Source organism: Corynebacterium marambiense (assembly GCF_016342275.1).
GTDB classification, from domain to species: domain Bacteria; phylum Actinomycetota; class Actinomycetes; order Mycobacteriales; family Mycobacteriaceae; genus Corynebacterium; species Corynebacterium marambiense.
The window spans coordinates 1-57,671 of sequence record NZ_JAEIOT010000008.1 but is presented as its reverse complement, the minus strand read 5'-3'; the positions used below and the strand labels follow the sequence as shown (position 1 = coordinate 57,671).

Here is a 57,671-nt window from a genome sequence, read left to right as displayed (position 1 = left end):
GTCTCACCGCATGCCGAACATCAATCCGCAACCCACCTCTCCCGATCCGACGGTGCTGCCGTCTCCGGGTGTTTCTCCAGAAAACCGGGCCAACCGGGATTCCCGGGCACGGGTCGGACAGCGAGTTCACCAGCCGGGTCATCTCGGATGACCGGGACCGGCTCAGCGACCTCTCCGGCGGGGAGCCGGTAAACCTGCCGTGCCACATCCGCACCTGCACACGGTCCCTGGCATGCCTCCGGGCGCGGTCCGTCGCCGACCTCGATCTCACACCGGAGTCTGTGTGCGTCTCTCGGGAGCTCGGTCGGAGATGCGACCTCGCTGGCCAGGCGGCCTTTGTCGCGGCTAGTAGTGTCCACGATGCACCGGCTACCTTCGCGGAGACTACCTCTGACGGTCGCTTCGATCCCGTCTACGCCGGCACCAGTGCACTGTGCCGATTGACGAACCTCGACCGCTGGGCGGAGGTCGTGGCGGCGCCGTTCCGGCCGGGTGGGCGCCTGCCGCTGAGGGTGATCTCCCCCACCTCATGCGCCTCGATGCCGATCTCAGCGCCGCGGGGAGACCCGAGGTCCACTATCCCCCTTTCCCACCGGTTCGAGCCGTTCACCGAGGACAACGACAGCACCTACGGCGGCGCAGAGAAGGTGGACCACATCCGGGTGTCTACGTCGCACCACGATCTCGGGGAGATCGTCACCGCGCCCATCCGCCGAGGACTCGCGATCGACGCGCTGGCGGAGTTCGCTGCTGCCCCGTTCCGGGCCTGTCCGGCGTTGGTCGGCGAGAACGACTCGTGGCCCCTCCTACCCGACATGCCCGAGGTCCCGGTGCGGTTCGTGGTGCAGACGCACCAACCGGTCTGAGTGCGCGCGCGGACCTCGGCGGTGGAATATACATGAGGGGCCCGGGTCGGAGATTTGAAAACTCCGACCCGGGCCCCTCATCGTGCATCATCCGTGGCTAGACGGTGCCCGCGGGCGCCTGCCCGCCGCCTGCCCCGGTATCGCCGTGGTCATCGTCGGGGGCGGAGTGCCGTCCCTTGTTCTGGTCCGGGTGGTCCGGGTTCTCGACGTGCCCGGCGGACTCGATGACGTTCTCCGACTCGATCTCCCGGGCGGAATCACCTTCGGGAACCTCTCCGTCGGCCGCGTCGGAGACGTCCTTGATGGCTTCGGCCGCCTCGACGCTGATTTCGCCGAAACCCTCGTCCTCCGGCAGCGGCTTCGGCCGCGGCGTGAACGTGAAGGTGGCCTCGGCGGCCTTGGATTCGCCATCCCAGTTCTCGACGTCGACGGTGATGATCTCGCCGGCGCCGAGTTCACCGAACAGGATCTTCTCGGACAGGGTGTCCTCGATCTCCCGCTGGATCGTGCGACGCAGCGGGCGGGCACCGAGTACCGGGTCGAAACCGCGCTTGGCCAGCAGTCGTTTCGCCTTGTCGGTGAGCTCGAGGTCCATGTCCTTGGCGTGCAGTGCCTTGGTGACGCGGGCCGCGATGAGATCGACCATCTCGACGATCTGTTCCTCGGTGAGCTGGTGGAACACCACGACATCGTCGATGCGGTTGAGGAACTCGGGGCGGAAGTGCTTCTTCAGCTCGTCGTTGACCTTCTGCTTCATCCGCTCGTACTGCCCCTCGACACCCATCGCGCCACTTCCGGAGAAGCCCATGCCGACAGCCTTGGAGATGTCCTGGGTGCCCAGGTTGGAGGTGAAGATCAGCACCGTGTTCTTGAAGTCCACGACGCGCCCCTGGCCGTCGGTGAGGCGACCTTCCTCCAGGACCTGGAGCAGGGTGTTGTAGATCTCCTTGTGTGCCTTCTCAATCTCGTCGAAGAGCACCACAGAGAACGGCTTGCGGCGCACCTTCTCGGTGAGCTGGCCACCCTCCTCGTAGCCAACGTATCCGGGAGGTGCACCAAACAGGCGCGAAGCGGTGAAGCGGTCATGGAACTCACCCATGTCGATCTGGATGAGCGCATCATCCTCACCGAACAGGAAGTTCGCCAGCGCCTTGGACAGCTCCGTCTTACCGACGCCTGACGGGCCAGCAAAGATGAACGAGCCGCTGGGCCGCTTCGGGTCCTTCAGACCAGCACGGGTGCGGCGGATGGCACGGGAAACGGCCTTCACGGCATCGTCCTGCCCGATGATCCGCTTGTGCAGTTCATCCTCCATCCGCAGCAGCCGAGAGGATTCTTCCTCGGTGAGCTTGAACACGGGGATTCCGGTCCAGTTGCCCAGCACCTCGGCGATCTGCTCCTCGCCAACCTCGGCAACCTCCTCGAGGTCACCGGAACGCCACTGCTTCTCCTTCTCCGCACGCTCTTCACCGAGTTTGCGCTCCTTGTCCCGCAGACCGGCGGCCTTCTCGAAGTCCTGCTCGTCGATGGCCGCCTCCTTCTCCCTGCGGACGTCGTTGATGCGCTCGTCGATCTCACGCAGCCCCTCGGGCGCGGTCATCCGCTTGATGCGCATGCGGGCGCCGGCCTCGTCGATGAGGTCGACGGCCTTGTCCGGCAGGAAACGGTCGTTGATGTAGCGGTCGGAGAGGTTCGCCGCGGCGGCGAGTGCCCCATCCGTGATGGAGACGCGGTGGTGTGCCTCATAGCGATCACGCAGGCCTTTGAGGATCTCGATCGTCATCTCAACACTCGGCTCGGGAACCTGAACCGGCTGGAAACGACGCTCGAGGGCGGCGTCCTTCTCGATGTGCTTACGGTACTCGTCGAGCGTGGTCGCACCGATGGTCTGCAGCTCACCGCGGGCCAGCTTCGGCTTGAGCAGGCTGGCCGCGTCAATGGCGCCTTCCGCGGCACCCGCGCCGACGAGGGTGTGGATCTCGTCGATGAACAGGATGATATCGCCGCGCTGGTTGATCTCCTTGAGGACCTTCTTCAGGCGCTCCTCGAAGTCACCGCGGTAGCGGGAGCCCGCGACGAGGGAACCGAGGTCAAGTGAATAGACCTGCTTGTCCTTCAGTGTCTCCGGGACCTTGCCGTTGACGATGTCCAGTGCCAGGCCCTCAACGACGGCGGTCTTGCCGACACCGGGTTCGCCGATGAGGACCGGGTTGTTCTTCGTCCGGCGGGAGAGGACCTGCATGATCCGCTCGATCTCCTTCTCCCGGCCGACGACCGGATCGAGCTTGCCCTCCTTCGCCGCGATGGTCAGGTTGCGTCCGAACTGGTCGAGGACCAGAGAGTTCGAACGGTCGCCGGCGGGACCACCCGCGCGGCCTGCGGGATTGGCTCCCGCGCCGACGGCTTCGGGGCCGCTGGAACCACCTTCTGGGGAGTCCCCCTGGCTCCCTTCGTACCCGGAGAGCAGCTGGATGACCTGTTGGCGCACCCGCGGCAGATCGGCGCCGAGTTTGACGAGCACCTGCGCGGCCACGCCCTCCCCCTCGCGGATGAGGCCGAGCAGCAGAAACTCGGTACCGATGTACTTGTGGCCCATCTGGAGCCCCTCACGCAGGGAGAGCTCGAGAACCTTCTTCGCCCGCGGAGTGAAGGGGATGTGACCGGTGTGCGGCTGGGTGCCGTGCCCGATGATCTCCTCGACCTCCTGGCGAACGGCGTCCAGCGAGATCCCCATGGACTCGAGCGCCTTCGCGGCGACCCCCTCACCCTCGTGGATCAGTCCCAGAAGGATGTGCTCGGTGCCGATGTAATTGTGGTTCAACATCCGCGCCTCCTCCTGAGCCAGGACGATGACGCGGCGGGCGCGGTCGGTAAACCTCTCGAACATATCTCTCCCCTGGAATCGCTGGGTGTTAGTGCCACTACTGTAACCTGCGCACCGACCCCGACATTCCGTGCGCCCGGCGATGGTACGCGCCACGTGACACAGAGCAAGATGTACGGCACACTACGCCGCAGGTGAGAGCCTATTTATCCGGTGCGTCGGAACGCTGTACGCCGGTAGCGAACACGGCCCGGAAGCGCCGATTCCAGGCATATCCGGGACCGCTCGACCCAGACCACCACAGTGTATTGTAAGGTATTCAAAATGATATCTTCAGTGATCCGGTTTCTGGGCCTCGTGGCGGCGGTGCTCGGTGTGAGTGCCGCGATCGTCGGTGGAATCGGTGTGGCCACCACCCCGTTCACCGATTTCCCCGCGTTCGGGTCCACAGGTGAGAAGCTCCTCGCCTACTACTCGTATTTCACACTGTGGTCGAACATCCTCGGCGCCGCAGCTGGTCTCTCCTACGCGTTCTGGTTCATCCGCGGCCGCGACGGCGGCGGGCTGGGGGCGGTGCTGCGGCTGGACGCGACGATCATGCTGATGGCGACGGGGCTGGTGTACCACCTGCTGGTCGCCGACGGGTCACCGCATACCGGGACACAGGCCTTCACCACACCGATCATCCACGGGATCATGCCGGTCCTGCTCCCGGCGATCTGGCTGCTCCACATGACGCAGCGACATCGGCCGGATGTGCGGCTGCGGACTCTACTCGGTGCGCTGATCATTCCGGCGATCTGGACCGCGTGGACGTTCTGGCGGGCGCAGGTCACCGGCGGCTACTACCCCTACGACTTCATGGACGCCACCGAGATCGGTTTGGCGAGGTCGGTGACCACAACCGCAATGATCTACGTGATCTTCACCGTATTCATGCTCGTTCTTGGCCTGATCGAGCGGGTCGTACTCTCGCGGCTGCGGCCGACGCGGTACATCAAGCTACCGGAGAACCGGGACTGATCCCGGAAACCGGCGAACAGCCCGACACGCTCCCGTGGGAGGTTCCGGGCCGTTCATCGGAGCGGGATGCTACTGCCTGGGCTCGGGCTTGACCATCGGGAACAGGATCGTCTCCCGGATGCCGAGGCCGGTCAGAGCCATGAGCAGCCGGTCGATCCCCATGCCGCAGCCGGCGGTCGGGGGCATGCCCTGCTCCATCGCGGTGAGGAAGTCCTCGTCGAGGACCATCGCCTCATCGTCGCCGTCGGCGGCCAGCCGGGCCTGGTCGACGAAACGCTCCCGCTGGATGACGGGGTCGATGAGCTCGGAGTACCCAGTGGCCAGCTCGAATCCGCGGACGTAGAGGTCCCACTTCTCGGTGACACCGGGCTTGTCACGGTGCTGGCGGGTCAGCGGGGAGGTCTCGACGGGGAAGTCCCGGACGAAGACGGGGCCGTGGAGCTGATCCTCGCAGAGGACCTCCCAGATCTCCTCGACGAGCTTGCCGTGGCCCCAGCCTGCGTTCTGCGGGACGGGCAGGCCGATCACCTCCGCGATGGCCTTCAGCTCCTCAACGGTGCTATCCACGGTGACCTCGGGCTGCCCGGGGAACTTCCGGGCCAGTGCCTCGTTGAGTGAGGGGTACATCTCGAGGGTCTGCCACGTCTCCCCACCGAGGTCATACTCGGTGCCGTCCGCGAGGGTGACCGTCGTGGAGCCGAACACCTCGGTGGCGACGGCCTGGATGAGATTCTTGATGGTCTCCGCGCCGTCGTCGTAGGTGCCCCACGCCTGGTAGGTCTCCAGCATGGCGAACTCGGGGCTGTGGGATGAGTCGACGCCCTCGTTGCGGAAGTTGCGGTTCACCTCGAAGACGCGGTCAATACCGCCGACGACGCAACGCTTGAGGTAGAGCTCCGGCGCGATACGCAGGTAGAGATCGATATCAAGCGCGTTGGAGTGGGTCTGGAAGGGGCGCGCCGCGGCACCACCGTGAAGGGTCTGGAGCATCGGGGTCTCCACTTCGAGGAACCCCTCGTCCTCCAGGTAATGCCGCAGTGCACGCATGACCTTGATGCGGGTCATCGCGTTTTCTCGGGCTGCGGGCCGCATGATCAGGTCGGTGTAGCGGTGCCGGACACGGGTGTCCTCGCTCAGTTCCTTGTGGGCGACGGGCAGGGGGCGCAGCGACTTCGAGGCCATCTGCCACTCCGACGCCATGACGGAGAGTTCCCCGCGGCGGGAGGAGATGACACGACCCGTGACGGAGACGAAATCACCGAGGTCGACGTCACTCTTCCAGCCCGCCAGTGCCTCCTCGCCAACCTCCGCGAGCGAGAGCATAGCCTGCACCTGGGTGCCGTCGCCGTCCTGGATGCTGGCGAAGCAGAGCTTTCCGGTGTTGCGCACGAAGATGACACGGCCGGCGATGGAGACGATGTCCCGGGTCTCCTCGCCCTTGGCCAGGTAGGTCACGCCGTCCTCGCGCTCGGCGGCGGCGGCGTCATCGGCGTCCTCGGGGAGAACCCGGTAGCGATCCCGCAGGTCCGCGATGGACGTACTGCGCTTCACCGCCACGGGGTAGGCCTCGACGCCACCGTCGAGCAGGCGGGTCCGCTTCTCACGGCGGATGCGGAGCTGCTCCGGAACATCATCGGCGTCGGACGTGGTCACGGCGGGGTTCTTCTTCGCTTCAGTCACATCCCGCCAGCGTAGTCGATACGTGGGCGTCGATCATCCTCCGGGCGTCGCTAGCTGATGAGCCAGTCGTTCGGGGAGAACAGCTCGAAGTGCACGGCCTTCGGCGCACGGTCGGCGGGCAGGGCCGCGATCTGGTCACGCAGTGCCTGCAGGAAACCGTTGCCGCCGCACAGATACACGGTCGCACCGGCAGGCAGGTGTTCCGCGATGTCGATCCGCTCGCCGTTGCTGCGGTAGCGGACCTCCATCGTGGCACCGGGGATCTCGGCGACGTACGCGGCCATCTGCTCGCGCTGCGCGAAGTGTTCCTCGTCGACGTCCGCGTGCAGGACGGTCACCGGGCGGGACGAACCGGTCGTCGCGAGGTGGTGCAGCATGCCGGTCATCGGGGTGGATCCGATTCCGGAGGACACGAGGACAACCGGATTGTCGGCGTCGTCGAGGACGAGGTCACCGGCGGGAAGGGTCGCCTGGACGGTGTCGCCGACGTCGACGCGGTCGCGGAGGAACCCGGAGACCTCACCCTCGCGGCGGACCGCGATCGTCAGTTTCGTGGCGTCGCCGCCGATGATGGAGTACTGGCGCAGCTGGCGGGCGCCGTCGTCCAGCTTCACCCCGACCGAGGTGTACTGGCCCGGACGCGGGACCGAGAGATCGCCACTCAGGGTGTAGACGGTCACGTCGCCGGGGAGGTCGTACTTCTCGGTGACGGTGACCTCGCGGAACACCTCCCCCGGCTCGACGTCGTCGGAGGCGTAGAGGTCCTCCTCGAAATCGATCAGCACATCGGCCATGAGCCAATAGACCTCATCCCAGGCGCCGGCGATCTCCGGGGTGATCGCGTCGCCCAGGACGTCGACGATGGCGGCGAAGAGGTTGTCGTGGACGATCTGGTACTGGTCGCGGGTTACGCCGAGGGAGACGTGCTTGTGACCGATCCGGCCGAGCATCTCGACCGGGTCCGGGGCGTCTGGATCGACGAGCATGGTGGCGAAGGTGGCGATCGACGCGGCGAGCGCCTTGGGTTGCTCGCCTGCGGCCTGGTTGCCCCGGTTGAACAGATCGCTGATCAGCTCCGGGTGCGCGGTGAACATCTTGTCGTAGAAGATCGGGGTGATCTCATTGATGTGCGCACCGATCACGGGGAGGGTCGCGCGGACGATATCGGCGTTTTTCTCGGACAGCGTGCGGGAGGTGTCGGGCTGGGTGGTCACGAACATGAGCTGGGCGCTCCTTTATGAATGGTCTGCGGCGGGGTCTCGGGCTATCGACGTCCGCGTGGATGGGTGTCAGGGTGTGTGCGGTAGACCCAGGGGAACCGGAATCTCGCGGGGCCGTACAGCATCAGCGATGAGATCCGCGACACGGAGGTCGTCCAAGCTCCGGTAGAACGCCTCCGTGGCGGCGGCGAGCCGGTGCCGCAACAGGCAGTCTCCCTCCAGATACGGGCAGGGGGACGGCGCCGAGCAGTCGATCACGGGCGTGGCCGGTTCCAATTCGCGGAGCAGCAGGCCAACGCTGAGCGTCGGGGCGGTCTCCACGAGGAGGACGCCGCCCGACCGACCGCGGACACTGCGGACGACGCCGAGTTTCGCCAGCCTGGACACGACCTTGGCGACGTGGGTGTCGGGAGCTTCGATGGCTTCAGCCAGGTCAGCTACGGTCATACGGGGGGCATCGACTGCGGATGCCTCCCCGAGACGCATGAGCGTCCGGAGGGCTAGGTCAGAAAACCGGGTCAGTTGCACTCCTCGAGCCTAGGCAAAATCGGTATTTGAGATTCCTCTTTTCCCGTAGTCGACACAGAATCAACCGTGCCCCCCGCCCGGTGGGTGAAGCAGAAAACCGGGACCACCAGGCATGCTAACCCCAGATGACTCCAATAAGGCTCAGATACCTGTGATGATCTGCACAATCGCCATCCACTCAAAGAGTGACCCCATGAGGGGGTGATGCGATCATTCTTCCCGTTCCGGATCCGCGCCGGTGGGGCCATCGGCCCACAGTTCGATGTCGATGTCCCCGAACGGGGTCAATTCTGCGGTCCTTCGGGCGAGGTCGCGGTAGCTCCGGGCCGTAGCACTGTCCGGGATCCCCAGATCATGCTGCAACCGGACGGTGTCCGCGGCCGCACGGTAGACCGGACCAAGCACGCTGTGCTCCGGATCCGCGAGTACCACTTCAAGCATCCTGCGGGACGTCTGGCGGAGTAGTGCACGACCGATTCCGTCCTGCGGCCCACCGCTGCGGAAGTACGCCGCATCAATCATGGAACAGGCGTCGTCGACGACGGTCATCAAGTGTTCCGTGGCGTGCTGCAGACCGGCAGCGAATGCTGGCCGTTCATTGTCAGGGACGGGTACGGGCCATCCGCCGAGTTCCGCTACGAGCACCTCCGCGACGCCCTCCGGCGGCCCGGGGTCGGCGGTGATGAGCCACGGCACGCCTTCCATGGCGTCCGCGTCGCGGAGGACTCCTGCCTTGTCCGGGGAACCCACCGGGTACACGCACGGGTGGAGCGCCATCACCAGCGCCACGTCAGCGGCGAGGGGCGCGAGAGGCCGGACGCCCTCGGACACACACAGGTGGGCAATCATCTGCCCCCGGGACACATACGGCGCCAACTCCGCCACAGCACCCCGAAGTTCCTCATCGCTAACGCCGATGAGAACGAGGTCGCACCGCCGCAGTGCGCTGATCTCCATGGCGGCACCATCGACCGCAGGAAACCGGAACCGGATGTCGGAGCACCGGGGATCCACGACCGCGACGACCCGGTGTCCGACGCCGATCAACCGTTCGGCCAGCCCCGCAGCTGGCCCGTCGGTCCCGAAGAACCCAACCCGCAGCCGCGGCGCGGTCACTGATCGTCGTCCGCGTTCTCGCGGAGGTTCTCCAGCAGTTCGGCGACCGAGATCCCACCGCCACGTTCATCACGGCGACGGCGTCCGCGCCGCGGGACCTCCACGTCCCGGGTGTCATCGGAACGAATTTCCGGGGAACCGGTCGACTCAGTCGCGTGTGCTGCGCGCCGGGACGCCGGGCGTCCGCTCGCGTCCCAGGGGACAGCCGCCATCGCACCGGTGTCGAAGCCGTTGCCCTCGTGCGCACCGTGCTTGGGGGTTCCCTCCCCGGATGCGTGGTGCGGCGCAGAGTCCTCCGTCTCCGTAACGGCAGGCGTGGGATCCAGTTTCCCACTCCGGGGACCGCCGGTGATCAAGTAACCGGCGTCCGTGGGGACTCCGCCACCGGGCACGTCTCCACCGGTGATCAACGGGTTTGGCTTCATCGCAGACGGCGAGGTCAACCAGGAGGGTGTGCTCACGGGTGCGAATGCGCCTGTGGTGTCCTCGTCATCTCCGCTGTCTACCACCGCGCCGCCGTCGGTGCTATCCGACGCAGCATCCGCGAGCCACGCGGTAGGACGTTCCGCCCGCTCGCCCTCATCCGGTTCCGGTGAAAGCGGTTCAGCGTCGTCAGCGGTCCGCCGTCCAGAGGGCCGGTCCGAGGTAGCGATCGGAGTGGGCTCCACCGGGACCACCTCCTCAACATCCTGGACGTCCCGGGGATCACTTCCGTTGAGGTCACCGGGTACACCAGTGTCTTCCGCGTGGATCCGACCTTCCGGATCCACGGAATCCGCTCTGGCGAATACGCTTCGGTCCACGTCGGTCGGAGCCCGGCCGGGCCCGGCGAGAAGCTCCTGGATCCGGCGGGCCTCAGCCTGTAGAGCGGCGGGTTCGTAGCTCCAGGTCTGACCGCTGAGCTCCTCCAGCTGCGCCCGCATGGCCGCCAGCTGTTCGCGAATCTCTGCGAGCGCGGTATCCCGGTACTCATCCAGCGATTCGAGGTAACTCTGCTCGAGGATGCGCTCCTGCTCCCGATGCGCGGCAAATTCGCGGCGGAGCTCCTCTTCGTGACTGCGCTCCACGAGTTCCCGTTCCCGCTGTTCCGCGGCAACCTGCCTGCGGTACCGGGCGACGAGGATGATCCCGAGGACCGCCGCCCACAGCGCCGCGACCACCCCGATCTTCAACGCGACGTCGCTGCCGGTGAACAGCATCACCACCACGGCGATCAGTGCGAGGACAACCAGAACGACCAGCGTCGCCTGCCAGTTGTCGTTCTGCTCCCCGCCTTGTTCCGGACCAGTACCGGAGGCTGTCGCATTCTCGTCGGCGTCGCTCATGGCTACCAATGTACTAAACGACCTGGTTCCGGCCACACAGGCGCGCAGGCCCGGTGTCGCCCAGCGAGAGGAGTCTCCTCGGTCACGCAACGGCCGCGGGCTCACCGTCCGACGGCGGCGGTACCTCACAGCTCCGCTCGAGAATCACCCCTGCGATGGCCATCGTGAGTCCGCCGAGGACCGAGACCAGCACTCCGGGGAGATCATCCGCGGCGGCAGTGAGCGTGCCTGCCATGGGGACGACGTAGGTCGCCATCCCCAGATACGCTCCCCCGACGACGCTCCCCGTCCAGGCAGAGGCTTTCCCGATGACGAGCCACTGCGCGACGGTGATCGGGTTGAGCTGGCTCCGGTCGAGCCCGATCCGCCCCTTGTCCAGATGGGCCCGGACACGCCACGCCAACACCCCGCACAGTCCTGCCATGAGCCACAGCGTGACCGACGCGGTCACCGATATCGGAATGAAATTCGCGTAGAAACGCCAGGTCAGTATCGCGGAGGCCCCGGCACAGAACAACGCCATCGCGACCAGCAGGGGGATCGGGGTCGTTCTCACGGTCGCCGCTCCTCCGGTAACCGCACCCCGGCGACGTCCGCGGACGGCAACCCGTCGACCAGCGTTGCCACAGGCACCCCGGCGAGCACTGCCCCGGGGTCGGCGGCGAGCCACGGCACCAGGACGAACGCCCGCTCATGGGCGTGCGGGTGCGGCAGTGTGAGGCGTTCGGTGTCACTGTGAATCTCGGAACCGTCTGCGGCGACGCATTGTACGATGTCGACGTCCAGTGTCCGGGGCCCCCACCGGAGCTCGCGGACCCGGCCGGCGGCGTTCTCGAGCGCCTGACAGCGGTCGAGCAGTTCCCCGGGCGCATCGGTGGTGTCGATGATGACGACCGCGTTGGCGAAATCGGGCTGATCCGTCACCCCCCAGGGCGCGGTGTCGTACACCGGCGAGGCGGAGACCGTCTCCGGGGCGAAGTGGCGCAAGACGCCGTCCACGGCGCGGGCCGCCTCGTGGAGGTTGGCTCCCACTGACAGGACCGCGCGCATCAGGGCTGCCCCTGCCCCCGGCCGCCACGAGAACGCCGCGCCACGACGGCCACGTCGTCGAAGTCGAGCGGGATCGGTGCGTGTGGCTTGTGCACCGTCACCTCGATGGCGTAGAGCTGCGTGAAGGTTCCCATCGCCGTGTCGGCGATCTCGGCGGCGACGGTCTCGATGAGGTCTCGGGGGCTGCCCGCGACGATCTTGTGCGCGAGCTGCGCGAGCTCGGAGTAGTCGACGGTGCGGTCCAAGTCGTCGCCCGCCGCGGCGGCGGTGAAGTCCAGCCAGCAGGTCAGGTCGACGATGAATTCCTGCCCTGCAGCGCGTTCCGCGGACAGCACACCGTGCCGCCCGTGTACCTTCAGTCCCCTGAGTTCGATTCTGTCAGCCATGTTGGGGAGATTCCCGTCCTTCCAGTTGCTGTTCACTCATGTCCCGAGCCGCCCATCCGCCAGGCTGCGGCGACATCCACCGCGTCGCGGGAGACCGCGACGTCGTGGACTCGGACGGCCCACGCGCCGTGGTGCGCGGAGAGCGTGGTGACCGCCGCTGTCGCGGGGTCCGCGGACCCCGCCAATCCACGGTCGCTCCGAACCGCGGCGAGGAACCGTTTCCGGGACGCGCCCACGAGAACAGGGTAAGGCCCCGCGGTGAAGTCCGGAAGTGCCCCGAGCAGCGCCCAGTTGTCCGCCGGTGTCTTGGCGAAGCCGAGCCCGGGATCGATGATGATGTTGTGTGGGGCGATCCCCGCAGCCTGTGCCTCCCCCGCGAGGCTCCCGAGCCTGCGCCGCACGTCGGCGACGACGTCGCCGTCGGTGTGCGCGGCTCCCGAGGCATCCCCAAATCGGACCGTCTTCCAGTGCATGAGGCAGACCGGGAGCCCGGACTGCGCCATGACCCCGAACATGTCCGGATCGGCGTGACCGCCGGAGACGTCGTTGATGAGGGAGACACCGGCCTCCACGGCGGCTGCGGCGACGCTGGCCCGCATCGTGTCGACTGACGTCGGGATCCCCTCCGCGGCGAGTGCCCGGATCACCGGGGCGGTCCGGCGCAGTTCCACCTCCGGGTCGACCCGCACGGCGCCGGGCCGAGTCGATTCCCCACCGACGTCGATGATGTCCGCTCCAAGCGCGACAAGCTCGCGGGCGTGTGCAACCGCCACCTCGGGGTCGAGGTATCGGCCACCGTCGGAGAAGGAGTCCTCCGTGACGTTGACGATGCCCATGACCAGACACCGATCCCGGACGGGGAGCCCGTCCGGGAGCCGACGGGCCGGTCGTGGCCCGGACCCGCCGCTCACTGCTTCGCCCGGATGAGGCTCAGCGCCTCGGCGCGGGAGGCGGCGTTGTGCTGGAAGCCACCGCGGACGGCGGAGGTCATAGTCGTCGCCCCGGGCTTGCGGATTCCCCGCATGGCCATGCACAGGTGTTCGCACTCGATCACGACGATGACGGCCTGCGGGTTGAGCCGCGCAACGAGGGAATCGGCGATCTGCCGGGTGAGACGTTCCTGGACCTGGGGACGCTTGGCGTAGAGATCCGCCAGGCGAGCGAGTTTGGACAGGCCGGTGACCTGTCCGTTCTTCCCGGGGATGTACCCGATGTGCGCAACTCCGAAGAATGGCACGAGGTGGTGCTCGCAGGTTGAGTAGATGGGTATGTCGCGGACGAGAACGAGTTCCTGATGATCCTCGTTGAAGGTCTTGGCAAGCACCTCGGACGGGTCCGAATGCAGTCCCGCGAACACTTCGGCGTAGGCGCGGGCGACCCGGTCGGGGGTCTCCCGCAGTCCCTCCCGATCCGGATCCTCTCCCACGGCGATGAGCAGTTCCCTGACCGCCGCGGCGGCGCGTTCCAGATCAATCCCGTCGCTCATCGTCATCCTCCCGGGGTGGTTCGGTGGTGGTCTCCCCGAAACCGATCACGTCGGTTGGACTCGATGACGGAGCCTCGGAGACGTCCTCGTCACTGTGGTCCCCCTGTCCCGGAGCGTGCTCGGGTTGTTCATGGTCGGGCAGACGGAAACCGATCAGTTCGCCGTCGCCCCCCGGAGCGGAGTAGGTCTGCAGTCCCTCCACCCCGGTCTCCGGTTCACCGGGACCGTAGGAGGCCATCCCCGGGTGTTGGCCGGGTGCGCGGCGTTCCGCCGTCTCCTGGCCTGTACCAGGTGCGTACGGGTTGAGCCGCGATGCGTCACGCGGGGGCCACCCCGGAGCCGACCAGCCGGGCGGCGGTGGAGTGCCACCGTAGGTCGGGGTGGTGGAACCGGTGTCCCCCGCGCGGCCATCCGTGGACGGCAGGGCGTGCTTCCCGATGCGGGTGGAATCGTCGTCGCTGGCATCCCGGACAGGATCGACCGCGTGAGATCCGGTGGCGTCGCCGTAGCCGAAGCCGGTGTTCGCCTGCGGCTCCGGGCGGGCTTCCCGATCCTGCTCTGCGGCGTGTCCTCCGGGCGCGGGGTCACCGTGGGAGTTCTGCACCGGGGCGGGGCCGCCGAGTGCGGCGAGCTGCTTCTCTCGGCGGGCGCGTGCCGCCTTCGAAGCCTCCAGGAGGGAGAATCTCTTCGGGGGTTCCTCGCCGCGTTCGATGGCGAGTTCCGTGGGGGTCTTCACCGGTTCATGGCCGAACTGGCGCGGGAAGTCGGTGTCCTCGCCACGGAATACCTCCAGTGGTTCCCGCGGGGTGATGTCGGTGAACAGTGCCTCCAGGTCCGGACGGCGCAGGGTCTCTTTCTCCAGGAGCTTCGCGGCGAGCCGGTCGAGGGTCTCCCGGTTGTCCCGCAGGATGCCGTACGCCTCGCGGTGTGCCTTGTCCAGCAGGTACCGGGTCTGCTCGTCGATCGTGGCGGCCACGGTCGGCGAATAGTCGAGACTGCCGCCGACGCCCCGCCCGGAGAAGGGGTCACCTTGTTCCTCGCCGTATTTGACGGTGCCGAGCTCCGGGGACATGCCGTACTCGGTGAGCATCGCGCGGGCGATCTTGGTGGCCTGCTCGATGTCGGAGGATGCGCCGGTGGTGGGCTGTCCGAAGACGAGTTCCTCGGCGGCGCGGCCGCCCATGGAGAACACCAGGCGGGCGAACAGCTCGGAGCGGTTGTACATGCCCTTGTCGTCCTCGGCTGCGGTCATGGCGTGGCCGCCGGTGCGGCCACGGGCGAGGATGGTGACCTTGTAGACGCGTTCGATGTCCTTCATCGCCCAGGCGGCGAGCGTATGGCCGCCCTCGTGGTAGGCGGTGACCTTCTTCTCGTGCTCGGAGATGATCTTGCTGGAGCGGCGCGGGCCGCCGACGACGCGGTCGGTGGCCTCCTCCAGGGCGTCCGCGGTGATGACGTTGCCGCCGATGCGGGCGGTCAGCAGCGCCGCCTCGTTGAGGACGTTCGCCAGATCGGCACCGGACATGCCTGCGGTGCGTTTAGCGAGGGAGTTCAGGTCGGCGTCCGGGGCCAGGGGCTTGCCCTTGGCGTGGACCTTGAGGATCATCTCGCGACCCTTGAGATCGGGATTAGTGACCGGGATCTGACGGTCGAAGCGACCGGGGCGCAGGAGCGCGGGGTCGAGGATGTCGGGGCGGTTGGTGGCGGCGATGAGGATGACACCCTCGCGGTCGCCGAAACCGTCCATCTCGACGAGCAGCTGGTTGAGTGTCTGTTCCCGTTCGTCGTGACCGCCGCCCATGCCGGAGCCACGCTGCCGTCCGACGGCGTCGATCTCGTCGACGAAGATGATGCAGGGGCTGTTCTCCCGGGCCTGCTTGAACAGGTCACGGACGCGGGAGGCACCGACACCGACGAACATCTCGACGAAATCGGAGCCGGAGATCGAGTAGAACGGCACACCTGCCTCACCGGCGACAGCACGGGCGAGCAGCGTCTTACCGGTTCCGGGCGGGCCATAGAGGAGAACGCCACGCGGGATCTTCGCACCCAGTGCCTCGTAGCGGGAGGGGTCCTGGAGGAAGTCCTTGATCTCGTGGAGTTCGTCGACGGCCTCGTCGGCGCCAGCGACGTCCTCGAATGTGTTGGTGGGCATGTCCTTGGTGAGTTGCTTGGCCCGGGACCCGCCGATGCCGAGCATGCCCATCCCGCCGCCCTGCATGCGGGAGAAGAAGAAGATCAGTAGGCCGAAGACGATGAGCATCGGCAGCATGACGCTGAGCATCGAGCCGAGGAAGCTCTCGCGGGTGACCTTGGTGGTGTACTTCTCCGCATCGGCAGCCTGCACCTTGTCGAAGATCACCGGGGTGGTTCGGGCCGGATACTCGGCGATGATCTCGCTGATGCCGTCCCGTTCCTCGACGGTGATGTCCTCTTTGAGTTTCAGCCGGATCTGCTGCTCACGGTCATCGATCTGAGCCTCGGCGACGTTGTGTTCATCCAGCTGCGTCAACGCGACGGAGGTGTCCACTTTGCGGTAGCCGCGGGTGTCGTCGGTGAGCACGGTCATCACGTACAGGGCGACGAGGATGACGGCGGCGATCGCGCCAATCCTCAGCAGTTTCTTGTTATCCATTCACAAGCCAAGCCGGCGGACGGTCCCGACTGCTGTGTCGTGTCGTCGGGGCGCGGTCGCCGGGCCCTTTCTTTTCAAGTCGTTGCGGGGCACGGATAGCGTGCCGGTGGACGGGGCGCCAGAGAGTTATCCCCGGCGCAGCTCACACACAGGGTACCCGTGCGGTGCCGGGAAGCCGCCAGGTGCGGTCAATCTGCGTAGACGCTCGGGTGCAGGCTGCCGACATAGGGCAGGTCACGGTAGCGCTCGGCATAATCGAGGCCGTAGCCGACGACAAACTCATTGGGGATGTCGAAACCGATGTCGGAGAAGTCGACCTTCGCCCGGACGGCCTCCGGCTTGCGGAGCAGGGAGATGACCTCAAGGGTCTTCGGCCCACGGCTCTTCAGATTCTTGATCAGCCAGGAGAGCGTGAGCCCGGAGTCGATGATGTCCTCCACGATGAGGACGTTGCGGCCGTCGATATTCCGGTCGAGATCCTTCATAATCCGCACCACTCCGGATGATGAGCTCGCGTTGCCGTAGGAAGAGACCGCCATGAACTCCATCTGGGAGGGGATGGTGAGCGCCCGGGCGAAGTCGGTCATGAAGAAGACGGCGCCCTTGAGTACACCGATGAGGATGAGATCCTGCTCGTCGTCGGCGTGTTCGGCGGAGACCTTCGCCGCCATTTCAGCCACCCGGCGTTGGAGGTCCTCCTCGGTGACGAGGACCTTCTCCACGTCGGTTCCGTAAGGCCCATCGGGGACAGGGTTGTTCTTCTGTTCATGCATGGTGTGTGTCGACCCTTCATCGTCGTTCGCTCGCGGCACGGTGAGCCCGGTCGCGGGCTGTTTTCAACGCGCCCCCACAGTCAGAATGCCACCCCGGCGCGTCACAACCAACCTGCGCCCATCGGTGGTTCCACCCACCGCGACCGGTCCCTGCCCATGCCAGTCGGTTAGGAGCCGGTCGACGCCCTCGCAAGCACGCGCGGTGACCGCCGCCCCGTTCGCCCGGAGAAACAGGGCGATGACCCTTCGCCGCACCGCAGGATGTTCCTCCGCCACGGTCACGGACAAGCCCGCCGTCGCTGTGTTGTCCGTACCGCCACGGTGTCTGCTCAGGGCCGCATCGGCGAGGGCGTCGAGCAAGTCGGAATCCTCCGTCGCCTTGACGGATGCCTCCGCGAGCGCGGGTGCGGCGTCTCCCCCGATAATCTCGGAGAGAGCCGGGAGGATCCGGGCCCGGAGCGCCACGCGGCGGAACGCGGTGTCGGTGTTGTGCGGGTCGTGCCACGGCGTGAGGCCGAGTTCCCGCGCGGCGCCGACGGTGTCCGCGCGCCGGATCCGGAGGAACGGACGGATGAGTGGAACGGGGTCATCTGTGCCCGCGGTTCCGGGGACGACCCCCACCTCGGCGAGTCCCCCGGTGAGGCCGCGGAGCGCGCCGAGCAGCATGGTCTCGGCACGGTCGTCGAGGGTGTGCCCGACCCACACGGCAGTGTCGAGCCGCGTGGCAACCGCCCCGAGGGCCGCGTACCTGGCGACGCGGGCGGCTGCCTCCGTCCCACCCGGATGGACGGCCGGATCAACGGCAATGACCTCGGCGGATCCTCCCATCGCGCGAACCTGGTCGGCCGCCGTCCGCGCCCGTTCCCCACTGCCGAGCTGCAGTCCGTGGTCGACACAGGCAGCGTGCACGGACGCCCCCTCTGCCAGGGCGGCGGCGGCGAGCATCAGGGAATCGGGGCCCCCCGAGACCCCGACCACCACGGGACGCTCGGCAGGGACAGCCCGGCGCACGGCGAGCCGCAAGGCGAGGAAGTGGGGGCAGGTACGGGGCAGCGTAATCTCCCCGATCCGTGCGGGCACCTCCAGATCACCCGGCCCGTAGCGCGGAAGCCAGCCCGTCGAGGGCGTCCCTGGCCGGCAGGATCTCGGAGCCGTTGGAGATGAACGCGAAGGTGTAGACCCGACCATTGTCGGAGGTCACCGTACCGGCGAGCGCCGACGTATCGGTCAGCGTCCCGGTCTTGGCCCGCACCCAACCACGCCCGGCGCGGTTGTCGAAACGGTTGCTCAATGTACCGGTCGCCGCTGCGACTGGGAGGGTGTCCAGCAGCGGCCGGAGCTCCGTTCCCCGCGCCGCCGCGGTGAGCACGGCGTCGAGAAGTCCCGTCGACACCCGGTCTTCCCCGGACAGTCCCGAGGTATCGTCGAGCCGGGCGGCGGAGACAGTGATCCCGTGCTCCTGCAGGATGTCGAGCACCGCGCGCCCGGCTCCCGCGGCGTCCGCGGGCAGCCCCCTGGTGAGCGCCAGTTCCCGGCCGAGTGCCTCGGCGGCGACGTTGTCGCTCATCCGCATCATCAGACCCAGGCGGTCGGCTAACGGTGCCGAGGTGACCGAGGCGAGGATCCGGCTGTCGGTGGGAGCGGTGGTGTACCCGAAGCGCCGGGCACCCAGCCGCTCCCCCAGCGCCCGAGAGACGTCGATGGCCGGTTCGGCGCTGCGCGGCCCATGGGCGTTCGCGGCGTCGACGAGCCCCCGGTTCATCATCACCGGATCCATGGGGGTGATGTAGCCGGCGGCGATATCGTCCCGGTACCAGCCCGGGGCGAAGTTGTCCGCGGACCATCTGGTCGTGTCCACGAAGACGTCGACCGGGTCTTCTCCCGGCAGGTGCGTCCGAATATCCGCGGCGAGTTCGTCCAGCTGCTCCGCCCCCAGATCGACGTCCCCCGCACCGACGAGGACGGCGGTACCCGGTTCGGGGCCCTCGACGACGGAGGTCGTGATCGTCTGTTCCGGTCCGAACGTCAGCAGGGCTGCGGCGGCGGTCAGGACCTTCACTGTGGATGCCGGGCGCACCTCCGCTCCCGCATCACGGGTCCAGATCACCTCGCCCGTCGTGGCATCCGTGACGGAGCCGACGAGGTGGCCCAGCCGGGGATCTGCGGCGAATCCGTCGAGTCGGGCCACCAGCTCCACCGTGTCCGGGTCGTCACCGTCAGGCTGGCCATCGGTCGGCGCCGGGGTGATCGCCTCGGTGGGCCGGGAGACAGTGAGAGGTGCCCCGTGGGTGAGCGCCCGGTCGGCCTCCGCCCGAAGTGCGGCGACCGTGGTCACTCCCCCTGCGGTCGCCATCACCAGGACGGCGGAGATCACCCACCACCAGTCCGTGCGCGCCATGTCATCCCTTTCCGAGCATCGTCCGGCCCCGGTGCCCGTGCCGCCGGTCGTTTCTGTTGCGGGCCTGATCCTAGTGCACCCCGCCGGAGCGGTGCACCGCCAAGGCTAGGATGGGAGTGTCCACGGGTTCCGGTGAATCCGGCCCCGATTTCAATCCACAGCAGTCGATCCTGCGTCACCTCCCACGGCACCCAGGTTCCGCGGTCGGGTGGCAGGCAGGGAAAGGAACACGGCAACACACGCCATGAGCATCGAAGTCACGATCGAGATCCCCAAGGGTTCCCGCAATAAGTACGAGGTCGACCACGAGACGGGCAAGGTCTACCTGGACCGCTACCTGTTCACCCCGATGGCGTATCCGGCCGACTACGGCTTCATCGATCACACCCTCGGCGAGGACGGCGACCCGATGGATGCACTGGTCATCCTGCCCGAGCCCGTATTTCCCGGTGTCATCGTCAAGGCCCGCACCGTCGGTGTGTTCAAGATGACGGATGAGGCCGGCGGCGACGACAAACTGCTCTGTGTCCTGGATGATCCGCGCTTCGATCACCTGCAGGACATCGGCGACGTCTCCTCCTTCCTCCGCGACGAGATCGAGCACTTCTTCGTCCATTACAAGGATCTGGAGCCCGGCAAAGAGGTTCAGGGTGCAGGCTGGGGCGACAAGGCCGAGGCCGAGAAGATCCTGCAGGCTTCCGTCGAGCGCTACAAGGGTTAGTTCGCCGGGCATGGCACACTGATCGTCATGCCCGCCACCCCAGACGAGAGCACCCGGACCACAGCGGACCCGGATCAGGGAGCGTCCTTCCCGGCCCGCCTGAAGTACGCCTACCTCACGCTCTTCCATCCGGAAATACCCGAGGATGCACCCGCGCAGCAGCGGTGGGAGGCGCGGGTCGAGGGGCCGATGATCATCGTCTCCATCATCTTCCTCATTTTGTTCATCTGGGCGTCCATCGGCAGGGCCGATGCCCGCTGGACCCGCATCGCCGAGTATGGCATGTGGTTGACCTGGTGGGCGTTCATCGTGGATTACGTCACACGGTTGTATCTCGCGGAGCACCGCGCCCGGTGGTTCTGGCGGCACTTCCACGAGTTCCTCCTGGTGGTGCTGCCCTGGTTCCGGCCGCTGCGGTTGCTGCGGATCCTGCCGGTGATCTTCCTGGTCCAGCGGTTCTCGGCGTCGAACAAAAGGGTCACGGTGGCCGCCTACACCGGCGTCGCCTCGGTACTGCTGATCCTGATATCCGCACTGTCCATCTACGACGTCGAGCACGGCAACCCAGACTCACAGATTGCTACCTTCTTCGACGCCGTCTGGTGGTCGATAGTGACGGTGACGACGGTCGGGTACGGCGACATTACCCCGGTGACCACCGGAGGCCGGTACATCGGAATCGCCGTGATGCTGGGTGGTATCGCGGTCGCCGGTGTTGTCACCGCCACATTCGCGTCGTGGCTGGTCCAGCAAGTCGAGGACGAGGACACCGCCGCGCTGCAGGACCAGCAGCAGGCAGTTAACCGGGAGATCAAGGGGATGCGCCGCGAGGTCGACCAGCTCCGGGGTCAGATCAGCCGGATGACCGAGCAGCAGGAGCTACTGCTCCGGCAGCTGTCCGCCGCCGGGGATCAGCCACCGGCCGTGCCCCCGGTACCGCCGAAGAAGGAGCGGCCGTCTCGCGGTAAACAGGGCTGGCCCCACCGACACAAGGACTCCGACTAGTTAAACGTCGTGGAACCACGGATAGGAAGCAGCCGTCAGTTCCTGTCTGCCGCGGGAACCGGTGGCGGTGACGGTACTGCAGTCCCGGCGTCTCCGGCGGTGACCTGTTCACTAGTCACCGTTGTTCTCCCTGACCCGTTGGGCGTCCGCGTGGTCACGGGTACCTGGCCTAGTCGCTTTCGGTGTAACCGGCATACCCGCTATTCCGTTGCCGTAAATTGCGGACGCACCGTCGGGTGTCGGGAATGGGTGCAGGTGCTCAAAAGCTGACGTCACGAGCCCACTCATGCAGTTCTGCACATCGAGGCTCAGGGCTGGCCGCGCATTGGCCCGCTCAATCCAGGGGCCAACGCCCCGTTGTTTTTCGGCATCGAAAGCGTTGTACTCAATTGCGATCTTCTTGCGCAATCGCACAGCCCACCCGCGCACGTTTGGCTGCGTGAGTTCACGTTCCAACTCATCGGAAGCCAACATACACACATGGAAAAAGTCGGCGAGAGCGGTTGCCTTGCAGGTTTCCAGGACGCGTTGCGCGAAGGTATCCGTAGCGACGGTAGCCGGGTCTGCGAATGCCTTTTCCATGACCACATTCTGGAAGTGGATCTCCGCGTCCCTGATGGCCCGTATGCACGTGACTACGGCGGCGCGTTGACGTGCTAGATCATCACGCCACAGTTTTCCTGTCGCTCACGCTCCCGCCGGTCGTCGTCGGCTCTCCGCCTGTTATCCTCGTCCGCCTGGTCGGCGATAGGTCGTTTGTCTGCACGCTGGTTATGCCACCATGTCGTCAACACCACGCCGAACAAGGCAACGAGGGAGACCAGGAGCGATACGCCGCTTTGAGACGTGAGCCAAGAAATAAACTGCATGGCCACAGACTAGGCGACCGTCAGGAGCACAGAGCCATCTTCAGACCCCATCGTTGCGCGGGCCGTGATTCGCTACACCGATCCACCGGTCAGAGCAGGCGCCACACCACGAGGTATTCGGTGATCGTCAGCGCCGCGGTGGCGACCGCGAGGATCGCGATGATCACGAAGAGCTGCATGATCCCGGCTTCCATCGGGGTCGCACCGCCAAGGACCATACCGACGAAGGCACCGGGAATCGTGACCATGCCCACGGTCTTGGTCGTGTCGATGGTGGGCACGAGCGCGGCGCTCGCCGCGCGCTCCGCCACGAGCATCCGCGCTTGGCCGTCGGTAAACCCGAGCGAGAGTGCGGCCTCGACCTCGCCCCGCCCGGCGCGGAGTTCCTCATGTACGCGCCTGCCAGTCAGGGCGGAGACCGCCATCCCGTGCCCAATGAGGATACCGGCGACGGGGATCACCGCGAGCCCACGCATGTCGAGGATCCCGGTAAGCACCAGGGCACCGACCAACAGGAAAGGGGCGAGTGCAACGGGGCCGGTGAGTATCAGGATCTCCCGGATCCGGCGGCCCAGCGATAGTCGGGGTCGATACTTGCGCGGCACATGCGGGCCGACACGGGCCGCCAGGATACGATCATGGGAGGTCTCCGCAGCCGTGAGCGTGATCGCGGTGAGAAACAGCACGACAGCCCACGCACGATTCACCGCGAAGTCGAGAACGAGTCCGAGAACAAGCAGCTGGACCGTCGCGCGGACCGCCGCCCAGGGAATGATCGGCGCATGTTCGGTCCGGCCGATCCTAGCCAGGACGGCGGCGATGATGACGAGGGCGATGAGGGCCACCACGAGTGGCCAGCCGAAGTTGAACATCGTCGAATGGGTTCCCTGCATGAGCTCAGTCTATTGACCCCACGTGACACAGGACCATCCGCTGTAGTATCTGGCGTCGATGTCGCGGCAGTCCGACCCCGTTCGGGTCCGTGGGTCCACCGAATGCGCCGTGACCACAGGTAAACTGCTACTGTCTGGGCGATTCCCTGGGTGCCGCCCGGACAGCAACTAACACCCCACACGAAGGATCGACACATGAAAACCGTTCTCCCCTCCGCTGTTCCGTCCGACGCCCAACTCGTCGATGTTCGGGAGCCCGACGAGTTCGCGGACGGTCACGCGACCGGCGCGGTCAACCTGCCGATGAGTGAGATCGTCGGTCGACTCGACGAGATCGACCGGGACCGTGACCTCTACGTCATCTGCCTCTCGGGTGGCCGGTCTGCCCGTGTCTGCGAGTATCTCGAACACCGCGGTATCGACGCGATCAATGTCGACGGCGGCACGTCGGCGTGGCGCGCCGCAGAGTTACCCATGGAGATTCCCGGTACCTGACCAACACCGTCGGATCACGGCGACACGCAATGATGGATGTACACCAACGTTTTACGTCCGCCATGTTGGAGAGCTAGGATCAATGGTATGGCAGCGACACCTCTTGTTCCCACAGCTCTTCTCGAGTCCCCCTCGTTTCAGCTCGAGCGTCTCCGCAAGCGCACCCGCGACGAGGTGGAGGTGGCTCTGGCTAAGGAGCATACCGGGCTCCGTGAGTACTGGGTCCTCACCTGCCTCGTCGAGGAGTCCGCAGCAAGCCAGACCGCACTGTGCGACCTCCTCGCGGTCGACGCCTCCGACATGGTCCGACTGATCGACAGCCTGGAGAAGCACGGGTGGGTCAAGCGCGAACGCGACCAGAAGGACCGGCGCAGGCAGATCGTCGCCGCCACGAAGAAGGGACGCACCGCCCAGAAGAAACTCAGGGAGTTCGTCACAGAGGCCGAGGACCGGGCACTCGACGAATCCACATCGAAGCAGCTCAAGCATCTCCGCAAGCTCGCGAAGGCGATCATCGCCCTCGACGTCGACTAGCATCCACCCGTCAACTGGAAAGCGCCCAGGCTGCACCGTGTCCCTGAAATCCGTACCACCGCAGTTTCTGCGCGCCGGTGAAGCCCCGCCCCGGCGCACACTCATAGACATCCTCGCCGCCACCGCGGCCGCACATCCGAAGGCGGCAGCGATCGATGACGGTGAGGTTCTCACCTACGCCGAGCTCATGGACGTCGTTCGCGAGAAGGCGGCCGACCTCCACGCCGCCGGCATCCGCCGGAGGGATCGCATCGGCGTCCGCCTGCCCAGCGGCGGCAGCGAGCTCTACACGACGATCCTCGCGATCCTCACCGCCGGCGCCGCCTACGTTCCGGTCGATGCCGATGACCCCGACGAACGCGCCGAGATGGTCTTCGAGGAGGCCCGCGTCAACGCGACCGTCACCGACGTCGGACTGACGGTGCACCGCCGAACCCCCGGCGGTGACACCCGCCCGCCACGGCCGGACGACGACGCATGGATCATCTTCACCTCCGGGTCCACCGGCCGTCCCAAGGGCGTCGCCGTCACGCACCGCTCCGCCGCCGCCTTCGTCGATGCCGAGGCGCGCATGTTCCTCGTCGATTCTCCCGGCGGTCCGCTCGGACCCGACGATCGGGTTCTCGCCGGACTCTCGGTCGCGTTCGACGCCTCCTGCGAGGAGATGTGGCTCGCCTGGGGCCACGGCGCCTGCCTCGTCCCCGCCCCGCGCATGCTGGTGCGCTCCGGGATGGACCTCGGGCCGTGGCTCATCAGCCATGACATCACCGCCGTGTCCACCGTTCCGACCCTCGCCGGTCTGTGGCCCTCGGAGGCCCTCGACAACGTCCGCCTGCTCATCTTCGGTGGTGAGCCGTGCCCCGCTGAACTCGTGCAGCGGCTGGACAGCGGCGACCGGGAGATCTGGAACACCTACGGCCCGACTGAGGCCACCGTCGTGGCCTGCGCGGCGAGACTCCACGCAGGACGTGACGTCTCGATCGGCCTTCCCCTCGACGGCTGGGATCTCGTCGTTGTCGACGCAGACGGCGCCCCGGTCGCCCCGGGACAGGTCGGTGAACTCGTCATCGGTGGCGTCGGTCTCGCCCGGTACCTCGACCCGGAGAAGGACCGGGAGAAATACGCCCCGCTGCGCAGTGTGGGTTGGTCCCGGGCGTACCGTTCCGGCGACCACGTCCGGCTCGAGGAAGACGGCCTCTATTTCGTCGGTCGGGTCGACGACCAGGTCAAGATCGGCGGTCGCCGGATTGAGCTCGGTGAGGTCGAGGCCGCCGTCGCGGCGCTGCCGGGGGTCCGTTCCTCCGCCGTCGTGGTGCAGACCACGGGCGGCGACTCGAAGGTGCTCGTCGCCTACCTCTCGCGCGAGGACGACGCGGTGAACTTCGACACGGAGGCCGCGACGGCTCGCCTCACGGAGGGCATGCCTGCGGCTCTCGTCCCCCGACTCTGCGTGCTCGAGGAACTTCCCGTCCGGACATCGGGCAAGGTGGACAAGGCCGCGCTCCCGTGGCCGCTGCCTGGTGCGGTGACCGACACCTCCGCCATGACACCGACCGAGGCCTGGCTCGCGGAGCTCTGGGTCGATGTCCTCGGTGCGTCCGTGGCCGACCCGGACGCGGACTTCTTCGCACTCGGCGGTACATCCCTCGCCGCGGCGACGCTGGTCGGCCGGATCCGGGAACGGTTCCCCACTGTCTCCGTGCGGGAGCTCTACGATCATCCACGGCTCGGGGCCCTGGCACAGCATCTCGACTCCCAGCCGGGCGCGGGCACCGGACCCCGCCGGAACAAGCGGGTCATTCGTCCCGTGTCCGCCCGGACCAGGCTCATCCAGCACCTGATACAGGTGCCGGTAATGACGTTGCAGGCCGCGCAATGGGTGGCCTGGCTGCTCGTGGGGAACAACCTCGCGGACGCAGCCGGAGCGTGGTGGGCTCGGCCCGCACCCTGGTGGCTGGTGATTCTCCTGCTCATCGTCTTCGTGACCCCGGCAGGCAGACTTCCGATGGGTGCGTTCGCCGCCCGTGTCCTCACCTGCGGCATCACCCCTGGCGACTATCCCCGCGGCGGGCGCGAGCACCTGCGACTGTGGACGGCAGACCGGATCCAGGATGCGTGTGGTGCCCGGGACATCGCCGGGGCGACGTGGATAACCAGTTACGCTCGTCTGCTCGGCGCGACCGTGGGGCGGGACGTCCACCTGCACACTCTCCCCCCGGTCACGGGTCTGCTCACCCTCGGTGACCACTGCTGCATCGAGCCGGAGACCGATCTGTCGGGCATGTGGGTCGACGGCGACACGGTCCACGTCGGCCGAATCACGGTCGAGGAGGACGCCCGGGTCGGTGCACGGTCCACCTTGCTGCCCGGGTCAGTGATCGGTGCCGGCGCCCATGTCGAAGCCGGCTCATGCGTGACCGGGGAGAAGAAGGTGAAGCCCGGTGCCCGCTGGGCCGGTTCGCCCGCGTCGAAGGTGGGCCGGGCCAAGCAGCGTTTCCCGGAGGAACACCCGGCTCGGCGTCCGTGGTGGGTGCCCGTCTACGGCGCGACGTCCCTCGCACTGAGCCTCATGCCGGTTCTCTCTGTCGGGATGGGTGCCGCCGTGGTGGCGTGTCTGTCGACGGTGCTGGCCGGGACGACAGTAGGGACGGTCTCTGCGGCGCTGCTGCTCGCACCGCTCGGCGCACTCGTCGCCTTCGGCCTGAACGTGGTGCTCACCTTCGTCGGTGTCCGTCTGATGTCGATCAGGCTGGCCACCGGGGTTCATCCGGTGCGCTCCCGCATCGGCTGGCAGCTGTGGGCCACGGAGCGCCTCATGGATGCCGCGCGCACCCACCTGTTCCCGCTCTACGCCTCGCGTCTGACGCCGTTGTGGCTTCGTGCGCTGGGCGCGCGGGTCGGCACGGACACCGAGATCTCGACGGCCGTCCTGGTGCCCGCGTTCACGGAGATCCGGGACGGCGCATTCCTCGCCGACGACACGATGGTCGGCGGCTACGAGCTGGGTGGCGGGTGGATGCTCGCCGACAGAACCAGAATCGGCAAGCGCAGTTTCCTCGGCAACTCCGGCATCGCCGGGGCGGGCCGGAAACTGGCGAAGAACTCTCTCGTCGCGGTGCTCTCCCAGACACCGAAGAAGGCGCGCGCCGGATCAAACTGGCTCGGCTCCCCGCCAGAGCGGCTGCGGCGCGTGACGGTGGACGCCGGCGGTGAAGCCCGGACCTACCACCCGACGAGCCGACTGAAGCGGGCCCGGGGCCTCGTCGAGACCATGCGACTGCTCGCCCCCATGACATCGGGTGTTCTCGTAGCGGGGACGCTGCTGGCCCTGCAATGGCTGTACACGCGACCTGACGCACCGCTCGCCGGAGCGGGACTCGCTGGGCTGTCCGGTGGACTCGTGCTCATGGCTGCCGGTGTCGGTGCCGCGACGATCACCGTGGAGGCGAAGTGGCTGTGCGTCGGCAGGATCCGGACTAGTGAGCATCCGTTGTGGTCCCGCTTCGTGTGGCTCAACGAGCTCCAGGACGCATTCGTCGAGGCGGTAGCGGCTCCGTGGTTCCTCAACCCGAACCAGGGCGCTCAACCGCTGGTGTGGTTCCTCCGGGCGATCGGCGCCCGCGTGGGCCGAGGCACCTGGATCGAGTCCTACTGGCTCCCCGAGGCTGATCTCGTCGAGATCGGGGACGCCGCGACAATCGGCCCCGGTTGTGTCCTGCAGACGCACCTGTTCCAGGATCGGGTGATGAGTCTCGACACGGTGAATATCGGTGCCGGCGCGGTCCTCGGACCGCATTCCGTGATCCTCCCGGCGGCTTCCCTCGGGGAAGGGGCCACCATCGGTCCTGCGTCGCTCGTCCTACGCGGAGACCGGGTCCCCGGCCACACACGGTGGCAGGGAAACCCGGTCGAGCCCCGGGGCTGAGCCCGGGGCGGGGTGCGGTGTCGGGGTTCAGTCCCCGATCTGGTCCCGCCCGCGGAGAACGATCTTCGGATCCGGCTCACCGACGAGGTCATGGTCCTTGCCGGTGTACTCGAACTTCGACAGAACGTAGCGCATCGCATTGATTCGGGCGCGCTTCTTGTCATTCGACTTGATGGTGACCCACGGCGACTCATCCGTATCCGTGTACCGGAACTGCTCCTCCTTGGCGCGGGTGTAGTCCGGCCACTTGTCCAGGGAGGCGAGGTCCATCGGCGAGAGCTTCCACTGTCGGACGGGGTCGACCTGGCGGATGGCGAACCGGGTGCGTTGTTCCTTCTGAGTGACCGAGAACCAGAACTTGGTCAGCGAGATACCGGAGCCCATGATCATGTTCTCCAGCATTGGCACCTCACGGAGAAACTCCGCATGCTGGGACTCTGTGCAGAAACCCATAACCCGTTCGACGCCGGAGCGGTTGTACCAGGAACGGTCAAAGAACACGATCTCACCCGCGGACGGGAAGTGCTCGATGTAGCGCTGGAAGTACCAGGAGGTCGACTCCCGGGGCGACGGCTTTTCGAGGGCGACGGTGCGGGCGCCACGGGGGTTGAGGTGCTCGTTGAACCGCTTGATGGTTCCCCCCTTGCCTGCGGCATCACGCCCTTCGAAGAGGATGATGTGCCGCTGCCCGGTGTCCTTCGTCCAATTCTGCCACTTCAGCAGCTCGATCTGGAGGGCACGCTTGATGTGCTCGTACTCGTGCCGGGACATCCGCTCGTCATACGGGTAATTCTCCCGCCATGTCTCCACGGGGGCGCCGTTCGGCTGGATGAGTACGGGATCATCGTCATCGGAATCGTCAACGATGTAACCCTCTGTAGCAGCCAGATCAACGACGGGGAGGTCCTGCTCGGATGTGTCAGCCATAAGCCCAGTTTAACGCCGCGACAGTGCCTCCGCGTTGAATCCTGGGGACAACCACGCCGACGGGGGGATGAATCGAGGGCATCAGCCCCGACAATACCGGATCCTGCACATGTGCGGATGCCTGGACACGCAAAAACCCGGCTCCGTGCGATGCACGTTGCCGGGTACTGCCTTCCCCGTCGATCAACGATCAGCCGGGGAGATCACTTCACTGGGAAGTGAACGGGGTTCTTAGACCAGACCCAGGAGGGACTTGACACCGGAAGCAACCTCGGAGAAGGGCTTCAGGAAGTCGAAGACAACCTCGAAGAAGCCACCGTTGGTGGAAAGGGAGGTCAGCGTGGTGGAGAAGGAATCCATGTTGTTGCTCCTAGCAAAGAGATATGTGGATGATCCCGAGCTTATCGGGATCGAGGAAAATTACTTGCTGCTGATTCCGTCGAAGCCGGAGGACAGAGCAGTGGTGACATCGCCCTTGAAGAGGAGGTCAATGTGCTCGACGACCTTCGGGAAATTCTCCACGAGCTTGCCCATCGCGTCGACGAAGGTGTTGAAGTCGCCGAGCTGCTCCTTGATGACAGTGAAATCCATGTTGTTCTCCTTGAGAGGACCAGCCCTGGAGCTGGCGTAAGTTTCCAGTTGCTGACGCCCTCAGGGACGCCACAACTCAATCTAAGCACGTCTCCGCTCTCCGTCAACCCACGCTGCCGCCGATGAGCTGACACGTGAGCTGTAGCAATGCGTCTGAATTTCTACTCCGGTGACCGATCAACAACATACCGACCTGCATTTTCTTCGCGCCGTCACTGTTCAGGGTCTAAAAATGCCGTTACCCGGCTGTGAAGTGATCCGAGTGCGGTAACGATTGCGGTCACAGTCACGATTGAGCGTAAACCGATCCGGAGGAAACTGGCAATACTTTCCAAAACACCCCTTTGTGGGGGTATTTACTCCAGTTGAAACTGAGGGGCCGCTACCAGCTGTTTCATCCGGCGTCGTTGATTGGGCCTCGCCGGGCATCAACGCAGCTTGATCGCGCGCAAGCGGTAGCCCGTAAGGGTCAATCCGAGGAGGGGGCGTACTTCCCAACTCAGATGTGCTTGATCAACGACCCCGTAGCGGACCGCAATCTCGACCAACGCATCATCCGGGTTCTCACTGACCCACTCCACTGCTTCTTGAAGGTGCCACCGACGGATCATGGTCTAGGACAACATACCCACATACTTGGTGTCCAGAAGGTTGACCGTGCGTGCCGAAACCCCCATGGCACCCGCACTGCCGCATGCAGCTCGGGCGCAGCGACAGGGAGGGAGCCCATCACGGCAAGCTGCCGGGCTGCTCGGTGAAAATAGGCGCAGCTGCTGGGCGGAGCAATGCGCCCAACACCCAGCTCTGCCCGACCAGGACTCGTGTAGAGCATCGTGAGGTGGGCCCCCAGAAGCACCCCTCGTCTTCTTGAAAGGCAAGGTTGCTCGCGGGAAACGCCAGGACGTCCTGGGCGGAGTGCCGCCCCGGATCGATGGCCCACGTGCTGATCCACCGAAATGGATGAGACCATCATCCACGCCGAACTCGATTTCGACTGTGGTCGTCTGCAGCTGGGTGCCGCGCAGGCGGCTCTATCACCTGCTTGCGCTGTACCAGGGGCCGAGGACGTGCGTTCTCGCTGGGTGTCTATGTCGCGGACGGGTGACCGCGTGATCGAGACCGCCACCGCTCGCGGCGCCGTGCTGCGTGAGGCTGTGGTGGGTTTCGTTTCTGGCGACCGCTACGGGAGCATCCGCGATCCGTTCGGCATCCGGCGGTCGGCGATAGCGCGCATCGAGGACCTCAGCGATGAGGAATCAGCTCGGCGGATTGATGAATGGGCCTATCAGCGGTAGTTACCACCCACTCCGACGTCTCCCGGTCCACAGAAAAGCCGCTGGGCCGACCGCTACCGCGCCGACCAGTCCATGCGCGACCACGCCTCACGACCACACCACTTCCCGAACAAAACAAGCCCGGCCACCACGAAACGCTGCATCCGCCTGCTCCTGTGCGAAGGACCCGTCCAGCGTCCCCACCTGTCCGGCACCGCCTCTGCTACGGTCCACCGCATCCTGGCCGACGCCCACCTCCACCAGCTCTCACACGTCGACCGCACCACCAGAGAACCCGCCCGTCGCTACGAGCACAACTACCCCGGGAGCGATGACTCCACCTCGACGTGAAGAACCTCCACATATCCCCGACGGAGACAGCTCGCGCTACGTCGGCCGTCAGCAAGATGAGCAGCAACCGGGCTCCCACCCTTGGCAAGCCGCGGAACAAGCACTACGACCCCCTGATGGGCAAGGCCTGCATTCACACCGTCATAGATGAGCACTCCCGCGTGCCTACGCCGAGATCCACGACGACGAAACCGCCGAGACGGCCCTCGCCATCCTGGTTCGGGCCGTCAAGCGGTTCAACCAGCGGGGAGTCACCGTCGAGCCGGTGCTGTCGGACAACGGGGGCGCCTACCGCTGACACCTCCGAAGCTGAGCGCCACGGTGAGCTTGAGGGCTGCCTTGCACTACATGCAACCACCACCGACCCCACACGGCCTACAGGAACCAGCCACCGTTCTCACGATTGACCAACACCTCCGGTCAGTGCAGCTAGCCCTTCCCTCCATCGATCCGCCTGTCAGCATTCCGTCGTCCGGAGAGTTCACCCACATCTCACCCATAACGCACCGCCTGTTGGCTGGAAAGGGACCGCTCGCGTGACCGTGACGTCGACCGCGCACGCCTCGGATCCTCCGAAACACTCGACACCACGAACTCCGAGCCTCAGCTCATCATTGGCCGAACTCTCGACCCCAGACACCTGCCAGATGACGCGGAATCGAATACCGGGCTAGCGGCGGGCATCACACTCTTAACCGGAACGACACGAACGCAGGGTGCGGATCGGCCATCAGCCGCGATCCAGTTCCCCGACGACATCACGCACGTTCTCACTCAGTGGAATCCCGCCGACCCCTGACGCGCCGGACCTCGTCCCGGAGACGCCGCAGTTCCGCCATTTCCTCATCGGTGAGCTCTGCGTCGAGCCCCGCGGCCTGCAACGCCGCCTGCGCGATCTCCTTCTCCTGGCGGGCCTGCAGATCCCCGAGGATGACCCCGACATTGTCCAGCAAGCGGACTTCCCCGACCCGAGCCGCGACGAGGAGCCGGGCCTCCCCCTCCCCGAAGTTCTCCGGCAGCGGCGCCAGCCTGCCGTCCCGAAGCTCGAGGTAGTCGACCTCAACCTCCGGTACGGCCTCCAGGACGGAGCGGGCCCCGGAGAGAACGGCCCCGGGGCCACGGTCCCCGCAGTGCGCACCCAGGGTGAGCGCCGCAGACAGGGCCACGGCGGCCTGCCGGGCGGTGCTATCGAGCCGCACGTTGCGGGAGCTCATTGCCAGGCCATCCTTCTCCCTGATGACGGGAACCGAATGAAGCTGAATGGGAAGGTTGAGGTCGGTGACGAGCTGCTGCATGAGGACGAGCTGCTGGTAGTCCTTCTCGCCGAACACCGCGTCGGAGCAGTTGGTCACGTTGAACAGCTTCAGGCAGACGGTCAGCGCTCCGTCGAAGTGGCCGGGGCGGGAGGCACCCTCCAGCTCCCCGGACAGTGGCCCCGCGGAGACGGTGGTGCGGAACCCGTTGGGGTACATCTCGCGGACGGATGGGGCGAAGACGAGCTCGACGCCCACCCCGCGGAGCTTCTCGACGTCCGCCTCCAGCGTCCGGGGATAGGTGTCCAGGTCGGCATCATCCCCGAACTGCAGTGGGTTGACGAAGATGGAGACCACGACCACGGCACGCGGCAGTGATTTCGCGGCACGGACGAGCTCCAGGTGTCCCTCGTGGAGGGCACCCATGGTGGGCACGAGGACAACCGGCCGCGATGTCTTGCGTAGTGCACGGGTGACGCGACCGATGTCGGTGACCGAGGTGTGCACGGTGGTTTCACCCGGGGTGTATCCGGCCATGGGATCTTCTCCTTGGAACTGATGGCGGCGGTGGATCAGCAGGCGTCAATCCTAACCCTCGACGGTCATCGCCCTGGCCACGCCTCGGCAATCCGTCGTTGGAGTTCCGGCAATGTGATCCCGGCCTCGACAGCCCGGGAAACCAGGGCCGAAGTCTCGACGGCGAGTCCGTCTCCGGAGCCTCCGGCCACAGAGTCCACTGCTCCTTCAGCGATCCGGGTTCCCGCACCGCGGCGGGCGGTCACCGTTCCGGCGGCTTCTAGCTCCCGGTAGGCGCGTGCCACCGTCCCCGGGGCGATCCCGAGGTCACGCGCGAGCTGCCGCACCGGCGGGAGCCTGGCCCCCTCGTCCAGGTCACCTGACGTAACGAGCCGAATCACCTCGCGGCGAACCTGCTCGTAGACGGGGGTCGGATCATCGACACAGATACTTATCCGCTGCATCTCATCTCACCGAGCTTTGCTCGACGGGGCGGCGACGAGGGCGACGATATGGGTCAACGCATGGACGGCGGCACCCATGAGAAGCACCCCGGACAACCCGATGAACCACAGGAAAGCGGGTTTTCCCGCACAGTCGGGGTATGCGGCGAACATCCAGAGTGCGATGGGTGCGCCGGTGACGGCCACCGTGAAGGTCAGGGTGGCGGTCACGGCGGTGCCGGTGACCCGGCGGAATGCCACGTCCGCGTCGATGTCGGGGAGTACCGGACGTTTCGTGGCGAGGACGAGGACCAGGGCCCCGATCAGGGTGCACGCCGCAAGGATGCAAAGCATCGGGGTTGCGTACCAACTTCCGGGCCACGGGGTTGCGGAGGACGTGGCTGTTCCGCCGGCTTCAAGGCAGGACACGGTGATGGCCCGTCCCGACCGTCCGAGGTCATCGGGGGAGCCTGTGCGGATCCCGGTGAGGAGGACTCCGGCGGTCACCACGACGGTCGCGATCGCCACCGCCAGCGGTACGGCTCCCGTCGTCGACAGGATGGTCCTGGTGGCGAGTGGAGCCCGGCGGCGTGCGCCCTGCTGTGGTCGAACGGTGGCGACCGCCACCGCCGAGACAATGAGCACGATGACCGCGAAGACCGTTGGGGCGAGGGTCAGTCCCAATCCCAGGCCGGTGATGAAGAGTGCCCCAAACAATGCGACGGCGATTCCGGCCACGATCCCTCCCCGGAGCCAACGACGGTAGCGGCGCACCGGCCCGGAATCAGCCGGGATCGTGGCTATCCCGGAAGTTCCCCGCGTCCGGACGAAGCGTGCGGCGATGACGGACACGAGGAACAACCCGATGAGGAGCAGTGACGGTAGGACGGATGTCATGGTGTGCCTCCTGCACATTTTGTATCAAAGTTATGGTACAAAGGCTAGAACATACCCTCTTTTGTGTCAATGTATTGATACAATTCGCAACGTCCTGCACCCATGAGATCGCGTCCACCGCACCAGCGATCCCCTCCAGACAGCTCACTGCGCCGATTCTCGGCGCGACCTCCCCCAACGGCGACTGCGCCCCCAGCGTGGCGGACATCAGCCACGAACAACCCACCGCCCACATCACCCACCTCGGGAAACCCGGAGACGAGATCTCCGTCCGGATAACCCACCAGACGGAGTCCGGGCCGAAGAAGGACACGGTTCAGGAGTTCACCCTCCCTGAAGGAATGGTCGAGCGGCAGATCCCGACCGGAATCCTCAACGCCACGATCCACGAGATCGTCATCACCGCGACAGTCGGAACCGGAGTGACCGGAACATGCCGCATCCCCGTCGACGGCATCTCCGGGGAGCCAACACCGCTCCCGTGAACTGATCCGCACGACGCCAGAACGGCCCGCCCCCGCATACTGCAGGAACGGGCCGTTGTTTTCTTCGACCACCACCCGGTGAGCACATCACCGGGCGGTGGTCAGGTGTCAGGGGATCAGAATCCGCCCATGCCACCCATGGCGTCGGCGTCGGGCATACCCTGGCCGGCAGGCTGCGGCTTGTCGGCGACGACAGCCTCGGTGGTGAGGAACAGAGCCGCGATGGAGGCGGCGTTCTGCAGTGCGGAGCGGGTCACCTTGACCGGGTCGTTGATGCCGGCATCCATCAGGTTGACGTACTCGCCGGTCGCGGCGTTCAGGCCTTCGCCCACCTTGAGGGAGGCGACCTTGTCGGCGACGACGCCCGGCTCGTGACCGGCGTTGAGTGCGATCTGCTTCAGCGGCGCGGACAGCGCGGTGCGAACGATTTTCACACCGGTGGCCTCATCGCCGGTGAGGTCGAGGTCACCGTCGAGAACGTGAGCGGCCTGGATAAGCGCAACGCCACCACCGGCGACGATGCCCTCCTCGACGGCTGCCTTGGCGTTCCGAACGGCATCCTCGATGCGGTGCTTGCGCTCCTTCAGCTCGACCTCGGTCGCGGCACCGACCTTGATGACGGCGACGCCGCCGGCGAGCTTCGCCAGGCGCTCCTGCAGCTTCTCCCGGTCGTACTCGGAGTCGGAGTTCTCGATCTCGGCGCGGATCTGGTTGACGCGACCCTCGATCTGGGCGCTGTCACCAGCACCCTCGACGATGGTGGTCTCGTCCTTAGTGACGACGACCTTGCGGGCACGGCCCAGCAGCGGGATGTCCGCGCTCTCCAGGGAGAGGCCGACCTCCTCGGAGATGACCTGGCCACCGGTGAGGATGGCCATGTCCTGGAGCTGCGCCTTGCGGCGGTCACCGAAGCCGGGGGCCTTGACGGCGACGGACTTGAAGGTGCCGCGAATCTTGTTGACGACCAGGGTGGACAGAGCCTCTCCCTCGACATCCTCGGCGATGATCAGCAGCGGCTTGCCGGTCTGCATGACCTTCTCCAGCAGCGGCAGGAGATCCTTGATGTTGCCGATCTTCGCGGAGACCAGAAGGATGTACGGATCCTCGAGGACGGCCTCCTGGCGCTCCATGTCGGTGGCGAAGTAACCGGAGATGTAGCCCTTGTCGAAGCGCATACCCTCGGTGACGTCGAGCTCGACGCCGAAGGTGTTGGACTCCTCGACGGTAATGACGGATTCCTTGTTCAGTTTGCCGCCGCCCACGGCGTACATCGCCTGGGCGATCTTGGCGCCGATGGCGGGATCGGCGGCGGAGATGCCCGCGGTCGCGGCGATCTGCTCCTCGGTCTCGATCTCCTTGGCGGTGGCGAGCAGCTCCTCGGTGACCTTCTTCACGGCCTGCTCGATACCGCGCTTGATGCCCATCGGGTTGGAGCCCGCGGCCACGTTGCGCAGCCCCTCGCGGACGAGGGCCTGGGCAAGGACAGTCGCGGTGGTGGTGCCGTCGCCCGCGACGTCGTCGGTCTTCTTGGCGACCTCCTTGACCAGCTCGGCGCCGATCTTCTCGTACGGATCCTCCAGCTCGATCTCGCGGGCGATGGTCACGCCGTCGTTGGTGATGGTCGGGGCGCCCCAGGACTTCTCCAGGACGACGTTGCGTCCCTTCGGTCCGAGCGTGACCTTGACGGCGTCAGCGAGGGTGTTCAGGCCCTTTTCGAGGCCACGGCGTGCTTCCTCATCAAAAGCGATGATCTTTGCCATGTGTTGTGTGCTCCTTGGTTCTTCATCGGACGACACTCACGTCAAGTATCTGCGGGCGCCCGCGACGGCACGGTCGGTGAGTGTTGGGTCCAACCTCACCCGCAGGTGATACAAATCCTGGCACTCTCCAGTATCAAGTGCTAGGTCCGTTTCTAGCAGTCGGGGCGTGCGAGTGCAAGATCTGGGGCCCTACACTTGTCCCCATGACTCCAGCGATTCCCGCCACAACAGAAGTAACAGCCGCGATCGAGGCTCAGCAGGCCCGCATCCTCGCCGACCTAACGGAACTCGTCTCCTACAATTCCGTGCACGCAGAACCCGGATGCGAACAGGCCAACGCGGCTGCCGCCGCCTGGGTCGTCCGCTCCCTGGAGGAGGTCGGCCTAACGGTAGAGACTCACCTCACCGCCGACGGATCGACCGCCGTGATCGGCCGCCGCGAGGCCCACGAGGGACTCCCAACCGTGCTGCTCTACTCGCACTATGACGTCGTCCCGGCCGGAGATCCCGCCACATGGACCGCAGACCCGTTCACCCTTACCGAACGCGATGGACGCTGGTACGGGCGCGGCACGGCAGACTGTAAGGGCAACATCGTCATGCATCTCGCGGCTCTGCGCGCACTCGAGGAGCTCGGCGATCCGGGTGTCGGCATCACCGTCGTCATCGAGGGCTCGGAGGAGCGCGGCGGCGAGGGCCTGGACGGCCTCATCGGGGAACACCCCGAGCTGTTCACCGCGGACGCGATCATCATCGCCGACACGGGCAACGTGGCGGAGGGTGTGCCGACCCTGACCACCTCCCTGCGCGGCGGCGCGCAGGTGCGCGTCACCGTGAACACCCTGAAGTCGGCCGTGCACTCCGGCGGATTCGGTGGCCCCGCCCCGGACGCGGTTGCCGCGCTGATCCGCATCCTCGATTCGCTCCGCGACGAATCGGGACGCGTCGCGATCAGGGGCACCGACAACACCGCCACCTGGGACGGGATCGCCTACGACGCGGAGGCCTTCCGTGCGGATGCCGGCGTTCTCGAGGGTGTGGAGATCATCGGCGACGGCACCGACATCGCGGACCAGCTGTGGGCCCGCCCCGCGGTAACCGTCACCGGATTCACCTCCACGCCGGTATCCGAGGCCGTCAACGCGATTCCCGCGACGGCGACCGCGCAGCTTAACCTGCGAACCCCTTACGGCGCCTCCGGATCGGCGACCGCTGAGGCGCTGCGCAACCACCTGATCGACGCCGCCCCCTGGGGCGCACAGGTCGACGTCGAGATTCTCGAGGTCAACGAGCCCTTCGCCACCGACACATCAGGCCCCGCCGCACAGGCACTCGCCGATGCACTGTCGAAGGCCTTCGGGGATAAGGAAACCGCGTACTGCGGCTCCGGCGGTTCCATTCCCCTGACCACCGCTCTGCAGCAGGCCGTCCCGGGTGCCGAGATCGCCCTGTTCGGCGTCGAGGAACCCCTGTGCACCATCCACTCGGCCGACGAGTCCGTCTCCCCGGAGGAGCTGAAACGCTGCGCCGTCGCGGAGACCCTGTTCCTGCTCAGCTACACGCGCTAGACCCCAAAACTCCCCACCCCGTGCATTCCATCCAATGGGATACACGGGGCACCTTTTCCTCGGGACAGTCCTCCGGCCTGCATCAACGGAGAGTAATACGGCGCTACAGTCACACCCTGCACCACCCCCACGTTCCCACTTTCCGGGACGTTTCTTGACCCGAAAGGGGGAAACCCCTAACCTCGTCATTGTGACGCACATCATTCGACTTACGCGAGTAGCAAAGGCTACGTACCCCGGTGAAGGATAAGGACTGACCCCTTCACCCGGGGCAGTAGTCGTTATCCTCCCAGTCGCTTGACAAGCGTCGGTCCATTTCCACAGACCAGACAGATCCGCCACACCACAACAGGGCCCTCCCCGGACAATCCGGAAGGCATGAGGCCGGTGCCGGATCAGGATCTTCCCGAGGACCGACGATGCACACGACGAACACCACCACCGAACCCCGAACCAACAACCGGGAACAGTCGCCCCACCGGCTACACACTCAGCACCCACCGCTGGCCACCACCCACACCAGCCGCCCGGCACCTTTCAGCCGCCGCGATCCACTGCGGGAGTACACCGACGATCCTTTCCGCGCCAGGTTCGGGCAGAATCTCCCCGCCGGGCTCCGCGAGGAAGCCGCCGGGATGGACTGGCGCACCTTCACCGACGTCTACTGCCCCACCCCGGATCTCCGCATCGATAACCTGTCGCACACCTTACTGCGCGATCACCGCCGCCGGTTCAGCGCGACGCTGACCTCCTCCCGCCCCGGGCGGGGCGGTGTCACGCACACCAACCACGAGATCATCGCCATGGGTGCGATCTCCGCATGCACCAACCTGTTGGCCGACGCCGGACGTCGGGTCGAGATCCTGACCTTCCGGCAGCGGGACATCTTCAACGGAACCGCCGTCTTCCTCGAGGTCTGCGACAACAACACCAGGTGCTGGGTCCTGGGCTTCGGCGGAACCCCCGACGCGGCCATCGCCACCGCGATGAGCCGTGCCGCCCACCGCCTCCACCGCGGGGGGAACTGAAAGAGCAACACGGCGCCACCTCGGTGCCCGGCAGCCACGGCGCCGGGTGCTCCATCCAGGTTCCCGGTATCCCCACCAACCGGGAGTTCACTGGTTTCCCGCAACCAGGCCACACCGGTTGATCCGGCCGCGCTGGCCGCGACCTGCAACTGAACGCCGATGCGCATCCAAACACCGGAGACCCGGGCGGAAACAGACTGCGACTGTTCTACAGTAGTGAAGGTATGCGCTCGACCACCGAATACGTGCCGCTCATCGAGCAGATAAGAAGGATTCGTGCCCCCGTTACCGCCACCACAGGTGATCATCGCCGCCGTCCTGACTCTCATCGTCACCCTCATGCCCTTCCTCGGCGGTTCCTCCACCGGCACCGGATCATCTGGCACCGAGTCTGCACGGACCTCCACCTCACCGTCGACACCGAGCCCATCCCCGGAGCCGCCGCCGGAAACGACGGAACCGGAACCCACCTCGGAAGAGGACGTGACTCCCCGCCCGGAGGCCACGGTGATCGACGGCCCAGACATAGTGTCCGTGACCGGGAACCGCGTAGCCGGATACCGCGTCGAGCTCACCGGTCGGCATGAGCTCGGTGTGGGTGACCCTGTGGCCGTTCCCGTCACCTCTGCGAACCCAACCGGTGTGGTGGGGCGGATCACCGGAGTCGGGGAAACAGCTGGTGGCACGACGTTCACCGCAGACGCGGCCCCCCTGGACGAGGTCTACTCGGAGTTCCGGATCTCCCGGGAGATCCCGGTGAATCTGCCCCTGTCCCTCGCCCCGGAGGCGTTCACCTGCGACGGCGGCTCCGGTAAGTTCATCGTTGACGCCCCTGATCTCCGGGCCGTCGTCACCCTCCGGCTGGACATCTCCCGGGAGACCGCCGCAATCAGCACCGAGCTCACCGGGAGCCTGTCCCTGGACGCCGCGACCGACTCCGCCGTATTCTGCTCCGTCGATCCGTCCGCGCTGCCCCGGGCCACCGTCCCCGTCGAGGGTCCATTAGCTCTGACGGTGGGCGCCACCGTGGCCTCGGACTCATCCGGTCCTGCGGAGGTGCATCTGTCGGCGACAGAGAAGCAGGTCCTGGGGGCGGTCGTCGTCGGTGCGCGGAGTGAACCGGTCACCGCACACACCCTCACTGGTGTCGCGGTCTCAGCGGGGCCCGCGGATCCCCCGGGTGAGGACGGTGCGACGCTGAGCCTCGGCAGCGACGTGGGCCTGTCCACGGGCACCGGATCGGATCCGGGATTCGCCGTCGTGGGCGACACCGCACTCAGTGTGTTTCCCGCGGAGAGGAACAGAAACCGGTACTGCTTCGATGTTCGCCGCCAGCAGACGGTGACCGTCGCGACTGACCGGGGCCTGATCCCCTGGACGGTGACCCCACTCTCAGAACGAAACGACAGCCGCCACGCCGGTGGATCCTGCTCGGGCACGGCGGACGGCGGCCCGATCCAGCTACCCGGCGGCGGTCACATCCCGGATTCACCGGTCGGTGACCGTGAGGTCGTGACCACCGGCGGCCCCCTGGACGAGCTGACCGTCACGACCGATCTCCGGTGTGATCCGCGCAGCACCAGCGGAGGCGCCCTGCTTTCCCCGGGGCCGTGCGCAACCCGGGTCACGGTGGATGGAGCCACGTATGGAGCGGGGTCCGACGAACCCCTGCGACTGCTGAGTCGAAGCATCCGCGGTGAGGGAACAGTGGAGCGTCCCATCGTGATCACGACCCGGCTCGCCGTGGGTGCCATCGGGGTGTACGTCGATCAGGTGGACACCCTCGTTCGAGGTTCCGCAGGCTGGGCCACCACCACCGCCGTCCGGAACCGCACGGACGTGGATCACCGGATCTCCGTCACGAGGGCCATCCCCTGCAGCAATGGTGCGGTCGTCGGTGGATCATCGACGGTCGCCTGTGATCGGGCCCGGCTGGAGGCATACTCACTGGGGGTCACCGCATCGGTAGACGAGGACACTGCCGGGCTGATCTGGGAGCGGTCCCTCCGACCCGGAAAATCCGCGGCCTTCCGTTCCCGACTGTTCTTCGATGTCCCAGCCCACGAGATCGGTGCCTGACCGAGCAGGAGACCGGGAGGCTTCCAGGTAGACTGACGACCTGACCTGATTATCCCCGCCCAGCCCCGGAGAAGTCACAGAACATGGACCTGCTCATCGTGTTGTCCGCGCTCGCTGCGGCGACCATCACCGCCCCGGTGCTGATCAGGAAACTCGGGCGACCGGCCTTCGGGTTACTCGCGCTCGTCCCTGGCGGGGCGTTCGCATGGACACTCCGGAGCTGGCTCGCGGGAGACTTCGCACCCGGTTCGACGCCACCGGCCGTCGACATCCCGTGGATGTCCGCCGCGCACCTGGACATCACCTTGGTCCTGGACCCACTCGCGGCGGTATTCGCGCTGATCATCCTCGGTATCGGAGCCCTTATCCTGTGCTACTGCTGGGGGTATTTCGACTCCAACCCGAGACGCCTGTCCGTCTTCGGCGCACAGATGATCGCATTCACCATGGTGATGTACGGTCTCGTCACCGCGGACAACCTCCTATTGATGTACGTCTTCTGGGAACTCACCTCGGTCCTGTCCTTCCTGCTCGTCGGATACTACGGCGAGCGCGCCTCGTCGCGCCGGGCCGCCGGGCAGGCACTCATGGTCACATCACTGGGCGGACTGGCGATGCTCGTGGGCATCATCCTGCTCGGCACCACATCGGGGATCTGGGACCTGTCCGCCCTGATCGGGGCCGGCACACCGGTCTCATCCACCGCGACGAGCACCGCCGTGGTTCTCATCCTGGCCGGTGCCCTGTCGAAATCCGCGATCGCCCCGATGCACTTCTGGTTACCCGGGGCAATGGCCGCACCGACACCGGTGTCCGCATACCTGCACTCAGCCGCGATGGTGAAGGCCGGAATCTATCTCGTGGCACGTCTCTCCCCGGAGCTGAATCAGATCGCCTCCTGGCATCTCGTGGTCATCCCGGCGGGTCTGCTGACGATGCTGATGGCCGGCTGGATGGCACTGCGTCAAGTCGACCTCAAGCTCATCCTGGCGTACGGCACCGTCAGCCAGCTCGGCTTCATCATCGCCGTGGTCGGGATCGGTTCCCCCGGGGCACTCCTCGCGGGACTCGCCCTGACTGTGGCGCACGCACTATTCAAGGCGACGCTGTTCATGATCGTCGGGGCCATCGACCGCACCACCGGAACCCGCGACATCCGCGAGCTCTCTGGGCTGGGCCGGGCTCACCCGGCCCTGTTCGCACTCGCCGTGACCGCGGCCGCATCTATGGCTGGTGTCCCCGGCACCGTCGGCTTCGTGGCCAAAGAAGCCACCGTGTCCACGCTTCTCGGGGAGTCACTGCTCACCGGCATGCCAGGAAAGCTCATGCTGGTCGGTGTCGTCGCCGGAAGCACCCTCACGGTGGCCTATTCGTTGTATTTCCTGCACGGCGCCTTCGCTACCAAGGACACCGATCACACGACCGGAGGCGGTACGTCTCCGGCGGTCGCCAAGGCCAATCCCATCATCACCCCACTGTGGTTGCCGCCCGCGGTTCTCGCCGGCGGGGGCATCATCCTGGGACTCACCCCGTCACCGCTGGATGTCGTGCTCAACACCTACGCGGGGGCATCTGCCCATTTGGCCCTCTGGCACGGATGGACACTCCCCCTGCTCATCAGCGCGATCATGCTCACCTGCGGTGTCATCCTGCACTGGCAGCGAAACACCGTGAGCCAACTGCATTTCAGTCGCCCCGCGCTGGGCAACGCAAACCTGGCCTATGACACGGTCGTCGACACGCTGCGGCGGGTATCACTCCGCATCACGGCCACCACACAGCGCGGCTCCCTGCCCGTAAACGAGGCAGTCATCCTCGCCACCCTCGTTGTCCTACCGCTGACGATGCTCGTCACCGGAGCCCGGACGGACATCCGGATGGAACTGTGGGACTCCCCCGTACAGGGCCTCGTGGTCGTTATCATCGTGATCGCCGCCATCGCCGCCACTGTGATGGACAACCGGCTCTCCGCTCTGATCCTCGTCGGGATGACCGGCTACGGGGTCGCGGTCATCTTCGCGCTGCACGGAGCACCAGACCTGGCGCTGACCCAGCTCCTCGTGGAAACCGTCTCGGTGGTGGTCTTCGTGCTGGTGCTGCGGAAACTGCCCGCCAGCACGGATAACGCAGGCCCGGAGCAGGACCACACCCGCCTGCGGGCCTGGCTCGCCGTCGCGGTCGGACTCACGGTCACGATCCTCGGGGCCTTCGCGATGAACGCCCGGAGTACCCTGCCGGTGTCCATCCACATCCCCAGCCTGGCCTCCCGTATCGGGCACGGATCCAACGCCGTCAACGTGCTGCTCGTCGACATCCGGGCATGGGACACCTTCGGTGAGATCTCGGTTCTGGTCATCGTCGCCACCGGTGTCGCCTCGCTGGTCTACCGCACGCGGAGCTTCTCCCGGGTCTCCCGGCGCCCGACGCTCCGCACCGAGGCCCCGAGCTGGCTGGCCGCTCCCGTCGAGGATGCGAAAGCCCGGAACCGCTCGTTCATGATGGAGGTTGCGACCCGCATCCTCTTCCCCTCGATGATCACGCTGTCCCTCTACTTCTTCTTCGCGGGGCACAACGCGCCGGGTGGAGGGTTCGCGGGCGGTCTGGTGGCGGCGCTCGCCTTCATGCTCCGGTATCTCGCCGGCGGACGGGAGGAACTCGAGGAGGCACTGCCCATAGACGCGTCCCGTGTACTCGGCACCGGGTTGCTGCTCTCCGCGGGTTCAGTCATCGCCCCGATGATCCTCGCCCGCCCACCCCTGGCATCGGCGAACACCGACCTCGAGATACCACTGATCGGAACCGTGCACGTCGTCTCCCCGTTACTCTTCGACGCCGGTGTCTACCTGATCGTCATCGGACTGGTCCTCCACATCCTGCGGTCCCTCGGCGCACAGCTCGACATCGACGAGGAACAGCGCCGCCGTCGAGCCCGAGAGCGTGCCCGGCGACTGGCGCGACGCAAGGCGGCGCAACCACCCGGGAGGAACACCGGGGCCACGACCAACGGAAAACCCGAGAGAACGATCCCCACCGGAAGGAAGAGTGGATAACACATGGTCGCCAACCTCTTCCTGCTCATCGCCTGCGGTGTCCTCATCTCCTGTGGGGTGTACCTGTTGCTTGAACGGGCGATGACCAAGATGCTCCTCGGTCTGATCCTCCTGGGCAACGGAGCGAACCTGCTCATGCTCACCGCCGGTGGTGGGGCTGGAGCACCGCCGATCGCGGGGCGGGAATCCACGGTGTCGGGGACCGACGCCGACCCCCTGGCCCAGGGCATGATCCTCACCGCCATCGTCATCTCCATGGCGATGACGGCGTTCATCCTGGCTCTCGCGTTCCGGCAGTACCGCTACCGCACCGCCGACCTCATCGGCGACGATACCGAGGACACCGCCATCGCGCATCGCCCGGATACCGCTTCCGCAGCACCGGACCACGATGCCTCCGCCGATCCGGAGACCGGGCGGGCCACCGGGCACGGCGATGACTTCGGCCCCGACAGTTTCGAACGTCCCGTCAAGGAGGACAACTGATGAACCTCCTGGACGTGCTGCCCACGGAATCCGTCATCCCCTACCTCATTCCGCTGCCGGTGATCATTCCCGCGGCGGCGGCCGCCGCGTGCCTCCTCGCGGGTCGGCATCCCCGGGTCCAGCGGGCCGTCACGGCAACGGCGCTGACCATCCTCATCGTGCTGTGCACCGTTCTCGTCGCCCTCGTGGACCGGGTGGGCATCCAGACCCTGCAGATCGGCGGCTGGGATGCCCCCGTGGGGATTACCCTCGTCGCCGACCGGTTGTCGGCGCTGCTGCTCGCGGTGTCGTCCCTCGTGCTGTTCTCGGTTCTCCGTTACGCCATCGGACAGGGTGTTCGCGACGGGACGGAGGACGAACCGGTCGGGGTGTTTCTCCCCGCGTATCTGCTGCTCACCATGGGTGTGAACATGGCCTTCCTCGCGGGCGACATGTTCAACCTGTACGTCGGTTTCGAGGTTCTGCTCGTGGCCAGCTACGTCCTTTTGACCATCGGTGCGTCCCCCGCCCGGGTCCGCGCGGGCGTCAGCTACGTGATGGTGTCCATGCTCTCGTCGTTCGTGTTCCTCGTCGCGCTCGCTTTGATCTACGCGGCGGTGGGGACCATGAACATGGCGCAGATCTCCGTTCGGATGGAGCAGGTTCCCGAAGGCACCCGGGCAGCTATCTTCGCGGTGCTGCTCGTCGCCTTCGGCATCAAGGCGGCGGTGTTCCCGCTGTACTCCTGGCTCCCGGACTCGTACCCGACCGCCCCCGCACTGGTGACGGCCGTGTTCGCCGGGCTGCTCACCAAAGTTGGTGTCTACTCGATCATCCGGGTCCGCTCCGTGGTGTTCACGGACGGGCGTCTCGACGGTGTGCTGATGTGGGCGGCGCTACTGACGATGCTCGTGGGAATCCTGGGCGCGATGGCGCAGAACGACATCAAGCGCCTGTTGTCCTTCACGCTCGTCAGCCACATCGGGTACATGATCATGGGGGTTTCGCTGGGTACCGCGACGGGATTGTCGGGTGCGATCTTCTACACCGTGCACCACATCCTCGTGCAGACAGCCTTGTTCCTCGTGGTCGGTCTCATCGAACGACAGGCCGGGTCCTCTTCCCTCCGCCGGCTCGGGTCGCTCGCCTACGTGTCCCCACTGCTCGCTGCGTTGTATCTCATCCCCGCCCTCAACCTCGGTGGAATCCCGCCGTTCTCCGGTTTCCTGGGGAAGATCATCCTCGTGGAGGCCGCTGCGGGACACGGCGGAAAGATGGCCTGGGTACTGGTCGCCGGTGCCGTGGTCACCTCCCTGCTGACGCTGTACACGATGACCGTCGTGTGGTCGAAGGCCTTTTGGCGGGACCGCTCGGATGCACCGGATGGCGCTACGGCGCTCGCCGCGACTGGTCCACTCGGGGGAATGCGTCGCGAGATCGATCTACGGGAGCGGGCCGACGTCGGACGGATGCCCTTCGGCATGGTTGCCCCCACCGTTCTCCTCGTGACCGCATCTCTCGCCGTTAGTGTTCTCGCCGGTCCGATCTCCGCAGTCACGGGACGCTCGGCGGAATCCGCCCAAGATGTCGCTGTCTACCGGCAGGCGGTACTCGGACCCGGGTACCTCAATCCGGGGCGGACCCTGATCCCGGGCCAATCCGGTCCCATCGCCCCGAGTGACCAGGACCGGGTGAAGGACGGAATCGACGAACGTCGGAGCCCCACGGATGCCGCCTCACCGGGCAAGACCACCGGGGGAGGCGACCGCTGATGCTCGCCGGTATCCGCCGTCGTTTCCGCCCCCAGTCCGTCCTGTGGCTGACATTCATGTGGGCGCTGCTGTGGGGCGAGTTCTCGGTGGCAAACATCATCGCGGGGCTAGCGATCGCACTCGCGGTGACGCTACTGCTCCCACTCCCGTCGATCCCCGGCTCGGGTTCGGGCATCCGCCTGGCGGCACTGCTGCGGCTCGGTGGCACATTCGCCATGGATCTCATCACCAGCTCGGTAAAGGTGGCGGTCATCGCGCTCCGCCGGGCCCCGGTGCCCCCGGGTGCCATCGTCGTCGTACCGATGCGGGTGCAGGAGGACCTGGTCTTCTCCTTCGCCGTCACACTCATCAATCTGCAACCCGGTGGCACGGTGACCGATCTCGACATCGCGGACCGCAAACTCACGATGCACCTGATCGACGGTTCCTCGACGAAGGCGATCGACAGGGAGATCACGAGGATCGCGCAGCTCGAACGCCGGCTCATCCACATCTTCGAAAGGAACGGCTGATGGAACCGTCGCTCTACAACACCCTGCTCCTGGTGCCCGCGTCGCTGCTGGCCGTGGCATTCATCGTGACAGGGTGGCGGATGCTCGTCGGGCCGAACTCGCTCGACCGGGTGCTGAGCCTGGATGCGGTGGTGGCGATGATCCAATGTGCACTGGCCGTCTACGTCTGCTGGACCCTGGACACGACGGTGACCAACGCGATGATCGTCGTCGCCCTGCTGGGGTTCATCTCGACGGTCGCGATAACCCGGTTCCGCAAGCGGGACGGTGCCCAGTGACCGGCCTCATCCTCGACGTGATCTCGCTCACCCTGCTCTTCCTCGGTTCGCTCCTGGCCTTGTCCGCCGCCGTGGGCCTCGCCCGCTTCCGGGACACGATGACGAGACTCCATGCCGTGACGAAGCCGCAGACACTCGGGCTGATTCTCGCGGTCAGTGGCGCAATCATGCGGGTGATCGGAGCGAGCGAACTCGATGCCGGTGCCGCGGGCGACCTCGGGGTACTTGTGCTCATCATCGCCTTCACACTCATCACCGCGCCGGTGATCGGCCAGCGGGTCGGACGTCTCGCGCGGAAAGAGGGCCTCTACGACGACGACGCCCTCTCCCGGAACGACACCGTGGGGAAGGGCTGAAGATAAACGGGACGAACGGGAGTCGTTCCGCGCGATCCACCCGTTACCTTACCGAACGACTCAAACGCTTCGGAATTGATATGCTGAGCACATCCCCGCCCAAACGGAAGTCGACGCCCACCGACCCAGACATCATCGGCCGGGCACCGCAGAGGACATGATCGCCTCTCCGACGGCATCCCACCCTGCACGAAAATACCCTAGGAGCACCGTAGACATGAAGAGGAAACTCATCTCAGCCGCCGCAGCGACCGCGCTCTCCGCAACGCTGCTGGCCGCACCGATTGCCGCAGCCAGCCCCCAGCAGGACATCGCGGACTTCGTCGCCCGCGCAATGGGACCGGGGGGATACTCCGGTTCCTTCGGTGGGCCCCGACCCGGCCCCATGCCGCAGCCAACCCCTGATCCCACGCCGACGCCGACACCCACCCCGACGCCGGACCCGGCCCCGACACCGGATCCGACCCCGACACCGGATCCGGACACACAGAAACTGCTCGAGCAGCGCAGCCGGGAGATCGTCGACCGCATCAATGTCGAGCGCAAAACCCGCGGACTGGTCGAACTCAGCATCAATACCAATGTCACCGCGCTGGCGAAGCAGATCGCGGATGCCTCGGCAGCCTCAAACAGCCTGAGCGTCGACAAGAAGTTCATCAAGGCCAGCCACGGCTATTCGTTAGCTGGGTACCCCGGCCTGGAGAACCCTCAGTTTGCCGCGAACGTCGTCGAGCTCTGGATGAAAAATGAGGGCCAGCGCAATCTTCTTATGAGGTCGAACATCCGCGAAATCGGTATCGCCGTGTCCCAGAACGACAAGTCCGAATACGAGAACTTCGTCACCGCTATCGTTCGCTGGCTCTAACGCAGCGAATCTCCCGTCGCCCCTAATCGGGGCACACAGCGGGGAGACGGCTGCGGGCCCGCCCCCGGGATCTGAGATTCTCTCGGTGGGCGGGCCCGCTTCTGCGTTTTCCGGTCAGCGCTGCTTCGGGGCGACCGGGGACAAAACGGCTTCGATGCCCGCGGCGACGAAGGCGGTGAGGATCAGCGCACAACCTCCGAGGACCGCGGACATCTGCCAGTCCGGGGCGAGGAACAGCCCTCCGGCGATGGCCACGAGGAGACCGACGAGACCGATGAGGACTGCGTTCGAATAGGGGCTGATGCGAATGTCGCTCACGATGGCGCTTTCCCGCCGCACGATAACGGCGTTGTCCGGATGTATCCGTTCACTTCTGAACGCTTGTACATTCAGAAAATGTAGGGCATTCCGGACGGAAGGAAAAACCGTGTTTTCACCGACCGGTAACCATGAAAAATGCCTCTGATCTGCAAATTAACCGCAGAAGACCGTTCCCCGAGCCAACATCGATGTGTCCGATGAGGCAGCCAGCCAGACAAAGTGAAGACGTTCACACACGGGCGAGTCAGGGCCTGCCGTTGGCCAGTTCGGTGCAGGTCAGATCAACAACGTCCCGCCAGTCACCCGTCTTTTCCAACAGTTGACGTTGGCGCCGGTAGGCCGCACCTTTGTCGATGATCTCGTGGACCGCGTCGAGCTCTGCGGCACATCCGAGTTCCTCGGCGAGCGGCTCCAGCACTGTGACGATCCGTTTGATGTCATCGACGACGCTCACCGTGTCGGTGTTCCGCGAGCAGATGATATCGGCCTCCATCCCGTACCGTGCGGCGCGCCACTTGTTCTCCCTGACGTGCCACGGCTGCAGTGACGGTAGCGTCTCCCCGGCGTCGAAGGCGCGGTCGTAGTACACCACGAGACAGTGCGTGAGCGCGGTGAGCGCAGCAAGTTCCCGGAGATTGCTCGGCGCGTCGGACACGCGGACCTCGATGGTGCCCCACTTCGCAGATGGCCGGATGTCGAAGTGCATGGAACCCGTATGGTCGATGACCCCGGACTTGTCCTGTTGCCGCAGGTACTCGGTCCACTGGCTCCAGGTGTTGAAGCCGTAGGGGGCACCGGCAGTGGGAAGCTGCTGGTAGAGCATCGTCCGGTTGGAGGCGTAGCCGGTGTCCAGCCCGTTCCACCCGGGGGATCCTGCACTCAGGGCTAGCAGGTGCGGGTAGTTGGTCATGAGGGCGTTGATAATCGGCCAGACCTTCGCCTCATTACTGATGCCGACGTGGACGTGCAGGCCCCAGATCAGCATCTGGCGACCCCAGAACCGGGTCCGCCGAATGATCTCGGTGTACGGGCTCTTGTCGGAGACCTCCTGCTCGCGCCAGTCGGAAAAAGGATGCGACCCGGCGGACCACAGTCGGACGCCGAGTTCATCGGCCGCTTCGCGGAGCGAGTCGAGCCCGGAGCTGAGCTCCGCGACGGCCTCGGGGACCGTGTGACAGACCCCCGTGACCATCTCGACGGTATTCTTCAGGAATTCGGGTTCAAGCTGCAGATCGGGGCGGCGTGCCGACATGAGCTTAATCATGTCGGCGGCCCTCGGGGTGAGGTCGCGGGTCTCGGGGTCGATGAGCCCGATCTCCCATTCCACCCCGAGCGTCGGTTCCGGGGAACGGTTGAAGTTCAGATGATCAGCCATGTCGGCTCCTAGGGGACGGAACGGAAGAAGAGATTCGTCGTCAGAGGGTGATATCACCCGTGAGAACAACGACGACACCGTCGGCGGGGACGGGCCCGAGTTCAGGGGTCCGCGGATTGGCGGGGATACCGAGTGCGGCACCGACTTCACGGGCCGCAGCTTCTTCCGTCGGATTTCCGGCGGTGTAGTAGACGGCTGACGCCGGCAGGTAGGTGTCCGCGAGGTTACCCACCTCCCCCACCGTCCAGCCCTGGCCGGTGAGCGTGTCAGCGACGCGGTTGGCGAGGCCCTGGATCGTCGAGTTGTTCAGGGCATGCACAGTCACCGTCCGCGGATCACCGGCGGGTGCGGGCGGAACTGCGGGCTGCGGCGGTGCCGCAACCTCAGTCCCGGGACTGGTTCCGGACGCGGAGGAAGACGGCGGGGCCATTTCCTCCTGCGGCGCGGAGGTGACGGGTGTGGCGTGGCTGACCGCGGTACTGGTGGGCGCGGTCGAACTGGTCGCCTCGTCTGCGACAGGGGTGGTGTCGGAGTCGTCGCCGCGGAGAACGGCGAATAGTGCCCAGGCCGCGAGCAGTACAGCGACCGCGGCGAGGATCATCGCGAGTCCCCGGAGCGGCAACGGCCGCGTCTCACTCACCGGCGCGGGTGCAGCGGCGGTGTCGTCGGGATGGCCGTCGTGGACCAGGGGCTCGTCATTGTGTTTGTTGGGGGACACAGACAGTGATCTTAGCCGCTTTTCGCCCGTTCCCGTGATTCGGCTCGCTGGTCTCTTATCCGGCGGAGCCGGGAGACGAGGGTGGGGTGCGCGGCCGCGGCCGCCGGGTCATCAAGGAGGCGATTGAGCCGCTGGTGGTAGCGGACGGCGCTGATCCCCAGCGCACGGGTCACCGCCTCGTCCCTGGCAGCGGGTGAGCGGGGGGCTTTCTCCGCGAATTCCAGCAGCCGGGCATCGGACTCGGACAGCGGTGTGGAGGCGGACATGGCTTCAGTCTAGAGGTGAACTAAACTCCTCGGTATGACAGTCCGACCCATCGTTATCCACGGCGACCCGGTGCTTCACAATGCCACTGCACCGGTCACAGAGTCTCCTGCCGAACTGCAGGAACTCATCCGCGACATGTACGAGACCATGGACGTCGCCCACGGCGTCGGTCTCGCGGCCAACCAGATCGGTGTGGGCAAGCGGCTCTTCGTCTACAACTGCCCGGACATCGAGGGCCCCGAGGGGTCCGAGAAAACCCAGGCTGACATCGATGCCAACGGCGGCCCCATCCGGCGCGGTTGCGTGATCAACCCGGTACTCGAAACCTCCGAGATCCCGCTGTCCATGCCTCGGGACGACGGGGAAGACGACGAGGGCTGCCTGTCCGTGCCGGGCGAAACCTTCCCGACGGGCCGCGCCGACTGGGCCCGCGTCACCGGTACCGACGCCGAGGGCAACGAGATCAGCATCGAGGGCTACGGACTGTTCGCCCGGTGTCTGCAGCACGAGGTCGGACACCTCGACGGTTTTCTCTACACCGATACCCTCATCGGCAGGCACCGGCGTGCGGCGAAGAAGACCATCAAACGCAACGGGTGGACCGAAGCGGGACTCACCTGGATGCCCGGCGCAGACGAGGATCCGTTCGGACACGACGATCCCTCTCCGGACGACACCGACATCCCGCCCGCACTACGCAAGACCACGGACTAACCGTGGCGCGACGTGCCCCGCAACCCGGCGACAGGGTGATAGTCCGACGCCATATCCCGGACACCCCCGGCCATCTGACAGATGTCATCGGGCATGTCGTCTCCCTGGATCCACTCGTGGTGCGTCCGCAATCCGTCGGGGGATTCCCCTCCGAGGCTGAGGCCGTGACGATCCCGGATGAGCTGATCCAGGTCTGCAAGGTCCTGCCGCCACGCCGGGTCCGCAACAGTGACATCCGCGCGGTCGAAACCGCGACCGCGGCCGCGTTCCCCGGCATCGAACACCGCTGGTGCGGGCAGTGGCTTCTTCGCGCCGGCGACGGCATCACCGAACGCTCCAACTCGGCGGCGCCCCTGGGGAGGTCCGCCGGGTTGAGCGAGGTACCGCTCGCGGAGATCGAGGCGTTCTACGTGGAGCATGACCTCCCGGTACGGGTCCTCATCCCGGATCGCATCGGTAATCCCGCGCGCACCGTCTGCGCCGGACCCGCGTGGCGTACCGGCCCGGACATCGTCGTGATGACCCGTCCACTCCGGGATCTCCCTGCCCTGGCTCTGCCCAACGGAGTGAGTTACAGGGTGGACAATCAACCGGACGAAGAGTGGCTAGCGCTCTATCATTTCCGGGGCCGCCCACTACCTGAGCACGCGCTGAATCTCCTGCGCACCCGCATCGACGGTCGGATGGGATTCGGCAGGTTGCTCGACGCGACGGGCCGTACGCTCGCCATCACCAGGGGCACGATCACCGCGTCCGGTGACGGGCGAACCTGGCTCGGATACTCGGCTGTCGAGGTCGTCACCGACCACCGGCGGCGGGGACTCGGCACCCACCTGGGAACCGCGATGCTGCACTGGGGTGCACGACACGGGGCCGACATGGCGTACCTGCAGGTGCTCGCCGCGAATAAAGCCGGAATCGGGCTCTACGACAAACTGGGGTTCATCGAACACCACCGGCACCGCTACGCGGAACTCGATCCGCGGTTCACTCCCGGACGATGACGCGAGTTCGGGCGAAGTAGTCGTGAGGGCCCATACCGTAGGCGTCGAGCTTCGCTGATCCGGCCAGCCACATACCAATCGCCAGTGCACCGATCGGTCCCACAACGGGAATCGCGGGAATGAGCAGCCACAGGTTCCGGCGCGCAGCCTGCCCCACTCCGACCGGACAGTCCGCAGGGCCGGTGACCCTGAGCCCGAGCAACCTCTTACCCGGGCCGCCTCCGTTCGTGTCCCCGATGACCTGCCAGAACCAGAACGGCAGTGGACCAGCCAGGAGTGCAAGGTACCAGAGCGCGTTCCCGGTGGCGATGGCGACACCGACAGTGAGGGCCAGGTAGAGCGTCGAAAAGATCGCGGCGTCCAACGCCAACGCCGCCGCCCGCAACCGGACCGGAGCGTTGAGCACGTCCCTGGTCCCGGTGTTCAGCCCGGGGGTGAAGGCGCTGAACCGTTCCATCTGGTCGTGTTCGGCCGGTGCGGTGAACGGGGTCCGGATCACGGCTCCCGTCCGCTGCACGCGGTCCACGACCTCCGGGATGCGGTTTCTCGCCCGGGGCTGGGAAACGCCCTCTCGGCGACCTGCCGGGGGTGTTCCGTCGGGAAATGTCATCGTGTCGTCCACCTCTCTCACCTGATGAACGTGCCACCACCCCACCAGGTTCCCGGCGAGCTCGTTCACAGCTAACCTCTGTAGGTATGCGCATCGCCACGTTCAACGTCAATTCAGCCCGAACCCGGGCCGACCGGATGGTCGATTTCCTGGACCGCCACGACGTGGACGTCCTGGCGGTCCAGGAAACCAAGTGCCGGGACGACCAGTTCCCCCATCTTCCCTTCGAACAGGCCGGGTACGAGGTGGCCCATGTCGGTTACAGCCAGTGGAACGGTGTCGCCCTGATCTCCCGGGTAGGTCTCCAGGATGTCGCCGACCATTTCCCCGGGCAGCCCGGATTCGCCAAGAATGCGGCCGATGAACAGTCGGTGGAGGCACGGGCCGTCGGTGCGACGTGCGGCGGGGTGCGGGTGTGGAGCCTCTACGTACCGAACGGTCGCGAGATCGCAGACCGGCACTACGAGTACAAACTCCGGTGGCTCGACGCCCTCTCCGGCCACGTCCGCGCGGTGCTCGCCGATGACCCCACGGCAAAACTGTTGTGCACCGGCGACTTCAACATCGCCCCGACCGACGCCGACGTGTGGGACCGTCGCTTCTTCGATGGCAAAACCCACGTCACGGAGCCGGAGCGGGCTTTCTTCCAGCAGCTCACCGAGTCCGGCCTCGTGGAAACGACGAGACGGTTTACTCCCGGCGAGTACACCTACTGGGACTACAAGGCGATGCGCTTCGGCCGTGACGAAGGCATGCGGATCGACTTCCATCTGGCCAGCACCGCTCTCGCGGAAACTGCGCGGGCGGGGTTCATCGACAGGGAGGAACGCGCCGGTGACGGTGCCTCCGATCACGCCCCCGTGGTCGTGGACTACGCCATCGACGGGGACTAGACCGGATGCCGGATGTCTTCTCCTCCCTGACGTCACTGGACTGGTGGCGGTCCGCGGGTCTCGTGCTCGACTACATCGTCAAGTTCATCGCCGTGGGAACCGTCGCGCAGGACCGGAAACCCAGTTCGTCCTCCGCCTGGCTGCTGGCAATCCTCTTCGTCCCGGTCATCGGTTTACCCCTGTTCCTAATGATGGGCAGCCCTTACATCAACCGGCGGCGACACCGCATCCAGATGGAGGCACAGGCGATGGTGGGGACACCGATGGCCGGGGCCCCGGCGATCCCGGAGGGCGCGGAACTCTCCGATGAGGTGGCGTCGGTGGTGCGGCTCAACGACACACTGACCGATCTTCCCGCGGTGCATTCCCGATTCCACGGGCTCTACTCCGACTACCGGGAATCCATCGCCGCGATGGCTGCGGCGGTCGATGCCGCGGAGTCCACGGTCCACGCCCAGATCTACATCGTCGCGTGGGACGACACGACCGACGTGTTCTTCAGCGCCTGCCGACGCGCCGCCGCGCGCGGTGTCGCGGTCCGTCTGCTGTTCGACCAGGTGGGTAGCTGGAAGTACCCCGGCTACCGGAAACTCGGCCGACGTCTGACCGAGGCGGGCATCGACTGGCATCTCACCATGCCCCTGAAGCCCTTCCGCTGGCGGTTCCGCCGTCCCGATCTGCGGAACCACCGCAAACTACTCATCATCGACAGCCACACCGGTTTCATCGGTTCGCAGAACATGATCGAGCCTGGCTACCTGTCCCGCAGAAACCACCGTTCCGGCCGGGAGTGGGTGGACATCATGGTCAAACTCTCGGGCCCCGTCGTCGAGGCAATGGAGATGATCTTCGCCGTCGACTGGTACCAGGAAACGGACACCATCATCGAGCTCCCCGGAAGTTCAGACACCGGGCCGGGTGTCGGGGACGAGATCGTGCAGCTGGTTCCCTCGGGTCCGGGGTACGTCACCGAACCCAACCTGCGGCTGTTCAACTCGATGGTGCACCACGCCAAAGAGCGCCTAATCCTCTGCAGCCCGTACTTCATCCCGGATGATTCCCTCATGGAGGCGATCCTTACGGCCTGCTACCGCGGTGTCCAGGTCGATCTACTGGTCAACGAGGTCTCCGATCAATTCATGGTCGGCCATGCCCAAGCCAGCTACTACAAGATGCTCATTGAAGCCGGCGTGCACATCCACCGCTATCCGGCGCCGATGATCCTGCACACCAAGTTCGCGCTCGCCGACCCGGAAGGCGACACCATCGGTGTCCTCGGCTCATCCAACATGGACATGCGCAGCTTCGGTCTGAACTACGAGGTAACCCTCATGGTGGTCTCCGGGGAGATCTCCCGGGAACTCACCGAACTCGCTGCCGTCTACCTGGACCGGTGCTCGGAACTCACCTACGAACAGTGGTCCCGGCGGGGACTAGGTAAGCGCTACCTGGACAATGCTATGCGGCTCACCGCTGCTCTTCAATGATCATCCTCGAGAGGGCACCGGCGACGAGAGTGCCACACAGTGACAGACCGACACTCACCGTCACCACGAGCCCGAGCGCCACCACGGGATCGCCGCCGAGTCCGACCAGCGGGCTCACCGCACCCGCCACCAGGAACTGACAAAATCCCATCACCGCCGACCCGAGGCCTGCGTGGGACCGGACCGTCGACACCCCGAGAGCCGTCGCGTTGCCGAAGATCCCCGGCATGTGCCCAAGCGCGATGAATAGGACCACCAGAACCACGGGTAGGTGCCCGCCGACCAGCAGGGCGTCACACAGCAGAATCAGTCCGCAGCAGAGCACCACGCATCCCGCGAGCCGCAGCACCGACTCGGGTTCGAAACGACGTACCAGACGCGAGTTCACCAGCGACCCGGTGACAAGCGCGACGGAGTTCACGGCGAACACGATCGAGTACATCCGCGGGCTCATCCCGAAATGATCGATGAAGACGAGGGGGCCCGCGGCTATGTAGCCGAAGAGCACCCCGGCGGCCGCCGCGAAACTCACGGTGTAGGCGGTGAACAGTCTGTTGGATGCGACGGTCCGCACGCCGGTGGTGAATGCGCCCCAGCCACCACCGCCGCCCGGGATCCTGGGTTTCGATTCCCCGATGACCAGCACCGCGACGGTCACCTGTACGGCGGCAATCATCGCGAGGATCCAGAACAGGCCACGCCAGCCGATCGGTTCGACCAGGAGACCGCCCATCAGGGGGGCGACGACAGGGGCAATCCCCATCATCGCCATGAGCAGGGAATACGCCTGCGCGGCACGGCGTCCCTCCGCGAGGTCCGCGACGATCGAGCGGGCAAGCACCACGCACGCCCCGTTCGCGAGTCCCATCACCGCACGGACCGCCACGAGGACACCGACGGACGGGGCGAGGGCGGAGGCGACGGCACAGACGACGGAGAGAATGGTCGCCACGATGAGCGGTGGGCGCCGTCCGGTCACATCGGACAGCGGCCCGGTGATGAGCTGCCCCACCGCCATACCGATCATGAACGTGGTCAGCGTCAACTGCGCCCAGACGGTCGTCGCACCGAAATCATCTCGCAGCGTCGGCAGCGCGGGAAGGTACATGTCGATGGCGAAGGGCCCCGCGGAGATCATCAGTGCCAGCGCCGCGAGCATCCCTGCCCCCAGTTCCGGGCGCGTGGAAGGACCACGTCTCATACCATCACTCTTTTCCGTCCGTCCCGGTTCTCATTACCGCGACAGTCTAACGCCGTACGCTGCATGGACGAATCCCCCTCCGAGGGTGTCCGGAGCAGTCACCGACGTCAGCTGTTGCCGTCCACCGACAAGAGAGCGTCACAGCAGGGACGCCGGAGGATTTCCGCCCCTGATCCATCCGGCGTCAGTGCCCGGTCGACCGCGCGTGCCGGGTACGACGCCCTCCACTGATGCACACCCAGGGACAACATGTGGGCCGTCCAGACTCATACGAAGATCATTCCCCGGATCGACTCTCGGTTACGTCGGGCGCTTCGCGCACACCGGTGTCCCATCATCTCGGGGCGGCGACTGCCAGAGACACAGGCATCCCGGGATCACGTGCCTGGTACCGTGCTGGGGATGGTGTCTTTCATTGGGGTGTGTCTGGTGGGGTTTTCCGGGCCCAGTCACCAATCACCGGCGGCACCGTCAACGGCGCCGGACCGAGGATCTTCTCCAGATTCCCCGACCGCTCCACCTGAGACAACACCGATGACGGTTTCTTCTGGTCCCGCCGTCCACCACCGGTACCCGCCATCGGCACACCACCAGCCACCCCACCACGACCCACACCCGAACCACCAGGCCTCCGGATACCGGCCACCGAACCCGACACCCCACGACCCGCGCCACCCGACGATGCACCCGACGCGGTACGGCCACCACCGGTTCCACCGACACCACCGGGAACAATCCCACCAGTAGAACCCCCACCAGCCCCCGTGGCGGTGGCAGGGTGTGCGACACCACCGAATGCAGCCGGACCGGTCACAGTCGGTAACACCCCACCACCAGCACCGGACACACCCGGACCGGA

The 57,671-nt window shown here is 66.1% G+C and carries 54 protein-coding genes and 2 pseudogenes; 24 read left to right on the top strand and 32 right to left on the bottom strand.

What is annotated here, in order from left to right:
• Positions 1–68: 68 nt before the first annotated feature.
• Positions 69–866: a hypothetical protein gene (locus JDV76_RS08785; protein WP_198736528.1), complete on the top strand. Its 798-nt coding sequence runs from the start codon at positions 69–71 to the stop codon at positions 864–866.
• Positions 867–963: 97 nt separating this feature from the next.
• Here the strand turns inward: JDV76_RS08785 and JDV76_RS08780 are convergent, their stop codons facing one another.
• On the bottom strand, positions 964–3,753 hold the full coding sequence (locus tag JDV76_RS08780) for an ATP-dependent Clp protease ATP-binding subunit (RefSeq protein WP_198736527.1): 2,790 nt from the start codon (positions 3,751–3,753) through the stop codon (positions 964–966).
• A gap of 261 nt (positions 3,754–4,014) precedes the next feature.
• Here JDV76_RS08780 and JDV76_RS08775 point away from each other — a divergent pair, with 261 nt between their 5' ends.
• A complete protein-coding gene (locus JDV76_RS08775) occupies positions 4,015–4,713 on the top strand; it encodes a Pr6Pr family membrane protein (protein WP_198736526.1) in 699 nt (232 codons plus the stop codon).
• Positions 4,714–4,782: 69 nt separating this feature from the next.
• On the opposite strand, the gene lysS is transcribed toward JDV76_RS08775, so the two are convergent.
• From lysS to dacB, 14 genes are all read right to left on the bottom strand, one after another.
• Positions 4,783–6,393, bottom strand: a complete 1,611-nt coding sequence (lysS, locus tag JDV76_RS08770; protein ID WP_198736525.1) for a lysine--tRNA ligase — start codon at positions 6,391–6,393, stop codon at positions 4,783–4,785.
• 50 nt (positions 6,394–6,443) lie between these two features.
• Complete coding sequence (locus JDV76_RS08765) at positions 6,444–7,613, bottom strand: globin domain-containing protein (RefSeq protein ID WP_198736524.1); 1,170 nt, start codon at positions 7,611–7,613, stop codon at positions 6,444–6,446.
• A gap of 69 nt (positions 7,614–7,682) precedes the next feature.
• Positions 7,683–8,141 (bottom strand): RrF2 family transcriptional regulator, encoded by a 459-nt coding sequence (locus JDV76_RS08760; RefSeq protein WP_198736523.1) that lies wholly within the window; start codon positions 8,139–8,141, stop codon positions 7,683–7,685.
• Positions 8,142–8,351: 210 nt separating this feature from the next.
• Entirely contained in the window at positions 8,352–9,257 is a 906-nt protein-coding gene (locus JDV76_RS08755; protein ID WP_198736522.1) for a DUF2520 domain-containing protein, read from the bottom strand.
• Positions 9,254–10,582 (bottom strand): DUF6779 domain-containing protein, encoded by a 1,329-nt coding sequence (locus JDV76_RS08750; protein WP_198736521.1) that lies wholly within the window; start codon positions 10,580–10,582, stop codon positions 9,254–9,256. Before JDV76_RS08750 ends, JDV76_RS08755 begins: the two co-directional genes overlap by 4 nt.
• A gap of 82 nt (positions 10,583–10,664) precedes the next feature.
• Positions 10,665–11,138 (bottom strand): DUF3180 domain-containing protein, encoded by a 474-nt coding sequence (locus JDV76_RS08745; protein WP_376993054.1) that lies wholly within the window; start codon positions 11,136–11,138, stop codon positions 10,665–10,667.
• A complete protein-coding gene (gene folK, locus JDV76_RS08740; protein WP_198736520.1) occupies positions 11,135–11,632 on the bottom strand; it encodes a 2-amino-4-hydroxy-6-hydroxymethyldihydropteridine diphosphokinase in 498 nt (165 codons plus the stop codon). The genes JDV76_RS08745 and folK overlap by 4 nt, the downstream gene beginning before the upstream one ends.
• Positions 11,632–12,018: a dihydroneopterin aldolase gene (gene folB, locus JDV76_RS08735; RefSeq protein ID WP_198736519.1), complete on the bottom strand. Its 387-nt coding sequence runs from the start codon at positions 12,016–12,018 to the stop codon at positions 11,632–11,634. Before folB ends, folK begins: the two co-directional genes overlap by 1 nt.
• Positions 12,019–12,050: 32 nt before the next feature.
• Complete coding sequence (gene folP, locus JDV76_RS08730; RefSeq protein ID WP_198736518.1) at positions 12,051–12,854, bottom strand: dihydropteroate synthase; 804 nt, start codon at positions 12,852–12,854, stop codon at positions 12,051–12,053.
• A 71-nt stretch (positions 12,855–12,925) separates the two neighbouring features.
• Positions 12,926–13,504 carry a GTP cyclohydrolase I FolE gene (gene folE, locus JDV76_RS08725; RefSeq protein ID WP_198736517.1) on the bottom strand — a complete coding sequence of 193 codons (579 nt, stop codon included), beginning with the start codon at positions 13,502–13,504 and terminating at the stop codon, positions 12,926–12,928.
• The gene (gene ftsH, locus JDV76_RS08720) at positions 13,488–16,139 is read right to left on the bottom strand and encodes an ATP-dependent zinc metalloprotease FtsH (RefSeq protein WP_198736516.1); all 2,652 of its coding nucleotides are present in this window, start codon (positions 16,137–16,139) and stop codon (positions 13,488–13,490) included. Before ftsH ends, folE begins: the two co-directional genes overlap by 17 nt.
• Before the next feature lie 188 nt (positions 16,140–16,327).
• On the bottom strand, positions 16,328–16,912 hold the full coding sequence (gene hpt, locus JDV76_RS08715) for a hypoxanthine phosphoribosyltransferase (RefSeq protein ID WP_198736515.1): 585 nt from the start codon (positions 16,910–16,912) through the stop codon (positions 16,328–16,330).
• A gap of 63 nt (positions 16,913–16,975) precedes the next feature.
• Positions 16,976–17,992 (bottom strand): tRNA lysidine(34) synthetase TilS, encoded by a 1,017-nt coding sequence (gene tilS / locus JDV76_RS08710; protein ID WP_198736514.1) that lies wholly within the window; start codon positions 17,990–17,992, stop codon positions 16,976–16,978.
• A 7-nt stretch (positions 17,993–17,999) separates the two neighbouring features.
• Entirely contained in the window at positions 18,000–19,310 is a 1,311-nt protein-coding gene (gene dacB, locus JDV76_RS08705) for a D-alanyl-D-alanine carboxypeptidase/D-alanyl-D-alanine endopeptidase (protein WP_198736513.1), read from the bottom strand.
• 244 nt (positions 19,311–19,554) lie between these two features.
• Here dacB and JDV76_RS08700 point away from each other — a divergent pair, with 244 nt between their 5' ends.
• Both JDV76_RS08700 and JDV76_RS08695 read left to right on the top strand, forming a co-directional pair.
• Complete coding sequence (locus JDV76_RS08700) at positions 19,555–20,031, top strand: inorganic diphosphatase (RefSeq protein WP_198736512.1); 477 nt, start codon at positions 19,555–19,557, stop codon at positions 20,029–20,031.
• Between the two features lie 27 nt (positions 20,032–20,058).
• On the top strand, positions 20,059–21,036 hold the full coding sequence (locus tag JDV76_RS08695) for a potassium channel family protein (RefSeq protein ID WP_198736511.1): 978 nt from the start codon (positions 20,059–20,061) through the stop codon (positions 21,034–21,036).
• Between the two features lie 111 nt (positions 21,037–21,147).
• On the opposite strand, the gene JDV76_RS08690 is transcribed toward JDV76_RS08695, so the two are convergent.
• Entirely contained in the window at positions 21,148–21,618 is a 471-nt protein-coding gene (locus tag JDV76_RS08690; RefSeq protein WP_198736510.1) for a hypothetical protein, read from the bottom strand.
• Positions 21,619–21,994: 376 nt separating this feature from the next.
• Entirely contained in the window at positions 21,995–22,798 is an 804-nt protein-coding gene (locus tag JDV76_RS08685; protein ID WP_198736509.1) for an ABC transporter permease, read from the bottom strand.
• Positions 22,799–22,993: 195 nt separating this feature from the next.
• On the opposite strand from JDV76_RS08685, the gene JDV76_RS08680 reads away from it, so the two are divergent.
• The 3 genes from JDV76_RS08680 (at position 22,994) to JDV76_RS08670 (ending at position 27,752) form a co-directional block, all read left to right on the top strand.
• Positions 22,994–23,293: a rhodanese-like domain-containing protein gene (locus JDV76_RS08680; protein WP_198736508.1), complete on the top strand. Its 300-nt coding sequence runs from the start codon at positions 22,994–22,996 to the stop codon at positions 23,291–23,293.
• Between the two features lie 87 nt (positions 23,294–23,380).
• Positions 23,381–23,827, top strand: a complete 447-nt coding sequence (locus tag JDV76_RS08675; RefSeq protein ID WP_198736507.1) for a MarR family winged helix-turn-helix transcriptional regulator — start codon at positions 23,381–23,383, stop codon at positions 23,825–23,827.
• A gap of 37 nt (positions 23,828–23,864) precedes the next feature.
• A complete protein-coding gene (locus JDV76_RS08670; RefSeq protein WP_198736506.1) occupies positions 23,865–27,752 on the top strand; it encodes a Pls/PosA family non-ribosomal peptide synthetase in 3,888 nt (1,295 codons plus the stop codon).
• 27 nt (positions 27,753–27,779) lie between these two features.
• Here JDV76_RS08670 and ppk2 read toward each other — a convergent pair whose 3' ends face one another.
• From ppk2 to JDV76_RS13045, 4 genes are all read right to left on the bottom strand, one after another.
• Positions 27,780–28,679 (bottom strand): polyphosphate kinase 2, encoded by a 900-nt coding sequence (ppk2, locus tag JDV76_RS08665; protein WP_198736505.1) that lies wholly within the window; start codon positions 28,677–28,679, stop codon positions 27,780–27,782.
• 231 nt (positions 28,680–28,910) lie between these two features.
• A complete protein-coding gene (locus tag JDV76_RS12795; protein WP_255520439.1) occupies positions 28,911–29,039 on the bottom strand; it encodes a hypothetical protein in 129 nt (42 codons plus the stop codon).
• Positions 29,040–29,099: 60 nt separating this feature from the next.
• Entirely contained in the window at positions 29,100–29,270 is a 171-nt protein-coding gene (locus JDV76_RS08660; protein WP_198736504.1) for a PorH family porin, read from the bottom strand.
• Between the two features lie 729 nt (positions 29,271–29,999).
• The gene (locus JDV76_RS13045; protein ID WP_418884422.1) at positions 30,000–30,170 is read right to left on the bottom strand and encodes a hypothetical protein; all 171 of its coding nucleotides are present in this window, start codon (positions 30,168–30,170) and stop codon (positions 30,000–30,002) included.
• Positions 30,171–30,226: 56 nt separating this feature from the next.
• Between JDV76_RS13045 and JDV76_RS08655 the strand changes: the two genes are divergently transcribed.
• The gene (locus JDV76_RS08655) at positions 30,227–30,565 is read left to right on the top strand and encodes a VOC family protein (RefSeq protein WP_198736503.1); all 339 of its coding nucleotides are present in this window, start codon (positions 30,227–30,229) and stop codon (positions 30,563–30,565) included.
• A gap of 27 nt (positions 30,566–30,592) precedes the next feature.
• Positions 30,593–31,328, top strand: a pseudogene (locus tag JDV76_RS12630) (DDE-type integrase/transposase/recombinase); the annotation flags it as partial.
• Between the two features lie 337 nt (positions 31,329–31,665).
• On the opposite strand, the gene panC reads toward JDV76_RS12630, so the two are convergent.
• The 3 genes from panC to JDV76_RS08630 form a co-directional block, all read right to left on the bottom strand.
• The gene (gene panC, locus JDV76_RS08640; protein WP_198736500.1) at positions 31,666–32,685 is read right to left on the bottom strand and encodes a pantoate--beta-alanine ligase; all 1,020 of its coding nucleotides are present in this window, start codon (positions 32,683–32,685) and stop codon (positions 31,666–31,668) included.
• A gap of 65 nt (positions 32,686–32,750) precedes the next feature.
• Positions 32,751–33,128, bottom strand: coding sequence for a GntR family transcriptional regulator (locus JDV76_RS08635; protein WP_198736499.1), 378 nt, complete (start codon positions 33,126–33,128; stop codon positions 32,751–32,753).
• Between the two features lie 6 nt (positions 33,129–33,134).
• Positions 33,135–34,004: a hypothetical protein gene (locus JDV76_RS08630; RefSeq protein WP_198736498.1), complete on the bottom strand. Its 870-nt coding sequence runs from the start codon at positions 34,002–34,004 to the stop codon at positions 33,135–33,137.
• Between the two features lie 74 nt (positions 34,005–34,078).
• On the opposite strand from JDV76_RS08630, the gene JDV76_RS08625 reads away from it, so the two are divergent.
• Positions 34,079–34,489, top strand: a complete 411-nt coding sequence (locus JDV76_RS08625; RefSeq protein ID WP_198736497.1) for a hypothetical protein — start codon at positions 34,079–34,081, stop codon at positions 34,487–34,489.
• 116 nt (positions 34,490–34,605) lie between these two features.
• On the opposite strand, the gene groL is transcribed toward JDV76_RS08625, so the two are convergent.
• Positions 34,606–36,249, bottom strand: coding sequence for a chaperonin GroEL (gene groL / locus JDV76_RS08620; protein WP_198736496.1), 1,644 nt, complete (start codon positions 36,247–36,249; stop codon positions 34,606–34,608).
• A 203-nt stretch (positions 36,250–36,452) separates the two neighbouring features.
• Between groL and JDV76_RS08615 the strand changes: the two genes are divergently transcribed.
• The 10 genes from JDV76_RS08615 to JDV76_RS08570 all read left to right on the top strand — a co-directional run bounded on the left by JDV76_RS08615 (position 36,453) and on the right by JDV76_RS08570 (position 48,222).
• A complete protein-coding gene (locus tag JDV76_RS08615; RefSeq protein WP_198736495.1) occupies positions 36,453–37,817 on the top strand; it encodes a dipeptidase in 1,365 nt (454 codons plus the stop codon).
• A gap of 419 nt (positions 37,818–38,236) precedes the next feature.
• Positions 38,237–38,845, top strand: a complete 609-nt coding sequence (locus JDV76_RS08610) for a DUF3806 domain-containing protein (RefSeq protein ID WP_232959185.1) — start codon at positions 38,237–38,239, stop codon at positions 38,843–38,845.
• Between the two features lie 276 nt (positions 38,846–39,121).
• Positions 39,122–40,924 (top strand): hypothetical protein, encoded by a 1,803-nt coding sequence (locus tag JDV76_RS08605; protein ID WP_198736494.1) that lies wholly within the window; start codon positions 39,122–39,124, stop codon positions 40,922–40,924.
• 89 nt (positions 40,925–41,013) lie between these two features.
• Positions 41,014–43,974, top strand: coding sequence for a Na+/H+ antiporter subunit A (locus tag JDV76_RS08600; RefSeq protein ID WP_198736601.1), 2,961 nt, complete (start codon positions 41,014–41,016; stop codon positions 43,972–43,974).
• A 3-nt stretch (positions 43,975–43,977) separates the two neighbouring features.
• Entirely contained in the window at positions 43,978–44,460 is a 483-nt protein-coding gene (locus tag JDV76_RS08595) for a Na(+)/H(+) antiporter subunit C (RefSeq protein WP_198736493.1), read from the top strand.
• A complete protein-coding gene (locus JDV76_RS08590) occupies positions 44,460–46,211 on the top strand; it encodes a Na+/H+ antiporter subunit D (RefSeq protein ID WP_198736492.1) in 1,752 nt (583 codons plus the stop codon). The genes JDV76_RS08595 and JDV76_RS08590 overlap by 1 nt, the downstream gene beginning before the upstream one ends.
• The gene (locus JDV76_RS08585; RefSeq protein WP_198736491.1) at positions 46,211–46,723 is read left to right on the top strand and encodes a Na+/H+ antiporter subunit E; all 513 of its coding nucleotides are present in this window, start codon (positions 46,211–46,213) and stop codon (positions 46,721–46,723) included. The genes JDV76_RS08590 and JDV76_RS08585 overlap by 1 nt, the downstream gene beginning before the upstream one ends.
• The gene (locus JDV76_RS08580; protein WP_198736490.1) at positions 46,723–47,001 is read left to right on the top strand and encodes a monovalent cation/H+ antiporter complex subunit F; all 279 of its coding nucleotides are present in this window, start codon (positions 46,723–46,725) and stop codon (positions 46,999–47,001) included. The genes JDV76_RS08585 and JDV76_RS08580 overlap by 1 nt, the downstream gene beginning before the upstream one ends.
• Positions 46,998–47,357 carry a monovalent cation/H(+) antiporter subunit G gene (locus tag JDV76_RS08575; protein ID WP_198736489.1) on the top strand — a complete coding sequence of 120 codons (360 nt, stop codon included), beginning with the start codon at positions 46,998–47,000 and terminating at the stop codon, positions 47,355–47,357. Before JDV76_RS08580 ends, JDV76_RS08575 begins: the two co-directional genes overlap by 4 nt.
• 217 nt (positions 47,358–47,574) lie before the next feature.
• Positions 47,575–48,222, top strand: coding sequence for a CAP domain-containing protein (locus tag JDV76_RS08570; protein ID WP_198736488.1), 648 nt, complete (start codon positions 47,575–47,577; stop codon positions 48,220–48,222).
• Between the two features lie 114 nt (positions 48,223–48,336).
• Here JDV76_RS08570 and JDV76_RS08565 read toward each other — a convergent pair whose 3' ends face one another.
• The 4 genes from JDV76_RS08565 to JDV76_RS08550 form a co-directional block, all read right to left on the bottom strand.
• On the bottom strand, positions 48,337–48,540 hold the full coding sequence (locus JDV76_RS08565) for a hypothetical protein (RefSeq protein WP_198736487.1): 204 nt from the start codon (positions 48,538–48,540) through the stop codon (positions 48,337–48,339).
• A gap of 247 nt (positions 48,541–48,787) precedes the next feature.
• Positions 48,788–49,918, bottom strand: a complete 1,131-nt coding sequence (locus tag JDV76_RS08560) for a glutamate--cysteine ligase (protein WP_198736486.1) — start codon at positions 49,916–49,918, stop codon at positions 48,788–48,790.
• A gap of 40 nt (positions 49,919–49,958) precedes the next feature.
• Positions 49,959–50,636 carry a LytR C-terminal domain-containing protein gene (locus JDV76_RS12930; RefSeq protein WP_198736485.1) on the bottom strand — a complete coding sequence of 226 codons (678 nt, stop codon included), beginning with the start codon at positions 50,634–50,636 and terminating at the stop codon, positions 49,959–49,961.
• 11 nt (positions 50,637–50,647) lie between these two features.
• Entirely contained in the window at positions 50,648–50,902 is a 255-nt protein-coding gene (locus JDV76_RS08550) for a DUF3263 domain-containing protein (protein WP_198736484.1), read from the bottom strand.
• A 34-nt stretch (positions 50,903–50,936) separates the two neighbouring features.
• On the opposite strand from JDV76_RS08550, the gene JDV76_RS08545 reads away from it, so the two are divergent.
• Positions 50,937–51,617: a peptide deformylase gene (locus JDV76_RS08545; protein WP_198736483.1), complete on the top strand. Its 681-nt coding sequence runs from the start codon at positions 50,937–50,939 to the stop codon at positions 51,615–51,617.
• Positions 51,618–51,619: 2 nt separating this feature from the next.
• A complete protein-coding gene (locus JDV76_RS08540; RefSeq protein WP_198736482.1) occupies positions 51,620–52,621 on the top strand; it encodes an N-acetylglutamate synthase, CG3035 family in 1,002 nt (333 codons plus the stop codon).
• Here the strand turns inward: JDV76_RS08540 and JDV76_RS08535 are convergent.
• On the bottom strand, positions 52,605–53,231 hold the full coding sequence (locus tag JDV76_RS08535; protein WP_198736481.1) for an RDD family protein: 627 nt from the start codon (positions 53,229–53,231) through the stop codon (positions 52,605–52,607). The two genes, JDV76_RS08540 and JDV76_RS08535, sit on opposite strands and share 17 nt — an antisense overlap.
• Positions 53,232–53,317: 86 nt before the next feature.
• On the opposite strand from JDV76_RS08535, the gene JDV76_RS08530 reads away from it, so the two are divergent.
• Positions 53,318–54,124 (top strand): exodeoxyribonuclease III, encoded by an 807-nt coding sequence (locus tag JDV76_RS08530; protein ID WP_198736480.1) that lies wholly within the window; start codon positions 53,318–53,320, stop codon positions 54,122–54,124.
• 5 nt (positions 54,125–54,129) lie between these two features.
• Positions 54,130–55,611 (top strand): phospholipase D-like domain-containing protein, encoded by a 1,482-nt coding sequence (locus JDV76_RS08525; RefSeq protein ID WP_198736479.1) that lies wholly within the window; start codon positions 54,130–54,132, stop codon positions 55,609–55,611.
• Here JDV76_RS08525 and JDV76_RS08520 read toward each other — a convergent pair.
• A complete protein-coding gene (locus JDV76_RS08520) occupies positions 55,592–56,812 on the bottom strand; it encodes a multidrug effflux MFS transporter (RefSeq protein ID WP_198736478.1) in 1,221 nt (406 codons plus the stop codon). The two genes, JDV76_RS08525 and JDV76_RS08520, sit on opposite strands and share 20 nt — an antisense overlap.
• A 412-nt stretch (positions 56,813–57,224) precedes the next feature.
• Positions 57,225–57,671 (bottom strand): annotated as a pseudogene (locus JDV76_RS12620) (hypothetical protein); the annotation flags it as partial.

What these genes read in the sequence shown, in the direction of transcription:
- JDV76_RS12795 (WP_255520439.1), bottom strand. Translation starts at nt 29,039, where the DNA reads ATGGATTCCTTCTCCACCACGCTGACCTCCCTTTCCACCAACGGTGGC.
- JDV76_RS08660 (WP_198736504.1), bottom strand. Translation starts at nt 29,270, where the DNA reads ATGGATTTCACTGTCATCAAGGAGCAGCTCGGCGACTTCAACACCTTC.
- JDV76_RS08675 (WP_198736507.1), top strand. Translation starts at nt 23,381, where the DNA reads ATGGCAGCGACACCTCTTGTTCCCACAGCTCTTCTCGAGTCCCCCTCG.
- JDV76_RS08780 (WP_198736527.1), bottom strand. Translation starts at nt 3,753, where the DNA reads ATGTTCGAGAGGTTTACCGACCGCGCCCGCCGCGTCATCGTCCTGGCT.
- folE (WP_198736517.1), bottom strand. Translation starts at nt 13,504, where the DNA reads ATGAGCGACGGGATTGATCTGGAACGCGCCGCCGCGGCGGTCAGGGAA.
- JDV76_RS08580 (WP_198736490.1), top strand. Translation starts at nt 46,723, where the DNA reads ATGGAACCGTCGCTCTACAACACCCTGCTCCTGGTGCCCGCGTCGCTG.
- JDV76_RS08570 (WP_198736488.1), top strand. Translation starts at nt 47,575, where the DNA reads ATGAAGAGGAAACTCATCTCAGCCGCCGCAGCGACCGCGCTCTCCGCA.
- JDV76_RS08595 (WP_198736493.1), top strand. Translation starts at nt 43,978, where the DNA reads ATGGTCGCCAACCTCTTCCTGCTCATCGCCTGCGGTGTCCTCATCTCC.
- JDV76_RS08695 (WP_198736511.1), top strand. Translation starts at nt 20,059, where the DNA reads ATGCCCGCCACCCCAGACGAGAGCACCCGGACCACAGCGGACCCGGAT.
- JDV76_RS08765 (WP_198736524.1), bottom strand. Translation starts at nt 7,613, where the DNA reads ATGTTCGTGACCACCCAGCCCGACACCTCCCGCACGCTGTCCGAGAAA.
- JDV76_RS08615 (WP_198736495.1), top strand. Translation starts at nt 36,453, where the DNA reads ATGACTCCAGCGATTCCCGCCACAACAGAAGTAACAGCCGCGATCGAG.
- JDV76_RS08700 (WP_198736512.1), top strand. Translation starts at nt 19,555, where the DNA reads ATGAGCATCGAAGTCACGATCGAGATCCCCAAGGGTTCCCGCAATAAG.
- folK (WP_198736520.1), bottom strand. Translation starts at nt 11,632, where the DNA reads ATGCGCGCGGTCCTGTCAGTGGGAGCCAACCTCCACGAGGCGGCCCGC.
- ftsH (WP_198736516.1), bottom strand. Translation starts at nt 16,139, where the DNA reads ATGGATAACAAGAAACTGCTGAGGATTGGCGCGATCGCCGCCGTCATC.
- JDV76_RS08525 (WP_198736479.1), top strand. Translation starts at nt 54,130, where the DNA reads ATGCCGGATGTCTTCTCCTCCCTGACGTCACTGGACTGGTGGCGGTCC.
- JDV76_RS08610 (WP_232959185.1), top strand. Translation starts at nt 38,237, where the DNA reads ATGCACACGACGAACACCACCACCGAACCCCGAACCAACAACCGGGAA.
- groL (WP_198736496.1), bottom strand. Translation starts at nt 36,249, where the DNA reads ATGGCAAAGATCATCGCTTTTGATGAGGAAGCACGCCGTGGCCTCGAA.
- JDV76_RS08685 (WP_198736509.1), bottom strand. Translation starts at nt 22,798, where the DNA reads ATGCAGGGAACCCATTCGACGATGTTCAACTTCGGCTGGCCACTCGTG.
- ppk2 (WP_198736505.1), bottom strand. Translation starts at nt 28,679, where the DNA reads ATGGCTGACACATCCGAGCAGGACCTCCCCGTCGTTGATCTGGCTGCT.
- JDV76_RS08590 (WP_198736492.1), top strand. Translation starts at nt 44,460, where the DNA reads ATGAACCTCCTGGACGTGCTGCCCACGGAATCCGTCATCCCCTACCTC.
- JDV76_RS08655 (WP_198736503.1), top strand. Translation starts at nt 30,227, where the DNA reads ATGGATGAGACCATCATCCACGCCGAACTCGATTTCGACTGTGGTCGT.
- panC (WP_198736500.1), bottom strand. Translation starts at nt 32,685, where the DNA reads ATGGCCGGATACACCCCGGGTGAAACCACCGTGCACACCTCGGTCACC.
- JDV76_RS08585 (WP_198736491.1), top strand. Translation starts at nt 46,211, where the DNA reads ATGCTCGCCGGTATCCGCCGTCGTTTCCGCCCCCAGTCCGTCCTGTGG.
- JDV76_RS08690 (WP_198736510.1), bottom strand. Translation starts at nt 21,618, where the DNA reads ATGGAAAAGGCATTCGCAGACCCGGCTACCGTCGCTACGGATACCTTC.
- folP (WP_198736518.1), bottom strand. Translation starts at nt 12,854, where the DNA reads ATGGGCATCGTCAACGTCACGGAGGACTCCTTCTCCGACGGTGGCCGA.
- JDV76_RS08545 (WP_198736483.1), top strand. Translation starts at nt 50,937, where the DNA reads ATGACAGTCCGACCCATCGTTATCCACGGCGACCCGGTGCTTCACAAT.
- JDV76_RS08550 (WP_198736484.1), bottom strand. Translation starts at nt 50,902, where the DNA reads ATGTCCGCCTCCACACCGCTGTCCGAGTCCGATGCCCGGCTGCTGGAA.
- JDV76_RS08630 (WP_198736498.1), bottom strand. Translation starts at nt 34,004, where the DNA reads ATGACATCCGTCCTACCGTCACTGCTCCTCATCGGGTTGTTCCTCGTG.
- JDV76_RS08530 (WP_198736480.1), top strand. Translation starts at nt 53,318, where the DNA reads ATGCGCATCGCCACGTTCAACGTCAATTCAGCCCGAACCCGGGCCGAC.
- folB (WP_198736519.1), bottom strand. Translation starts at nt 12,018, where the DNA reads ATGGCTGACAGAATCGAACTCAGGGGACTGAAGGTACACGGGCGGCAC.
- JDV76_RS08560 (WP_198736486.1), bottom strand. Translation starts at nt 49,918, where the DNA reads ATGGCTGATCATCTGAACTTCAACCGTTCCCCGGAACCGACGCTCGGG.
- JDV76_RS08775 (WP_198736526.1), top strand. Translation starts at nt 4,015, where the DNA reads ATGATATCTTCAGTGATCCGGTTTCTGGGCCTCGTGGCGGCGGTGCTC.
- JDV76_RS08635 (WP_198736499.1), bottom strand. Translation starts at nt 33,128, where the DNA reads ATGCAGCGGATAAGTATCTGTGTCGATGATCCGACCCCCGTCTACGAG.
- JDV76_RS08520 (WP_198736478.1), bottom strand. Translation starts at nt 56,812, where the DNA reads ATGAGACGTGGTCCTTCCACGCGCCCGGAACTGGGGGCAGGGATGCTC.
- JDV76_RS08535 (WP_198736481.1), bottom strand. Translation starts at nt 53,231, where the DNA reads ATGACATTTCCCGACGGAACACCCCCGGCAGGTCGCCGAGAGGGCGTT.
- JDV76_RS08680 (WP_198736508.1), top strand. Translation starts at nt 22,994, where the DNA reads ATGAAAACCGTTCTCCCCTCCGCTGTTCCGTCCGACGCCCAACTCGTC.
- dacB (WP_198736513.1), bottom strand. Translation starts at nt 19,310, where the DNA reads ATGGCGCGCACGGACTGGTGGTGGGTGATCTCCGCCGTCCTGGTGATG.
- JDV76_RS08750 (WP_198736521.1), bottom strand. Translation starts at nt 10,582, where the DNA reads ATGAGCGACGCCGACGAGAATGCGACAGCCTCCGGTACTGGTCCGGAA.
- hpt (WP_198736515.1), bottom strand. Translation starts at nt 16,912, where the DNA reads ATGCATGAACAGAAGAACAACCCTGTCCCCGATGGGCCTTACGGAACC.